Source organism: Pseudomonas thermotolerans DSM 14292, from assembly GCF_000364625.1.
Taxonomy (GTDB): Bacteria; Pseudomonadota; Gammaproteobacteria; order Pseudomonadales; family Pseudomonadaceae; genus Aquipseudomonas; species Aquipseudomonas thermotolerans.
On record NZ_KB822601.1, the window covers coordinates 165329 to 222999 of the forward strand.

Below are 57671 nucleotides of genomic sequence, written 5' to 3' on the forward strand. Positions count from 1 at the left end.
TCACAGCCGACTGCGCGCGGCGCTCCTGGCGAGCCACCGCCGAGAAGGACTGCGCCTCGGCGGCGCTGACGAAGAGGCGCAGCTGTTCCAGGTTCCAGTGCATGGCCAACCTATCTCCAAATCAGATTGGTATCCACTTTATCCCATCGTAGGAATCCCTAGAATCCGCCGCAGTGCAGAGGAGTCCGCAAGATGAATCCCTACGTCTATCTCGCCATCGCCATCGCCGCCGAAGTGATCGCCACCAGCTCGCTGAAGGCAGTCAAGGGGCTATCCACTCCGTTGCCGCTGCTGCTAGTGCTGGTCGGCTATGGGATCTCGTTCTGGATGCTGATCCTGGTCATGCGCAGCCTGCCGGTGGGCATCGTCTACGCCATCTGGTCCGGGCTCGGCATCGTGCTGGTCAGCCTGGTGGCGCTGTTCCTCTACGGCCAACGCCTAGACCTGCCGGCCATGCTGGGCATCGGCCTGATCATCGGCGGGGTGGTGGTGATCAACCTGTTCTCCAGCAGCGCCAGCCACTAGGACGCTGCAGCGGCGCGGGCAGGATATACTTGCCGGCCTGTTCACCTGCCGGACCTAGCCCCATGCCCCAAGCCCTTTCCACTGACGTGCTGATCATCGGCGGCGGCGTCGCCGGCCTCTGGCTGAACGCGCGCCTGCGTCGCCAGGGCTTCGCCACCCTGCTGGTGGAAAACGCCAGCCTCGGTGGCGGGCAGACCCTGAAGTCCCAGGGGATCATCCACGGCGGCACCAAGTACGCCCTGCACGGCGCCCTGAGCGGCTCCGCCGAGGCCATCGCCGACATGCCGCGGCGCTGGCGCGAGGCCCTGGCCGGCAGCGGCGAGCTGGATCTGTCCGGCGTGCGCCTGCTCTCCGACGCCCACTACCTGTGGTCGCCCGGCACCCTGACCGGCAACCTGGCGAGCTTCTTCGCCAGCAAGGCGATGCGCACCCGGGTCGACCAGGTGAAGGACGACCAACTGCCGCCAGCCCTGCAGAGCCCGGCCTTCAAGGGCAAGGTGTACCGTCTCAACGAACTGGTCCTCGACGTGCCCAGCCTGGTGGCGCGCCTCGCCGAACTGGCCGGCGACGGCCTGCTGGCCGGCAGCAGGATCGCGGCGCTGCGCGACGGCGAAGAGCTGGTCGGCCTGCGCGTCGACGACTACGAGATCCGCGCCCAGCGCATCGTGCTCAGCGCCGGCGCCGGCAACGAGGCGCTGCTCGCCGAACTCGGCCTGCGGCAGCCGGCCCAGCAGCGCCGCCCTCTGCACATGGTGCTGGTCAAGGGGCCGAGCCTGAAGCCGCTGTATGCCCACTGCCTGGGCGGCGGGCCCAAGCCGCGGATCACCGTGACCAGCCACCCGGCCGCCGACGGCCAGTGGGTCTGGTACCTGGGCGGCGACATCGCCGAGGCGGACGGCGTGGCCCGCGACCAGACCGCGCAGATCGCCGCGGCGCGCCGCGAGCTGGAGACCCTGCTGCCGTGGATCGACCTCGCCGAGGCGCGCTTCGCCACCCTGCGTGTGGACCGCGCCGAGCCGGCGCAGTCAGGCTTGGTGCGCCCGGACAACGCCTTCCTCGCCGAGCATGGGAGGCTGCTGGTCGGCTGGCCGACCAAGCTGGCCCTCGCCCCGGACTTCGCCGACCGCGTGCTGGCCAGCCTGGAGCGCGCCGACCTGCGCCCCGCGGCACGGCCGCCGCTGCCGGCCCTGCCGCGTCCGCCGCTGGCCCGCCCGGTATGGGAGGAGCTGCTGCCATGAAGACAGACAGCCTGCACGACCTGCACCGCCCGCTGGGCAGCACCGGCCTGCTGGTCTCGCCGCTCGGCCTGGGCACCGTCAAGCTCGGCCGCGATCAGGGAGTAAAGTACCCCAGCGGCTTCGCCATCCCCGACGACCAGGCCGCCCGCGCCCTGCTCGAGCTGGCCCGCGAGCTGGGCATCAACCTGCTCGACACCGCGCCGGCCTACGGGCGCAGCGAGGAACGCCTCGGCCCGCTGCTGCGCGGCCAGCGCCAGGACTGGGTGATCGTCAGCAAGGTCGGCGAGGAGTTCGACAACGGCCAATCGCGCTTCGACTTCTCGGCGCGCCATACCCGCGCATCGGTGGAACGCAGCCTGCGCCGCCTGGAAACCGACTACCTCGACCTGGTGCTGGTGCACTCGGACGGCAATGATCTGGCGATCCTCGACAACGGCGAGGTCTACCCGACCCTGGCGGCGCTCAAGGCGGAGGGCAAGATCCGCGCCTTCGGTCTCTCCGGCAAGACCGTGGAAGGCGGCCTGCGCGCCCTGCGCGACGGCGACTGCGCCATGGTCACCTACAACCTGGCCGAGCAGGGTGAGCGGCCGGTGCTCGACTACGCCGCCACCCATGCCAAGGGCATCCTGATCAAGAAGGCCCTGGCCAGCGGCCACGTCTGCGTTGGCGACCAGGCGCCGCAAGACCCGGTGCAGGCCAGCTTCGAGCTGGTGTTCGGTCACCCCGGGGTGAGTGCCGCGATAGTCGGAACCATCAACCCGCTGCATCTGTCCCATAATGTCGCCACTGCAGCACAGGTGATCCGTTCCCGCATCCACAATAACAGCTAGAGGCCGCCCCGGTGGCCGACGAGGAGCCGAGATGTCGAAAATCCTGGCCCGCAAGGACCCTAGCGCCTTCCACACCCTGCCGCTGTTCGTCGAAGCCGATGCCGAGGAGCTCTGCTACCAGAGCCTCGGCCAGCCGCTGAACTTCACCCAGATGCTGGCTCGCCGCCGCCCCATTGAGGTGGCCGACAGTCAGCGCTTCGCCGCCGAGCTGGCCAACCTCGGCGTCTCGGTGCGCCTGACCCTCGGCTGGCAGGGCCGCGACTACTGGGTGCTGGTCCGCCAGCGCCGCGCGGACCGCGGCGACGTGGTCCTCAAGCTGATCTCCGGTTACGTGCCGGCCCACGAGCTCAACCTGCCGCTGCTCACCGCGATCCACGAAGTGGCCGAGGAATGCCTGCTGGAAACCCCGGAAGGCTGGCTCACCGGGCGCTTCGGCGACACCTGGCTGCCCACCCCCTACCCGGGCGTGCATTACCGCGAGCAGGTGAGCTTCCGCCTCAGCCCACTGTCCGGCTCCGCGCGTCAGGTGCGCTGCGGCAACCTGACCCTGCAGGAACGCCCGCGCGCCTACGTGCACCTGCCCACCGCCTCGCTGCAGCTGGTCTACGACCTGCGCCTGGAACTGCCCAAGGAAGTTCGCCAGTTGACCCTGCTACACGTCGACGAACGCCTCGAGGACGGCCAACTGGTGGCTCGCCTCGACCGCCGCCATCCGGACCTCTATCTGATTCCCCTCGAGCAGGGCCGCCCCACCGCCACCCTGCTGACCCTGCAGAACGGCCTGCTCCGGCCCGTCTCCACCCGCGGCCTGTGGCTGGCCGAAAGCTTCGCGGCGCAGGACGGCTGGCTGGTGCGCGACGAGCGCATCCGCTGGAAGGACTGGGTGGCCCAGCTGAAGCTGCAGCCGGCCAGCCCAAGGGGCCCGGTGCGCCGCCTCGCGGAACGCGCCCGCCGCCTGCTGCGCATGGCCTGATCCCCTCGCCACGCCGGGCCACTCGGCCCGGCTTTTCATGGAAGTCGTACCAAGGACCCGCATGCCCCACCACCTGCCCCAGCTCGCCCCGCGCACCGCCCGCCTGCTGCCCTGGATAGTGGCCATCGCCTTCTTCATGCAGACCCTGGACGGCACCATCCTCAACACCGCCCTGCCGGCCATGGCCCGCGACCTGGCCGAGGATCCGCTGCGCATGCAGTCGGTGGTGATCGCCTACATGCTCACCGTGGCCCTGCTGATCCCCGCCTCGGGATGGATCGCCGACCGCTTCGGCACCCGACGGATCTTCTTCGGCGCCATCCTGCTGTTCAGCCTCGGCTCGCTGTTCTGTGCGCTGTCCACCAGCCTCGCCCAGCTGGTGGCCTCGCGGGTGGTGCAGGGCCTCGGCGGCGCGCTGATGATGCCGGTCGGCCGCCTGGTGGTGCTGCGCGCCTACCCGCGCAGCGAGCTGGTGCGGATCATGGGCTTCGTCACCGTGCCCGGCCTGCTCGGCCCGCTGATCGGTCCGACCCTGGGCGGCTGGCTGGTGGAGTACGCCAGCTGGCACTGGATCTTCCTGATCAACCTGCCGGTCGGCCTACTCGGCTGCCTCGCCGCCCAGACCCTGATGCCCAACCTGCGCGGACCGGAGCGCAAGCCCTTCGACGGCCTCGGCTTCCTGCTGTTCGGCGCTGCCATGGTGCTGATCACCATCGCCCTGGAGGGCCTCGGCGAGCTGCACCTGCCGCACCTGCGGGTGCTGCTCCTGCTGTTCGCCGGACTGGCCTGCCTGGCCGCCTACTGGCTGCGCGCCGGCCAGGTTGAGACGCCGCTGTTCGCCCCCAGCCTGTTCCGCACCCGGACCTTCGCGGTGGGCATCCTCGGCAACCTGTTCGCCCGCCTGGGCAGCGGCGCCCTGCCCTTCCTGGTGCCGCTGCTGCTGCAGGTGGCGCTCGGCTACTCGCCGGCCGAGGCGGGGATGAGCATGATCCCCCTGGCCCTGGCGGCGATGTTCGTCAAGTCCCAGGCCGGCCGGCTGATCGAGCGCCTCGGCTACCGCCGGGTGCTGACCGGCAACACCCTGGCCCTCGGCTTCGGCCTGGCCAGCCTGGCCCTGGCCGGCCCGGATTATCCCTACGGACTGCTGCTCATCCAGCTGGCCCTGCTCGGAGGGGTCAACTCGCTGCAGTTCACCGCGATGAACACCGTTACCCTGATCGATCTGGACGACCGCGCGGCGAGTAGCGGCAACAGCCTGCTCTCGGTGGTCGCCCAGCTGTCCATGAGTCTCGGCGTGGCCTGCGCGGCGGCCCTGCTGGGTGGCTTCAGCGCCTCCATCGCCGCCGGCACCGACAGCGTGCTCGGCGCCTTCCGTGCCACCTTCCTGTGCGTCGGCGGGCTGACCCTGCTGGCCGCGGCCATCTTCCTGCAGCTCGACCGGAGCGCCGGGCGCCAACCGCGCAAGACCGGCGCGCCGCCCGGCGACTGAGCGCTTAGGTCAACCACGCCTGAACGCCGCGGCCATTGCCGCGGCGGCGCCGGCGGCTAGGCTGGAAGGCGGACCGACAAGAAAAGGGGACTAACCGCCATGGCCCTGCCCACCGAGCTGGCCCGCCTGTTCACCGAAGAACGCATTGCCTTCATCAAGCGCATGAACCTCAAGGCCGAGGTGCTCGAGCCCGGCTACGTGCGCCTGCGTGCACCGCTGGCCGGAAACGAGAACCACATCGGCACCATGTACGCCGGCGCCCTGTTCACCCTCGCCGAGGTACCCGGCGGCGCCCTGTTCGTCACCAGCTTCGACCACCAGCGCTTCTACCCCATCGTCAAGGAAGTCAACCTGCGCTTTCGCCGCCCGGCCACCGGCGACATCCACGTCGAGGCGCGGCTCTCCGCCTCTGAGATCGAGCGCATCCAGATCGAGGCGGCAGCCAACGGCAAGGCCGACTACGCCTTGGAGCTGCAGCTCTGCGACGCCGCCGGCGAGGTGGTGGCCGAAAGCCGCGCCCTCTACCAGCTGCGCCGCCAGTGAGCCGGGCCGCCACGGAGTTGATCCAAGACAACGGGGCCGGCCCGTCGCGACCGCAGACTGTCAACCTGCCCCATCCAGCTTTGCCGTCCGCGGGAGGTTCACCATGTTCCGTCACATCCTGATCGCCCATGACCTCAGCCAGGAGGCCGAGGTGGCGCTGCGCCGCGCCGCCCAGTTGGCCCTCCAGCACGGCGCCCGACTGAGCCTGGTGCACGTGCTCGACCACCCGGACCTGCGCGAGCCGACCGCCGCCCACTTGCGCCAGCGCCTGGCCCTGGCCGGTCTGCCTGGCGGGCAGATCCTCCTCGACAGCGGCGAGCCCCACGAATGCATCGCCCGTCGCCTCAAGGAGAGCGGCGCCGACCTGGCGGTGATGGGCGCGCACCACAAGGGCCGTCCCGAGCTGTTCGCCGGCACCACCCTGGAGCGAGTGGCACGCTGTAGCCAGGTGCCGGTGCTGCTCGCGGTCGGCGAACCGCAGCCCTATCGTCAGGCGCTGGCGGCCCTGGACTTCTCCCTGGCCGCCTGCAACGCCCTGCAGACCGCCCGCCGCCTGCTCCCCGCGGAGGCCCGGCTGTTCGCCCTGCACATCCACGAGGTGGCGCCGGCTCAGGCCGCCGCGGCCGCCGAGGACCTGGCCCTGCAGACCAGCCTGTTCGAACGCCTGGTGGAGGACGAGCGCGCCAAGCTGCCGCCCGGCGCCCAGCTCGATCACGGCGTGCGCCAGGGCGAGCGCGGCGCCTGCCTGGCCGCGGCGATCGCCGAGCTGCGCCCGCAGCTGGTCGCACTCGGCCAGCACCGCCGCAGCATCCTCAGCGAGGCGCTGCTCGGCAGCCTGGCCCAGCAGCTGCTGCGCGAGCCGCCCTGCGACGTGCTGATCAGCCGCGCCGGCCCTTGCCGCGTGGATCGTCGAGCAGGCGGTGCAGTGCGACGAACTGCCGGGTCAGCTTGTGGCTGCGGTCCAGGTGGATCAGCGGCGTGCAGGCCTGGTGCGACTCGCGCATCTTCACCGAGCTCATCAGGTACACCGGCAGCACCGGCAGGTCCTCGGCGACCAGCTCGTCGAGGATCTGCTGCGGCAGGCTGGCGCGCGGCTGGAACTGGTTGACCACGATGCCCTCCAGCTCCAGGTCCTCGTTGTGGTCCTCCCTGAGCTCCTCGAGCTCGCGCAACAGGCCGTACAACGCCTGGCGCGAGAAGCTGTCGCAGTCGAAGGGCACCAGGCAGCGCTCGGCGGCGATCAATGCGGAAATCGCGTAGAAGTTCAGCGCCGGCGGAGTGTCCAGGTAGATCCGCTCGTAGTCCTCCTCCAACGCCTCCAGCAGTTTACGCAGCTTGGTGATCTTGTGCTTGGCCTCCAGCTTCGGCTGCAGCTCGGCCAGCTCGGGCGAGGCGGTGATCACGTGCAGGTTGGCGTAGGGCGTCTCGTAGATGTCCACCGCGGCCTTCCTGGCAAAGGGCCCGGAAGCCAGGGTCTGGCGGAAGAAGTCGGCGATACCGTTGGGCAGCTCGTCGCCGCTCAGTCCGGTGAGGTAGTGGGTGGAGTTGGCCTGGGCATCCAGGTCCACCAGCAGGGTGCGGTAGCCCTCTGCCGCACTCACCGCCGCCAGGTTGCAGGCAATGCTCGACTTGCCCACGCCGCCCTTCTGATTGAAGACCACACGCCGCATCGCACACCTCCTGATGAAGTGGTTGGCCCGAGTCCATGCAAGGCCCGTGACAGGCACGCGGCATGCCGCCCACTGCTCGTCGCCTGAGGATAGCCGTCTGCGCCTAGCCGGCGGCGGCGAAGGCCTCACGGGTCAGCAGCTCGACGAAGGCCAGCGCCTGCGGCGAGCACTCGCGGCTGCGGCGCACCAACCAGACCGCACTGGTGGCGCCGGGGTCGAGCAGCTCGAGGAACACCACCCCGTCGATGCGCATGCGACGGAACGAGGCGGGCAGCACCGAGACCCCCAGGCCGGCGGCCACCAGGCCGATGATGGTCATCGCCTCACCGGCCTCCTGGGCGATACGCGGGGTAAAGCCGGCCTGACGGGTCAACTCGAGCAGTTGGTCGTAAAGGCCGGTGCCGAAGCTGACCGGGAAGTACACGAAGGGCTCCTCGGCCAGCTCGGCCAGGCCGATGCCCCCGTCGCGGCCCTGGGCGAGCGGATGGTCGGCACGCAGCACGGCGACCAGTGGCTCGCGGAACAGCTCGGTGCGCTCCATGCCCTCGGGCAGCGCCAGCGGGCGGATCACCCCCACCTGCACGCGGCGCTCCTGCAGCGCGGCGACCACCTGGCGGCTGCTCATCTCCAGCAGCTCGAGGTGTACCGCCGGATAGGCCTGGCGGAAGGCGAAGATGCTGCGCGGGATGGTTGAGGTGAAGGGCGCCGAGGAGGTGAAGCCGATCTTCAGCTCGCCGATTTCCCCGCGCTGGGCGCGCCGCGCCAGCTGTACGGCCTTATCCGACTGGGCCAGCACCTGGCGCGCCTCGGCGAGGAACAGCCGGCCCACCTCGGTGAGCGCCACCCGGCGGTTGGTGCGCTCCAGGAGGCGCGCGCCCAGCTCCTCCTCCAGCGCCTGGATCTGCTGGCTGAGCGGCGGCTGGGAGATGCCTAGGCGCTCGGCGGCACGCCCAAAGTGCAGCTCCTCGGCGACCGCGACGAAGTAACGCAGGTGGCGCAGTTCCATGGCCTTCCCCATTGATTCTCAAAACATATCAAATAGGTCAAACAATATATTGGAAATACCAAATTACGCTCCATATCCTTGTCGCCATAACGCCAACTACAACTTTCCCTGTCATTGCCGGCGTGCACTGCTACCCCCTGGTACGCGGCCCGGCCCCAGTATCCGAGGTGAGTTGTGACCCCTTCCGTCGCGAGCAAGGCATCCTCCTTGCCGAGCCCCGAGCCCGTCGCCCAGACCACGGCTGACGTCCTGCCCAGCCATATCGAAAAAGGCAGCCCGGCCTTCCTGCGCACCTCCCTGGCGCTGTTCGCCGGCGGATTCGCCACCTTCGCCCTGCTCTACTGCGTGCAGCCAATGATGCCGGTGCTGTCCCGCGCCTACGGTCTGACTGCCGCACAGAGCAGCCTGGTGCTGTCGATCTCGACAATCATGCTAGCCATCGGCCTGCTGATCTTCGGGCCCATTTCCGACGCCATCGGCCGCAAGAAGCTGATGGTGGCGTCGCTGGTCTGCGCCTCGGCGTTCACCATCGGCACCGTGCTGATGCCCAGCTGGCACGGCGTGCTGCTGATGCGCGCACTGATCGGCCTGTCGCTGAGCGGCCTGGCCGCGGTGGCCATGACCTACCTGAGCGAGGAGATCCACCCGCTACACCTGGGCCTGGCCATGGGCCTGTACATCAGCGGCAACGCCATCGGCGGGATGAGCGGCCGGCTGATCACCGGGGTGCTGGTGGACTTCGTCTCCTGGCAGCTGGCGGTGGCCATCCTCGGCAGCCTGGCGCTGGCCGCCGCGCTGCTGTTCTGGCGCTTCTTGCCCGAGTCGCGCAACTTCCGCCCCACCCGGCTGCGCCCGCGGGCACTGCTCGCCGGCTTCCGCGCCCACCTGCTGGACGCCGGCCTGCCTTGGCTGTTCCTCGAGGGCTTCCTGCTGATGGGCGCCTTCGTGACCCTGTTCAACTACATCGGCTACCGCCTGCTGGACGCCCCCTACCATCTGAGCCAGGCGCTGGTCGGCCTGCTCTCGGTGGTCTACCTGGCGGGCATCTACAGCTCGGCCTGGGTCGGCTCGCTGGCCGACCGCCTGGGCCGCCGCCGGGTGCTCAAGGCGGTGATCATGGTGATGCTCGGCGGCCTGCTGCTGACCCTGTTCAGCCCCCTGGCCCTGGTGCTGGCCGGCATGCTGGTATTCACCTTCGGCTTCTTCGGCGCCCATTCGGTGGCCAGCAGCTGGATAGGCCGTCGCGCCCTGCGCAACAAGGGCCAGGCCTCGGCGCTCTACCTGTTCAGCTACTACCTGGGCTCCAGCCTGGCCGGCACCCTCGGCGGGCTGTTCTGGCACCACTACGGCTGGCCGGGGGTCGGCCTGTTCATCGCCGGCCTGCTGCTCCTAGCCCTGCTCGCCGCCCTGCACCTGGCGCGGGTGCCGGCGCTGCCCGGGCAGTTCGCGGCCGCCCAGCCGGCGCACTAAGCGGAAGCTGGATACGACAAGGGCGCCGAATGGCGCCCTTGTCGTTTGGCTCAGCGGTGGTAGGCCGCGGAGAGTTCGTGCACCGCCTCGAAGAAGGCCCCGGCATGGACCGGGTCGACTTCCGGGGTGATGCCGTGACCGAGGTTGAACACGTGGCCGGAACCCTCGCCGTAGGCGGCGAGGATCCGTGCCACCTCGGCGCGGATCGCCGCCGGCTTGGCGTAGAGCACACTGGGGTCCATGTTGCCCTGCAGCGCCACCTTGGCACCGACCCGCGCGCGGGCGCTGCCGATGTCGCAGGTCCAGTCCAAGCCCAGCGCCTCGGCGCCGCTCTCGGCCATGGCCTCCAGCCACAGGCCGCCGCCCTTGGTAAAGAGGATCACCGGCACGCGGCGCCCTTCGTGCTCGCGGATCAGGCCGTCGACGATCTGCCGCATGTAGCGCAGGGAGAACTCCTGGAAGGCCGCCGCAGACAGCGCGCCGCCCCAGGAGTCGAAGATCTGAACCGCCTGGGCGCCGGCACGGATCTGCCCGTTGAGGTAGGCGGTCACCGCGCGGGCCAGCTTGTCGAGCAGCGCGTGCATGGCCTGCGGGTTGTCGTAGAGCATCGCCTTGGACTTGCGGAAGTCCCGCGAGGAACCGCCCTCGACCATGTAGGTGGCCAGGGTCCAGGGGCTGCCGGAGAAGCCGATCAGCGGCACCCGGCCGTTCAGCTCGCGGCGGATGGTGCGCACCGCCTCCATCACGTAGCCCAGCTCCTTATCCGCATCCGGCACCGGTAGCGCCTCGATGTCGGCCAGGGTGTTGACCACCTTCCTGAAACGCGGCCCCTCGCCGCTCTCGAAGTACAGGCCCTGACCCATGGCGTCGGGGATGGTAAGGATGTCCGAGAAGAGGATCGCCGCGTCCAGCTGCGGGTAGCGGTCTAGCGGCTGGATGGTCACCTCACAGGCCAGCTCGGGGTTCTTGCACAGGCTCATGAAGTCGCCGGCCTTGGCCCGGGTGGCGCGGTACTCGGGCAGGTAACGACCGGCCTGGCGCATCATCCATACCGGGGTGACATCGACGGGTTGCTTGAGCAGGGCGCGGAGGAAACGGTCGTTCTTCAATTCGGTCATCGCAGGGTCCAGGCTTGAACGGCGCAAAATTGTCGGCGGCATTCTCGCAGAGCCTCGCCGAAAAGGCACGGCACCCCTCGCCAACAGGCAAAATGCCCTGCGCGGAATCAACTTTATATTCCAAAAAGATAATCAAATAAAAAATTGATATAACTCAAGATAATTAAAAAGATTGATCGGCCCCACTTCCGCTCCTTAGAGTCTTCGCCACACCTTCAAGGAGCCCGTCATGAAGTCACTCACCTCTCTCCGTCACCGGCTGCTGGCCATCCTGGCCGGCTTAGGTCTGGCCACCGGCGCGCTGGCCGAGCCGGCGCAGACCCTGCGCATCGGCTACCAGAAGTTCAACAGCGTCAATATCCTCAAAGGCACCGGCGCCCTGGAGAAGGCCCTCGCCGAGCAAGGGGTGAGGGTCAGCTGGCACGAGTTCGCCGCCGGCCCGCAACTGCTCGAGGCCCTGAGCACCGGCGCCATCGACCTGGGGCATGCCGCCGACGCCCCCTCGGTATTCGCCCAGGCCAGTGGCAAACCGGTAGTCTACCTGGCGGCCGAACAGCCCTATCCCAAGGGCATCGGCGTGCTGGTTCGCAAGGACTCCGGAGTCGCCAGCCTGGCCGACCTCAAGGGCAAGCGCGTATCCACCGGCCGCGGCTGGAACGCCCAGTACCTACTGGCCCTGGCGCTGGAGGAAGCCGGCCTGAGCTACAAGGACATCATCCCGGCTTACGTCAGCAGTGCCGCCGACGCCATCTCCGCTCTGCAGTCGGGCAGCGTCGAGGCCACCACCCTGTGGGATCCCTTCCTGGCGGCCGCCGAGCTGCAGCTGCCGGTGCGCAACCTGCGAGACGGTCAGGGCCTGACCAACAACCGCACCTTCTACCTGAGCACCGCCGCCTTCGTCGATGCCAACCCTGAGTTGGTGCGCACCTTCTTCGCCCAGCTGCAGGAAACCAACAGCTGGGCCAACGCCCACCCGGACGAGGTAGCCGCCCTGCTGGCACCGCAGCTGGGCATCGACCCGGCGATCCTCAAGACCGCCACCGAACGCCGCAACTACAGTGCTACGGCGATCAGCGAGGAAATAGTCGCCGAACAGCAGAAGCTCGCCGACACCTTCGTCGCCTTGGGCGTGCTGCCGCGCAGCGTCAGGGTCGCCGAGGCCGTCTACCCACACAACCTGCTGCCCTGAATGCGGCGCCCGGGTCCTTCTATGAGCCGTCCCCCGATTCGCTTCAATGCTTTCAGCATGAACACCCCGGTGCACCAGTCGCCGGGGCTGTGGCGCCATCCGCGCAACCAGTGCCGGCGCTTCAACCAACTGGACTACTGGCTGGAGCTGGCCCAGCTGCTGGAACGAGGGCGGTTCGACGCCCTGTTCCTGGCCGACACCATGGGCTTCTCCGACGTCTACCAGGGGCGTATCGACAGCGCCCTGGCGCACGGCGTGCAGGCGCCGATCCACGATCCGCTGGTGCTGGTCGCGGCCCTGGCCGGGCATACCCGCCACCTGGGCTTCGGCCTGACCTTCTCGCTGAGCTACGAGCACCCCTACCCCTTCGCCCGGCGCATCTCCACCCTGGATCACCTGAGCGGCGGGCGCATCGCCTGGAACATAGTCACCGGCTACCTGAACAGCGCGGCGCAGAACAACGGCCTGACCCGCCAACTGCCCCACGACCAGCGCTACGACCAGGCCGACGAATACCTGGAGGTGCTCTACAAGCTCTGGGAATACAGCTGGGAGGATGATGCGCTGGTCAACGATGCTCAGCGCGGGGTCTTCATCGACCCGGCCAAGGTGCATCCGATCGAGCATGCAGGCCAGTACTACCAGGTGCCCGGGGTGCATATCTGCGAGCCGTCGCCGCAGCGTACCCCGGTGCTCTTCCAGGCCGGTGCCTCGGCCCGCGGTCAGCGCTTCGCCGCCGAGCATGCCGAGTGCCTGTTCATCAGCGCGCCGACCCAGGCGGCACTGGCCGGCTACGTGCGCGCCCTGCGCCAGGCAGCCCGTGAGGCTGGGCGCAGCGGCCAGCTGATCTACGCCCAGGCGCTGGTCATAGTCGACAGCAGCGACGAGGCGGCCCAGGCCCGTTACGCCGATTATCGCCGCTACGTCGACGTTCCCGGCGCCCTGACCCTGCTCTCCGGCTGGACCGGCATCGACTTCTCCGGCTACGCCCCCGATGCGGTGATCCGCTACCTGGAGAACGACGCCGGACGCACGGCGCTGGGCTCCTTCACCCTGGCCGATCCGCAGCGCGAATGGACGGTGGGCGAAGCCGCCGAGTTCATCAGCCTGGGTGGCCGCGGTCCGGTACTGGTGGGGTCCGCCGCAACCGTGGCCGATAGCCTGGAGGAATGGCTGGACAACACCGGCATCGACGGCTTCAACCTGACCTACGCGGTGGCCCATGACGACCTGCGCGCGGTGGTCGAGCACTTGGTGCCCGAGCTGCAGCGCCGTGGCCGCTACCCCTTGGAATACCCCGAAGGCACCCTGCGCCACAAGCTGTTCGGCCGGGGCGACCGGCTGCCCCCCGAGCATCGTGGCCGGCGCCGCTAGCGACCCCGTACATGAAAACGCCCGCGGTAAGCGCGGGCGTTCCATTGTTCGGCAGCCTGAGGTTTACACGCCCAGGTAGTCGAGGATCCCCTCGGCGGCCTGGCGGCCTTCGTAGATGGCGGTCACCACCAGATCGGAGCCGCGCACCATGTCGCCACCGGCGAAGATCTTCGGATTGCTGGTCTGGTGCTTATAGGTGCCGTTGGCCGGGGCGATCACCCGACCCTGGCTGTCCAGCTCGATGCCGAAATCGGCGAACCAGGGCGCCGGGCTCGGGCGAAAACCGAAGGCGATGATCACCGCGTCGGCCGGAAGGATCTCCTCGGAGCCGGGGATCGGCTCGGGGACCCGGCGGCCGCGGGCATCCGGTTCGCCGAGCCGAGTCTCGACCACCTTGACCCCGGCCACCGCGCCGTCGAACTCGACGATGCCGATCGGCTGACGGTTGAACAGGAACTTCACGCCCTCGTCCTTGGCGTTCTTCACCTCGCGGCGCGAACCGGGCATGTTCTCGGCGTCACGGCGGTAGGCACAGGTGACGCTCTTGGCCCCCTGGCGGATCGAGGTGCGGTTGCAGTCCATGGCGGTGTCGCCGCCGCCCAGCACCACCACCTTCTTGCCCTTCATGTCGATGAACTCGTTGGAAAAGCCGAGGTTGCGCTTGACGTTGGCGATCAGGAAGTCCAGGGCATCGTAGACGCCCGGCAGGTGCTCACCGGGGAAACCGCCCTTCATGTAAGTGTAGGTGCCCATGCCCATGAACACCGCATCGAACTCGTCGAGCAGCTGCTGCATGCTGACGTCCTTGCCCACCTCGGTGTTCAGGCGGAACTCGATGCCCATGCCGCTGAACACCTCGCGGCGACGGCTGAGCACGTGCTTCTCGAGCTTGAACTCGGGAATCCCGAAGGTCAGCAGGCCGCCGATCTCCGGGTTCTTGTCGAACACCACCGGGGTCACCCCGTTGCGCACCAACACGTCGGCGCAACCGAGGCCCGCCGGACCGGCGCCGATCACCGCGACCCGCCTGCCGGTCGGCTTGACCTTGGACATGTCCGGCCGCCAGCCCATGGCGAAGGCGGTGTCGGTGATGTACTTCTCCACCGAGCCGATGGTCACCGCGCCGAACCCGTCGTTCAGGGTGCAGGCACCCTCACATAGGCGGTCCTGCGGGCACACCCGGCCGCAGACTTCCGGCAGGGTGTTGGTCTGGTGGGACAGCTCGGCGGCGGCCAGGATGTTGCCTTCCGAGACCAGCTTCAGCCAGTTCGGAATGTAGTTGTGCACCGGGCACTTCCATTCGCAGTAAGGGTTGCCGCAGGCCAGGCAACGGTGGGCCTGCTCGCTGGCCTGCTGCGGCTTGAAGGGCTCGTAGATTTCCACGAACTCCTTCTTGCGCTGGCGCAACAGCTTCTTCTTCGGATCCTTGCGACCGACCTCGATGAACTGGAAGTCGTTGTTCAGACGTTCAGTCATTTCAAAACCTCTTCACGGCAGCGGCGAGCCCCGGGCTCAAGCCGCCAGTCAACCTCGGTGGGCCGGCGGTCCCGGCGGCTGCGCTGACCTGCAGCGCCGGAAGCGCGGCTGCGAACCTTGCGTTATTGGGGGTTGGCGCGAGTACTGGAGAGCAGCGACTTCAGGCTTGCCGCCTTGGGCTTCACCAGCCAGAACTTGCGCAGGTAGTCGTCCAGGTTCTCGGCGAGGGTCCGTCCCCACTCGCTGCCAGTTTCCGCCACGTACTCGTCCAGCACGCCCTGCAGATGGCTGCGGTAGGCTTCCATCGCCTCGTTGCTGATCCGCTGGATTTCCACCAGCTCGTGGTTGACGCGGTCGACGAAGCTGTTGTCCAGGTCGAGCACGTAGGCGAAGCCGCCGGTCATGCCCGAACCAAAGTTGTAGCCGGTCCTGCCCAGCACGCAGACGAAACCGCCGGTCATGTATTCGCAGCAGTGGTCGCCGGTCCCCTCCACCACGGCATGGGCCCCAGAGTTGCGCACCGCGAAGCGCTCGCCGGCGGTCCCCGCGGCGAACAGCTTGCCGCCGGTGGCGCCGTACAGGCAGGTGTTGCCGATGATCGCCGACTCCTGGGTCTTCAGCGCGCTGCCGGCCGGCGGGGTGATGACGATCTTGCCGCCGGTCATGCCCTTGCCGACGTAGTCGTTGGCGTCGCCTTCCAGGTACAGGTGCAGGCCACCGGCGTTCCACACGCCGAAGCTCTGTCCCGCGGTGCCCTTGAAGCGGAAGGTGATGGGCGCGTCGGCCATGCCCTGGTTGCCGTGGTGTCGGGCGATCTCGCCGGAGATGCGCGCGCCGATGGATCGGTCGCAGTTGCAGATATCCAGCTCGAATTCGCCGCCACGCTTGCTGGCGATGGCGTCCCGGGCCAGCTCGAGCATCTTCTCGGCGAGCAGGCCGGGGTCGAACGGCGGGTTGCGCTCGATCTCACAGTACTGCGGCTTGTCGGCCGGGACATGGGCACTGCCGAGCAGCGGGGTCAGGTCCAGGTTGGCCTGCTTGGCGGTCTCGCCGGGCAGCACTTCGAGCAGGTCGGTGCGACCGATCAGCTCGGAGAGGCTGCGCACGCCGAGCTTGGCCAGCCACTCACGAGTCTCGGTGGCGATGAAGGTGAAGAAGTTCACCACCATGTCCACGGTGCCGATGAAGTGGTCCTTGCGCAGCTTCTCGTTCTGGGTGGCCACGCCGGTGGCGCAGTTGTTCAGATGGCAGATGCGCAGGTACTTGCAGCCCAGGGCAACCATGGGCGCGGTGCCGAAACCGAAACTCTCGGCGCCGAGAATCGCTGCCTTGATCACGTCCAAGCCGGTCTTCAGGCCGCCATCGGTCTGCACCCGCACCTTGCCGCGCAGGTCGTTGCCGCGCAGGGTCTGGTGGGTCTCGGCGAGGCCCAGCTCCCACGGAGAGCCGGCGTACTTGATGGAGGTCAGCGGCGAGGCACCGGTACCGCCGTCGTAGCCGGAGATGGTGATCAGATCGGCATAGGCCTTGGCCACGCCGGCGGCGATGGTGCCCACCCCGGCCTCGGCGACCAGCTTGACCGACACCAGGGCCTGCGGATTGACCTGCTTGAGGTCGTAGATCAGCTGGGCCAGGTCCTCGATCGAGTAGATGTCGTGGTGCGGCGGCGGGGAGATCAGGGTCACGCCGGGCACCGCGTAGCGCAGGCGGGCGATCAGGCCGTTGACCTTGCCGCCGGGCAGCTGGCCGCCCTCGCCGGGCTTGGCGCCCTGGGCCACCTTGATCTGCAGCACCTCGGCGTTGACCAGATACTCCGGGGTGACGCCGAAGCGGCCGGTGGCCACCTGCTTGATCTTCGAGCTCTTGATGGTGCCGTAGCGCGCCGGGTCCTCACCGCCCTCACCGGAGTTGGAACGCGCGCCCAGGCGGTTCATGGCCTCGGCCAGAGCCTCGTGGGCCTCCGGCGACAGGGCGCCGAGGGAGATGCCGGCGGCGTCGAAGCGCTTGAAGATGGCTTCCAGCGGCTCCACCTCGTCGAGCGGCAGTGGCTGTTCGGCGACCTTGACCTTGAGCAGGTCGCGGAGCATGGATACCGGGCGGTTGTCCACCAGCGCCGAGTACTCCTTGAACTTCTCGTAGCTGCCCTGCTGCACGGCAGCCTGCAGGGCGTTCACCACGTCCGGGTTGTAGGCGTGGTACTCGCCGCCGTAGACGAACTTCAGCAGGCCGCCTTGCTGGATCGGCTTGCGGTTGTTCCAGGCTTCCGCGGCGAGCAGCTTCTGCTCGTTCTCCAGGTCGACGAAGCGCGCGCCCTGCAGGCGGCTGGCGACCCCCTTGAAGCACAGCTCGGTGACCTCGTCGGCCAGGCCGACCGCCTCGAACAGCTGGGCGCCGCGGTAGGAGGCGATGGTCGAGATGCCCATCTTCGAGAGGATCTTCAGCAGGCCCTTGGAGATGCCCTTGCGGTAGTGCTTGAACACCTCGTAGAGGTCGCCGAGCACTTCGCCGGTGCGGATCAGGTCGCCGAGCACCTCGTAGGCCAGGAACGGATAGACCGCTGAGGCACCGAAGCCGATCAGCACCGCGTAGTGGTGCGGGTCACGGGCAGTGGCGGTTTCCACCAGGATGTTGCAGTCGCAGCGCAGGCCCTTCTCCACCAGGCGGTGGTGCACGGCGCCGGTGACCAGCGCGGCATGCGCCGGCAGCTTGCCGGGGGCGATGTGGCGGTCGGAGAGCACCAGCAGCACCTTGCCGGCGCGCACCGCTTCCTCGGCCTGGTCGGCCATGTTGCGGATCGCCGCCTCCAGGCCCAGCGACTCGTCGTAGTTCATGTCGATGAAGTGACGCTCGAAGCCCGGGCGCTCCAGGCTCATCAGCGCGCGCCACTTGGCCGGGGAGATCACCGGGCTGCTGAGGATCACTCGGCTGGCGTGCTCCGGGGACTCCTGGAAGATGTTGCGCTCGGCGCCCAGGCAGATCTCCAGGGACATCACGATGGACTCACGCAACGGGTCGATCGGCGGGTTGGTGACCTGGGCGAACTGCTGGCGGAAGTAGTCGTAGGGCGAGCGGATGCGCTGGGAGAGCACCGCCATCGGGGTGTCGTCACCCATGGAGCCGACTGCCTCCTGGCCCTGCTCGCCGAGAGGACGCAGCACCTGGTCACGCTCCTCGAAGGTGACCTGGAACATCTTCATGTACTGCTTGAGCTGGTCGCCGTCGTAGAAGGGCGCACCGTGGTCGCGGTCCTCCAGGGTGGCCTGGATGCGCTGGGCATGCTTGCGCAGCCACTGCTTGTAGGGGTGGCGCGATTTCAGGCGGCTGTCGATCGCCTCGGTATCCAGCACCTGGCCGGTCTCGGTGTCCACGGCGAGGATCTGCCCCGGGCCGACGCGGCCCTTGGCCAGCACGTCCTCCGGCTTGTAGTCCCACACGCCGATTTCCGAGGCCAGGGTGATGTAGCCGTTCTTGGTGGTCACCCAGCGCGCCGGGCGCAGGCCGTTGCGGTCCAGCAGGCAGACCGCGTAGCGGCCGTCGGTGAGCACCACCCCGGCAGGGCCGTCCCAGGGCTCCATGTGCATGGAGTTGTACTCATAGAAGGCGCGCAGGTCGGCGTCCATGGTCTCGACGTTCTGCCAGGCCGGCGGAATGATCATGCGCACGGCGCGGAACAGGTCGATGCCGCCGGTGACCATCAGCTCGAGCATGTTGTCCATGCTCGAGGAATCGGAACCCACGCGGTTGACCAGCGGGCCCAGCTCGTCCAGGTCGGGGATCAGGTCGTTGGCGAACTTGCCGCGCCGCGCCATCGCCCAGTTGCGGTTGCCGGTGATGGTGTTGATCTCGCCGTTGTGGGCGAGGAAGCGGAACGGCTGGGCCAGCGGCCACTTCGGCAGGGTGTTGGTGGAAAAGCGCTGGTGGAACACGCAAATGGCGGTCTTCAGGCGCTCGTCACCCAGGTCCGGATAGAAGGCGGCCAGGTCGGCCGGCATCATCAGGCCCTTGTAGATGATGGTCTTGTGGGAGAAGCTGCAGACGTAGTGGTCGGTATCCGCGGCGTTGGCCACCGAGGAGCGACGCCGGGCGCTGAACAGCTTGATGGCGAATTCCTGGTCGGAGAGCCCTTCGCCGCCGACGAACACCTGCTCGATGATCGGCAGGCGCTCCAGGGCCAGCGGACCGAGCACGCTGGTGTCGATCGGCACCTTGCGCCAGCCGATCAGCTGCAGACCGGCGGCGAGGATCTCGCGGTCCATGTTGGCGCGGGCGATCTCGGCCTTGGCCGGATCCTGATTGAAGAACACCATGCCCACGGCGTACTGCTTGGGCAGCTCGACGCCCAGTTCCGCACGGGCGACGGCACGCAGGAATTCATCGGGCTTCTGGATCAGCAGACCGCAGCCGTCGCCTGTCTTGCCGTCCGCGTTGATACCGCCGCGGTGGGTCATACAAGTCAGGGCCTCGATGGCCGTCTGCAACAGGTTATGGCTGGCCTCGCCCTGCATGTGGGCGATCAGACCGAAGCCGCAGTTATCCTTGAACTCCTCAGGATGATACAGACCTGCTCTCATAGGGACTCTCACCAGGATGCCTTTTGGTTAAGGCAATTACTTTTTGATTCAGGTACTTACCAAACGCGCAGGACTTAGCGCCGGCTTTGCGCAGGCAAAAGGGGGGTCATTCTACACAGAGGACAGGGGGGCCACAAACCCCCAAATGACGCACAAGCAACACCTTATGTCGCTAAATTGAAAGGATCAAGCCGGAGGAACATGTTAGCCGACCACCTGCAGTCCTTCGGCAGACACCACCGAGCCTGGTGCCACGGACGAAAAGGCCGGCTTGCCCAGGGGACAAACCGGCCGTCAGCGGAACTTGCAGAAAGGCGACGTCGCGCGCCGCCGTCAGCGCATCTGCGCTTCCTGCTGGATGCTGGCGAAGGTCTTCGGCCAAGGCTTACCCGCCTGGACGTTGGCCGGCAGGGTGCGGATGGCCGCCTGGGCCGCCTCGCGGGAGGCGAAGCTGCCGTAGGTCACCACGTACAGCGGCTGCCCCTGGTGGATCTTCTTGAAGTACCGATAGCCGCTGCCGTGCTGACGGACGAAGGCCTGGGCGCTGCTTTCCGAGCGCGTGCCGAGCACCTGCAGAGCATAGTGGGAACCCACCTGGCTGCGGTACCAGTCGCTGCCCGCCACCGGCGCCCCGGCGACCGGCCTGGCTGCCGGTTGGGGCTGGGCCGGCTTGGACTGCACCACCGGCTTGGCCGCTGGCGCCGGCGCGGCCGGCTTGGCGACCGGCTGGGGCGCCGGTTGCGCCACGCTGCGCGGCCGGCTGGGCGCCGGGGGAGTGCTCGGCGCCGCGGCAGCAGGTACCGGGGCAGGTACCGGGGCGGGCGCCGGCGGCACAGCCACGGTCACCGGCGGCGGCACCGGCACGCTTGCCGGCAGCGGCGCCGAGGTCACCGGCTCGCTGGACGGGGCTTCCTCATCCTCCTGACCGCCAGCCTGAGCCAGCGGCTGGCGAATCACCGGCTGCGCCTCGCCTACCAGCGGCAGCGGCAGCGGCTGGCTGGAGCCGGCGAACTCGATGGCCGGCGCGTCACCGGCCGCTTGCTGCGCACCGTCCGCGGGGGCCACCTGGGCCACCGCCGGGGCCTGGACTTCGGGCGTCGAGCCGCTCTTCATCAGGAAGGCCGCGACCACCGCGATCACCACGATGCCGATGGCCAGCAGATGTTTCTGCGGCAGCCTGAAAGCGACCCCGCCGGAGCGTTCCGCGCTGCGTTCGGCGAGCATCGCCTCGACGAGCATCTCCCGCGCCACCTGGTTGATAAGCCCCGGCCAGCCCCTGGACTGCTCGTGGATCTCCGCGATCTGCTCATCGCTGAACACCGCCAGCCCCTGCCCGGCACCCTCCAGACGCTGCGCCAGATACTCCGCGGTCTCCTCCTCGGTATAGGGCTGCAGCTCGATGGCATGGAAGCTTTCGCCGCCGTCGGCCAGCTGCTCCAGACGCGGCAGCAGCGACGGGTGGCCGAACAGGAAGACGTGCGGGCGCCCTTCGGCACGCCCGGCGGCCAGGCCCAGTAGGGCCTCCAAGGCGGAATCGTCCAGTTCCTCGGCGTCATCGACCAGCAGGTACACCTCCTGGTCGGTCAGCGCCAGCTGGGCCACCTGGGCCTGGATGCTGCGCAGCTCCGCCTGCGGCGAGTTCAGCCCCTGGGCCACCTGGCGCAGCAGGCCGCCGGCGTCCATCCCGCCGCGTGCCGAGACCACCACGCTGTGCACCGTCTGCTTGTTGGTGCTGGCCACCAGGGCCTGACGCAACAGCGTCTTGCCACTGCCCTTGGGGCCGGTGACCACCAGCAGCAGCTGGCTGTAGCGCGCCAGATGGTGCAACTGGCCGAGCACCGGCTTGCGCTGGGCGGGGAAGAACTTGAATCCCGGCACCCGAGGCGCGAAGGGGTCGTGACTGAACTGGTAGTGACTGAGGAACGCCTCGTCGGCATGCAAACTGGTCATGGTGCTCTCGATAGGTCTCAAAGCTGCTCCACCAGCGCCCGGTAGTCGGTCGCCAGCGTTGCCTCCAGAATCTCGCGCGGGAAATCGGCGGTCACCACGGCATCGCCCATCTTCCGCAGCAGGACCAGGCGCAGGCGCCCGGCCTGGACTTTCTTGTCGACCGCCATGTGCTGGAGGAAGTCCTCAGGCGTCATGTCCTGCGGCGGCGCCACCGGCAGGCCGGCACGCTGCAGCAGACGGATCCCGCGATCGCGCTCCTGCGCAGTGATCCAGCCCAGACGTCTGGACATCTCCATCGCCATCACGGTTCCCGCGGCCACCGCCTCCCCGTGCAGCCAGGCGCCATAGCCCTGGTGCGCCTCAATGGCATGACCGAAGGTATGCCCGAGGTTGAGGATGGCACGCAGTCCGGACTCACGCTCATCGGCGCCGACCACCCGGGCCTTGGCCGCACAGGAGCGCTCGATGACCTCGCTCAGAGCCTGCTGGTCGAGTCCGCGCAGCGCCTCCAGATGTTCCTCCAGCCAGCCGAGGAAGGGCTCGTCGCAGATCAGCCCGTACTTGATGACCTCCGCCAGGCCGGCGGACAGCTCGCGGGGCGGCAGGGTCGCCAGGGTGGCGGTATCGATCACCACCGCCTTGGGCTGGTAGAAGGCCCCCACCATGTTCTTGCCCAGCGGGTGGTTGATGCCGGTCTTGCCGCCCACCGAGGAGTCCACCTGGGACAGCAGGGTAGTCGGCACCTGGACGAAGGCCACGCCGCGCTGGTAGCAGGCCGCGGCGAAGCCGGCCATGTCACCCACCACACCGCCGCCGAGAGCGACGACGGTGGTACCCCGGTCGTGGCGAGCCTCGAGCAACCCGTCGAAGATCTTCTGGAGGGTTTCCCAGTTCTTGAACGCCTCGCCATCGGGCAGCACCACGCAGGCCACCTCAAAGCGCTGCAGGGCGGCCTTTAGCTTGTCCAGATACAGGGGGGCAATGGTTTCGTTGGTGACGATGGCGACCTGCCGGCCGCCGATGTGCTGCGCGAACAGCTCCGGCTGTTCGAGCAGGCCGGCGCCGATATAGATGGGATAACTGCGATCGCCCAGGTTTACATGGAGAGTGTGCATACGGCCCCCACTGTGAAAAGGGCTCTAGGATAGCGCAAATCCCCGGGTCTCAACGCGGCGGCAGCGAATGCACACGCTCGAGGATTTCCTGCACGACCATGCGCGGCGGACGAGTGTCGGTCTCGATGACCAGATCGGCGATTTCCCGGTAGAGGGGGTCGCGCACCGCCATCAGGTCGCGCAGCACCTTGCCCGGATCGGCGGTGCGCAGCAACGGCCGGTTGCGGTCACGGGCGGTGCGTTCGATCTGCTGTTCCACCGAGGTATGCAGATAGATCACCCGCCCGCCGGCCCGCAGTGCGCGGCGATTGTCCTCACGGAGCACCGCGCCGCCGCCGGTGGCCAGCACCAGACCGTCGGCGCCGCAGAGCTCGGCGATCACCGCATGCTCGCGCTCCCGGAAGCCCTGCTCACCCTCCACGTCGAAGATCCAGGGGATGTCCGCCCCGGTCCGCTGCTCGATTTCCTTGTCGGAATCCTTGAACGGCAGTTTCAGTTCTTTTGCCAACAAACGCCCGATGGTGCTCTTTCCAGCTCCCATCGGGCCGACCAGAATCAAATTTCTCACGAAGATCAATGGTTCACTGCAATCGCCTGACTGTTCATGATACGCGGAGTCAGGAAGATCAGCAGCTCAGACTTCTTGTCCGTAACGGTATCCCGACGGAACAGGCGACCGAGGAACGGCAGGTCTCCGAGGAACGGCACCTTGTCGACGGCCTTCGTCTGGGTGTTGGAGAACACCCCACCGATCACGATGGTCTCGCCATCGGACACCAGCACCTTGGCATTCACCTCGTTCTTCTTGATCGGCGGCACGTTGTTCAGCGCGTTGGCGAAGTCCGGCTCGTCCTTGGTGACCTTGACGTCCATCATCACCCGGTTGTCCGGGGTGATCTGCGGGGTCACCTCCAGCGACAATGAGGCTTCCTTGAAGGAGGTACTGGTGGCACCGCTGGAGCTCGCCTCCTGGTAGGGCACTTCCGAGCCTTTCAGGATCTTCGCGGTTTCCTTGTCGGAGGTCACCACCTTCGGCTGCGACACCACCTCGCCGTTGCCGGTCTTCTCCATGGCGGAGAGCTGCAGGTCGAGGATCAGGTGATCGGAAATGAAGCCGATGCCGATGCCGGAGGTGCTGTCTTTCGCGCCCATGTCGACGAAGGGCACCGGCGCCACGCCATCCTGGGCCGTCCAGTTGCCGATGGTGTCGCTACCCGGCAGGAAGCGCTGGCCATCCTCGAAGGTCTGGGCGCCGTCCTTACCGTAGACACTCCACTTGTTGTTGGTCCAGGCACCGCCCCAGCGCACGCCCAGGGACTTGTCGTAATCGACGTTGGCCTCGACGATGCGCGCCTCGATCATCACCTGGCGCACCGGGATGTCCAGCTGCGAGACGATGCGCCGCAGCTCGTCGAGCTTGTCCTGAGTCTGGTAGGCGATGATGCTGTTGGTGCGGTCGTCCACGGTGATGGAGCCGCGCTCATCCTGGGTGCTGCTGCCGTCGCCGCTGGTCACCGACTGGAACAGCTTGGCGATGTCGGCCGCCTTGGCATAGTTCACCTGGATCAGCTCGCGGCGCAGCGGCGCCAGTTCGGCGATCTGCTTCTGCGACTCCAGCTCCTGACGCTCGCGCTCGGCGATCTCGGCGGCCGGGGCCACCAGCAGCACGTTGCCGACCTTGCGCTTGTCCAGGCCCTTGGTCTTCAGAACCAGGTCCAGAGCCTGATCCCAGGGCACGTTCTGCAGGCGCAGGGTGATGTTGCCCTGCACGGTATCACTGGCAACCAGGTTCAGATCGGTGAAGTCGGCGATCAGCTGCAGCACCGAACGCACGTCGATGTCCTGGAAGTTCAGGGACAGCTTCTCGCCGGTGTAGGCGAAGCTCTCGGCACGGCGGCGCTCGGCGTCCTGCTGGGTGAGCGGCTTGACGCTGATGGTCAGCTTGTTGTCGGTCTGGAAGGCCAGGTAGTCATAAAGGCCGGTCGGTTCGATGACGATGCTGGCGCTGTCGACACCGCCACTGGCGCTGACGAACTGCACCGGGGTGGCGAAGTCCTTGACGTCCAAGCGCACCCGCAGGTTCTCCGGCAGCTGGGTCTTGGCGAAGTCCAGACGAATCTTGCCGCCCTGCTCCTTGATGTCCGGGCTCACCGAAGGATCGGAAAGCACGATGACCACGTTGCCCTCGCCCTTCTCGCCACGCTGGAAGTCGATGTTGCCAATGGCACGACGTGCGGCATAGACCGGTTTGGCGGCGACCGGCGCCGGGGACACGACCGCGCCGGAAGCCGGAAGTGCAGCGGTCTGGGTCGAACCTGCCGAATCCCCCACGACCACGAACAGGTTGTTGCCCTCGCTGCGGGTGCTGTAGGGCACCAGGGTGGTCAGGTTGATGATCAGCCGGGTACGGTCCTTGGCCTCGACCACGGTGACGCTACGGGCATTGCCCACGCCCAAGTCGCGATTCTTGGCACCCAGCTTGTTCTTGACCCCGGGCAGGTCGAGCGCGATGCGTGCCGGCTGGTCGATGGTGTAGCCGCGCGGCGAGGCCACCGGCTCGTCGAAGGCCAGCTTCAGCTCCACCTTCCCCCCCGGAAGAGCCGCTACATCCAGCGCCTGCAGGTCGGCGGCCAGCAGGGCCGGCGACAGGAAGGCCGCGATCAGGGACGCGCAAAGGCGCGAAAGAGTGTTGTTCATCCTCGAATTCCGTTGTGCAGACCGGTCGTTGTTTTTCATTTCCCCACCCTAAATGCTTCAGGAGCGCTCTTTCAGAGCGAGGCTTCTGGGCCGCTCCAGCCAGCCGCCTTCGCCATCGGGAACGATCTCGATGACTTCCACCTTGGCTTCGTCGATCGACACAATGCGGCCGTGGTTACGCCCCAGGTAATCCCCCACCTTGACCCGGTGCACTCCCCCGGCACCGCTGACCAGGGCATATTTGCCATCCTTGTTGGAAAGGGTTCCCACCATCTCGAAGGTCTCGATGTTGAAACCTTCCAGGAACTGTTTGACGCGCGTTTCGTCCGGCTTGACCTCCTTGGAGCCCTTCGGCCGGCTGGTCAGATCGATCTTGACAGGCGGCTGGAAAGGGCTGCGCAGGGTCGAGGCGTTGTAGGTGAAGGCCTCGTACGGCTGGAACTTGGGCAGCGGCTCGATGGAACCCTTCGGCCGTGCCCGCACCTCGTCCATATAGGCCTGCAGGTCCGCGAAATCGCCGCCCCCGCAGCCAGCCAATCCCAGGACAATCACGCCATAAAGAGCAACATGGGAGCTTTTCACTTCTGCAGCCCCTTTTCGTTGTAGCGGTAGGTTTTCGCCAGGATGCTCATACGCAGCTTGGTACTGCTGTCTTCCGACACCGGCTTGATCTCGAAATCGTGCAGCGTGACGATGCGCGGCAGGCTGGAGACGCCGCTTACGAAGGTGGCCAGGTCATGGTAGGCACCTACCACCGAGATCTGGATCGGCAGCTCGACGTAGAACTGCTGGGTGACCTCCGGCAGCAGCTTGATTTCCTCGAACTCCAGACCACTGCCCAGGCCGGTACGGGTGATGTCCTCCAGCAGTCCTGGCACCTCGGTATCGCTCGGCAGCTGTCGCAGCAGCGCGCCGAACGACACTTCCATCTCCTTCATCTGCGCCTTGTAGGCCTCCAGGTTGGCCGCCTGGAAGGCCTTGGTGGAGAACTGCTCCTTGAGCGTCGCCTCCTCGGCGCGTTTCTGGTCGAGCTGCGCTTCCAGATCGCGCAGGTGGAAGTTGTACCCCAGCACCAGGACCAGAATGAGCAGCAGGGCGCAGACGATGACCTTGACCGGGGTGGGCCAGGACCCCAGGTTGTTGAGGTCGAGATCGTTGATGTCGATCTTGCGGAGGCTTTCCAGCGAGTCGGCAAAGCTCATTTCTTGACTCCTTCCTCTTCAACCGAAGGCTGGGTCTGCTGGACGGTCAACTGGAACACGTTGGCCTGGTCCAGGGTGCCAGCGGTCACCGCCTTGACGGCGGTGAGGTTCGGCTGAGTCAGCCAGTCCGAGGCATCCAGGTTACGCATCAGGCTGGAGACGCGGTTGTTGGATTCCGCCGCCCCCTGGATGGAAATGGTCTTGTCTTTCATGCCGAGCGAGGTGTAGTACACCCCGTCCGGGAGGGTACGCACCAACTGGTCGAACAGACGGACGATGATCGGCCGGTTGCCCTGCAGGTCCTGGATGATCTTCATCCTTTCCAGCAGTTGCTGCCGACGGGTCTTCAGTTCGCTGATTTCCTTGATGCGCGCATCCAGAACCGCAATTTCCTTGCGGATGAACTCGTTGCGCGCGTTCTGCTGCTCGATGGCCCCGTTCAGGTACTGGTCACCCAGGAACACCAGACCGGCAGCCACCACCAGCACGCCGACCAGAGTCGCCAGGAAGCGCTGCTTGCGTTCCTCGCGGAGCTGTTCACGCCAGGGCAGAAGGTTTATGCGCGCCATCAGTCGAAACTCCTCATCGCCAGACCACACGCAATCATCAGCGCCGGCGCATCGCTCGCCAGAGCGCCGGCGTTGACCTTGCTACTCAACGCCATGTCGGCGAACGGGTTCGCCACCAGGGTCGGAGTTCCGATCTTCTGCTGGATCAACCGATCCAAATCGGGAATGGAGGCAGTGCCTCCGGCCAGGAGGATGTAGTCGACGTCATTGTACTGGCCGGCGGCGAAGAAGAACTGCAGGGAACGGGATACCTGCTGCACCACCGCCTCCTTGAACGGCTGCAGGACCTCGCTCTCGTAGTCGTCCGGCAGTCCGCCCTGCTTCTTGGCCAGGCCGGCTTCCTCCACCGACAGGCCATAGCGGCGCTGGATCTCGTCGGTCAGCTGCTTGCCGCCGAACAGCTGCTCGCGGGTGTAGATGGTGCGGCCGTTGTGCAGGACGCTGAGGGTGGTCATGGTCGCGCCGATGTCGACCACCGCCACGGTCAGATCGCCGCTGCCGTTGTCGAGCTGTGCCGCCAGGAGGCCGTAGGCACGCTCCAGAGCGTAGGCCTCGACGTCCACCACCTTGGCGGTGATCCCTGCCAGGGCCAGGGCAGCCTCGCGCACCTCGACGTTTTCCTTGCGGCAGGCGGCGAGCAGCACCTCGACCCGCTCCGGATTGCGCGGCGAGGGGCCTTGGACCTCGAAGTCGATGGCCACCTCTTCCAGCGGGTAAGGAATGTACTGATCCGCCTCGATCTTCAGCTGGGTCTCCAGATCGTCGTCGGAGAGACCCGCCTCCATCTCGATGGTCTTGGTGATCACCGCCGAGCCGGCGACCGCGACGGCGGCCGTGCGCACGCCAGTCTTGGCCTTGGCGAGCACCCGTGACAGTGCCTGCCCGACCCCCTCCATGTCGGCGATGTTCTTCTCGACCACGGCATTCGGCGGAAGCGGTTCGACCGCGTATGCCTCTACCTTGTAGCGACTACCCGAACGACTCAGTTCCAGAAGCTTGACCGAGGTCGAACTGATATCTATCCCCAGAAGCGAATTCGCTTTCTTATTGAAGAGCCCTAGCACGACCGTTTTCCTATTGACATCCGCGAGTTACGGACGATTTATGTTTTTCCACATTAAATAACAGTCTTGACACCAGCGCCAATAGCCCTTTAGGGACGAAAAGCGCTTATAATGTGAACGGCTTTCCTGTTTCGGCCTTATTTTTTGTTATAACCCGCTCTTTTATCTGGAATTTTCCGCGAGTCCTGATGCGCCTGCTGAAGCTTGTCTGGTGGTTCTGCGTCGCCGTTTTTTGTGGACTGTTACTCAGTTTCAGCGGTGCCTACCTCTACCTCGGACCCAATCTCCCCTCCGTCGATGCGCTCCGACGCATCCAGCTGCAGATCCCCCTCCGGGTCTACAGCAACGATGGCAAGCTGATCGCCGAGTTCGGCGAGATGCGCCGTTCCCCCATCCGCTTTGCGGATATTCCCCCAGATTTCATCAACGCGCTACTGTCCGCGGAAGATGACAATTTCGCGCACCATTATGGCGTCGATCTTAGCAGCCTAATGCGCGCCGCCACTCAATTATTGAAAAGCGGCCAGATCCAGACCGGCGGCAGCACCATCACCATGCAGGTGGCGAAGAACTACTTTCTCACCAGCGAGCGCAGCTTCTCGCGCAAGATCAACGAGATCCTCCTCGCCCTGCAGATCGAGCGCGAGCTGACCAAGGACGAGATCCTCGAGCTCTACGTCAACAAGATCTACCTGGGCAACCGCGCCTACGGCATCGAGGCCGCCGCGCAGGTCTACTACGGCAAGTCCATCCGCGACCTGACCCTGGGACAGATGGCGATGATCGCCGGCCTGCCTAAGGCGCCCTCGCGCTTCAACCCGCTGGTCAACCCGGAGCGCAGCAAGGAGCGCCGCGACTGGATCCTCGGCCGCATGTACCGTCTCGGCAAGATCGACGAGGCACGCTACCGCGCCGCGCTGAACGAGCCGATAGACGCCAGTTACCACGTGCCGAGCCCGGAGATCAGCGCCCCCTACGTCGCCGAGATGGCCCGCGCCGAGATGGTCGGCCGCTACGGCAGCGACGCCTATACCGAGGGTTTCCACGTCACCACCACGGTACCCAGCCAGATGCAGGAGGCCGCCAACCGCGCCGTCCAGCAGGGGCTGATCACCTACGACCAGCGCCACGGCTACCGCGGTCCGGAAACCCGCCTTCCGGGCATGACCATGGAAACCTGGCGCCAGGAGCTGGCGAAGCAGAAGAACATCGGGGGTCTGGAGCCGGCCATCGTCACCCAGGTGACCAAGAGCGGCATCATGGTGCTGACCCGCAGCGGCCAGGAAGAGGCCGTGGCCTGGGACAGCATGAAGTGGGCGCGGCCCTTCCTCAACACCAACAGCCTGGGGCCGCGGCCGCAGCAGCCAGCCGACGTGGTGCAGATCGGCGACCTGATCCGCGTGCAGCGCCTGGAGGACGGCAGCCTGGCCTTCCGCCAGGTACCGGCTGCGCAGAGCGCCCTGGTGTCGCTGAACCCCTATAACGGCGCGATCCTCGCCTTGGTCGGCGGCTTCTCTTTCGAGCAGAGCAACTACAACCGCGCCACCCAGGCCAAGCGCCAGCCCGGCTCCAGTTTCAAGCCCTTCATCTATGCGGCGGCGCTGGACCGCGGCTATACCGCCGCCACCCTGGTCAACGATGCACCCATCGTATTCTACGAAGCAGGCATGGAATCCGCCTGGCGGCCGAAGAACGACAACAACACATTCCTCGGCCCGATCCGCCTGCGCGAGGCGCTGTACAAGTCGCGCAACCTGGTGTCGATCCGCCTGCTGCAGTCCATCGGCATCGACTACACCCTCGACTACATCAGCAAGTTCGGCCTCAACCGCCAGGACCTGCCGCGCAACCTGTCGCTGGCCCTGGGCACCGCCAACCTGACGCCGCTGGAGATCGCCGGCGGCTGGACCGCCTTCGCCAACGGTGGCTACCGGATCCAGCCGTACCTGATCGAGCGCATCGACAGCCGCTTCGGCGAGCCGCTGTTCATCGCCAATCCGCCCACCGTGCCCGGCACCGACAGGACTCCCGCCGTGGAGGAAGAACAGGATCCGGCGGAGAGCGGCCTGATGTCCGCCAGCACCTCAAGCCTGACGCCGGTCCCGCCGCAGCCGGTGGAGGCCGAGCGGATCATCGACGCACGCACCGCCTACATCATGACCAGCATGCTGCAGGACGTGATCAAGAAGGGCACCGGTCGCCGCGCCCTGGCCATGGGTCGCGACGACATCGCCGGCAAGACCGGCACCACCAACGAATCCAAGGACAGCTGGTTCACCGGCTACAACGCCGACTACCTGACCACCGTGTGGGTCGGCTTCGACCAGCCGGAAAGCCTGGGTCGCCACGAGTTCGGCGGCACCGTGGCCCTGCCGATTTGGATGGACTACATGGGCGCCGTGCTCAAGGACAAGCCGTCGCATCTGCCGCCCGAGCCGGAAGGTCTGCTCACCCTGCGCATCGATCCGCTGAGCGGCCGCACCGCCCCGCCGGGGACTCCGGGCGCCTACTTCGAGCTGTTCAAGAACGAGGATTCGCCGCCGCCGATGAGCGAGCTTGACCAGAACGGCTACGTGCCTGGAAGCCCGCTGCCGGCCGACGACGCAGCCCCCATCGACCTGTTCTAGGGGCCAGGAAAAGCGCGGGCCGGCAAATTGCCGGCCCCGCTCGCATTCCGAGCCAGCGCCCCAGGAACAGGGCCGCCGCCGCAGGGATGGCCGCCCTCGTCCCGAAGCCCCGGGCCATTCCCCTCGATGAAAGGAGGCGCACGCCTCGCGGCCCACCGCGGCAGCCTGCTGAAGGCTCGCCTCCTTCCGCGGACGCCTGCCTATTCGATCGCCACGTCCCGGGCGCGGCGCGGTGATTCAGCGCGCTTGGGCAGGGTCAGGTTGAGCACGCCATCGCGATACTCGGCCTTGATGTGCTCCTCGTCGGCGTCATCCGGCAGGCTGAAGGCCCGCGAGAAGCTGCCGTAGAAGCGTTCCACGCGATGCTGCTTGTGATCCTTGTCCTCCTTCTCGTAGCGTCGCTCGCCCCGCAGGATGAGCTGGCCAGCCTCGACCTTGACCTGGATGTCCTCGCGCTTGACCCCGGCAAGCTCGGCCTTGATCAGGTAGGCTTCCGGTGTCTCGCTGATGTCCACCGCCGGTACCCAGTCCGTGGCGGTCATCAGCTCCTGGCCGGAGCCGCTACCAGCCTTGCCCAGCAGGCGCGGATACTGATTGAAGAATTCCTCGAACTCCCGGAACGGATTCCAACGCGAAAGCGACATGGTGGTTTCCTCCTTGGTGCGCGGTCACGACGGCCGCAGCAACCAACTTATGCCCGGCAGCGGCAGCCACCTTGACCTGGATCAAGCCACCGAACGCATTGTCGGACAAAGACCATGGAGCATCTCGACACCCTGATCATCGGCGCCGGCGCCCTCGGCCTGGCCTGCGCCGCCCGCCTGGCAGGCCACGGCCGCAGCCTGCTGATCGCCGAGGCGGAAAAGCGAATCGGCAGCCATACCTCCAGCCGCAACTCGGAGGTCATCCATGCCGGCCTCTACTACCCGCCCGGCTCCCTCAAGGCCGAACTCTGCCTGGAAGGCCGCGAACGCCTGTATGCCTGGTGCGCGCGCCATGGCGTCGGCCATCGGCGGATCGGCAAGCTGCTGGTGGCGGTCCACGAAGACGAATGCGCCAGGCTGGAAGGCCTGCAAGCCAATGCCGCGGCCTGCGGGCTGCACGAACTGCAGCCGCTGGACCGCGACCAGCTGCGTCGCCTGGAGCCTGAGGTCAAGGCCGTCGCCGGGCTGCTCTCTCCGCACACCGGAATCCTCGACAGCCACGCCTACCTGCAGTCGCTGCTCGCCGCCACCGAGCGCCAGGGTGGCCAGTTGGCCCTGGCGACCCGTATCGAGCGCCTGGAGCCACACCCCGACGGCTGGCTGGTCAGCGGCACCAGCGCCAGCGAGCCCTTCCAGATCCTCGCCGACGAGGTGATCAACGCCGCCGGGCTCGACGCCCAGGCACTGGCCGCGCGCATTCCCGGCCTGCCGGCGGCGGCCGTACCGCGCCTGCACCTCTGCCAGGGACGCTACTTCAGCTACAGCGGCCGCTCGCCGTTCCAGCACCTGATCTATCCGATGCCGGAGGCCAACACCGCCGGCCTGGGCATCCATGCCACCCTGGACCTCGGCGGCCAGCTGCGCTTCGGCCCGGACGTGCACTACCTGGAGCGGCTCGACTACAGCGTCGACGAGGCCCTGCGCGCCCCCTTCGCCGCGGCGATCCGCCGCTACTGGCCGGGGCTGGACGCCGACCGCCTGGTCCCCGCCTACAGCGGCGTGCGCCCCAAGCTGTCCGGTCCGGGTGAACCGCCGGCGGATTTCGTCATCCAAGCCCCTGCACAACACGGGCTGGTCGGTCTCATCAACCTGTTCGGCATCGAGTCGCCGGGGCTGACCGCCAGCCTGGCCATCGCCGAGCGCGTCGCCGCGGCACTCCGGCAATAGAAGCCCGCCCCGGCCGCGGCGCTATACTCGCCCCTTCGGCAAGCGATCATCACAAAGGAATAGTCGTCCATGAAATCCATCGGCAGAATCCTGGGTCTGCTCTTCCTCGGGCTATTGCTGATTCTGGTGGCCCTGGGCTTCGCCCTCACCCACCTCTTCGACCCCAATGACTACAAGGACGAGATCCGTCAGATCGCCCGCGACAAAGCCAATCTCGAACTGACCCTGAACGGCGACATCGGCTGGAGCCTGTTCCCCTGGCTCGGCCTCGAGCTGCACCAGGCCAGCGTGGCCAGCGTGATCACACCGGACAAGCCGTTCGCCGAACTGGACATGCTCGGCCTCTCGGTGCGGGTGCTGCCGCTGCTGCACCGTGAAGTGCAGATGAGCGACATCCGCGTCGAAGGCCTCAAGCTCAGCCTCAATCGCGACAAGCAAGGGCGCGGCAACTGGGAAGACATCGGCCGCCCGGCCAAGCCGGCCGAGGGCAGCGCCCAGGCACCGGCGGAAGCGCCCAAAGGCGAGGCACCGGACGTCGACGGCCAGGCCAAGCCGACCGGTCAGCCCCTCAAGCTGGACATCGACAGCCTGATCGTCAACAACGCGCGAATCGACTACAGCGACGAGCGCAGCGGTCAGCAACTCAGCGCCGAGAGCATCCAGATCACCACCGGCGCCATCCGCGAAGGCATCAACATCCCGCTGAAGATGACCGCTTTCCTCGGCACCAACCAGCCGCTGATGCGCGCCAAGACCGAGCTGACCGGCGAACTGCGCTTCGACCGCAGCCTCGGCCGCTACCAGCTCGAGAACCTGCGCCTGAGCGGCGAGGCCTCCGGTCAGCCGCTGGAAGGCAAGACCGTCACCTTCGTCGCCCAGGGCCAGCTGCTGCTCGACCAGGCCGCGCAGATCGCCGAATGGAACGGCCTCAAGCTATCGGTCAACCAACTGCGCGCCCTCGGCGAGCTCAACGTCCGCGGTCTGGACAAGGCGCCCAAGCTCAGCGGCGCACTGTCCATCGCCGAATTCAACCTGCGTCAGTTCCTCGAAGGGCTCGGCCAGCAGCTGCCGGCCATGGCCGACGCCAAGACCCTCAGCAAGGTCGAGCTGGTCAGCCGCCTGGACGGCAGCGCCAACAGCCTGGCCCTCGAGGAGCTCAAGCTGAAACTCGACGACAGCAGCTTCAGCGGCCGCCTGGCGCTCGCCGACCTGGCCAAGCGCGCCCTGCGAGTGCAGCTCAAGGGCGACCGCCTGGATCTCGACCGCTACCTGCCGGCCAAGGCCGCCAGGGAGGCCGACGCGGCCAGCACCAGCCGCAAGGCCGAGGTGAAAAGCACGGTCACCGCCGCCACCACCAGCGGCACCAGCCCGCTGCCGGTCTCGCCCACGCAGCAGGCCTGGAGCGACGCGCCCATGCTGCCGGTCGACCAGTTGCGCGACCTCGACCTGCAGCTGGAACTCAGCCTCGGCCAACTGCTGTTCGACAAATTGCCGATCGACAACGCCGCACTCAAGATCCAGGGCCAGGGTGGCCTGTTAAGCCTCCAGGATCTGCGCGGCGAGCTGTTCAACGGCCGCTTCGAATCCAAAGGCACGCTCGACGTCCGCCAGGCGGTGCCGCAGCTCAGCCTGCAAAACCGCATCAGCCAAGTGCCGTTGGAGAAGCTGATCGAAAGCCAGGGCGAGAAGTCGCCGCTCAGCGGCCGCCTCGACCTGAGCAGCGACCTGAAGACCAGCGGCAACAGCCAGAAGGACTGGATCGACACCCTCAACGGCACCGCCAGCTTCACCCTGCACAACGGCGTGCTGCTCGACGCCAACCTCGAGCAGCAGCTCTGCCAGGGCATCGCCCTGCTCAACCGCAAGAGCCTGGGCATCACCCCGCGCGGCAAGGACACCCCCTTCGAGGAACTGCGCGGCAGCCTGACCTTCACCAACGGCGTGGCCAGCAACCCGGACCTGCGCGCACGCATCCCCGGCCTCAGCGTCAAGGGCAACGGCGACCTCGACCTGCGCGTGCTGGGCATGGACTACCGCCTCGGCGTGGTCATCGAAGGCGACAAGAGCGAGATGCCCGACCCGGCCTGCCAGGTCAACCCTCGCTACGTCGGCCTGGAGTGGCCGGTCCTGTGCCGTGGCCCGCTGGAACTGGGCGCCCGTGCCTGCCGCCTGGACCGCGACGGCCTCGGCAAGATCGCCGCCAAGCTGGCCGGCGAGAAGCTCACCGAGAAACTCGAGGAGAAGATCGGCGACAAGGTCAGCCCCGAGCTGAAGGACGCCCTCAAGGGCCTGTTCAAGCGATGAGTCCGGAGCAGTTCGCCGCGGCCGTGCTCGCCTGGTACGACGTCCACGGCCGCAAGGACCTGCCCTGGCAGCAGGGCATCACCCCCTACCGGGTGTGGGTCTCGGAAATCATGCTGCAGCAGACCCAGGTGAGCACCGTGCTCGGCTACTTCGACCGTTTCATGGCCGCCCTGCCGAGCGTGCACGAGCTGGCCGCGGCGCCCGAGGACGAGGTGCTGCACCTGTGGACCGGGCTGGGCTACTACACCCGCGCCCGCAACCTGCAGAAGGCCGCGCGGATCATCGTCGAGGAGTACGGCGGCGAGTTCCCCCGCTCGGTGGAACGGCTCGCCGAACTGCCCGGCATCGGCCGCTCCACCGCCGGCGCCATCGCCAGCCTGAGCATGGGCCTGCGCGCGCCCATCCTCGACGGCAACGTCAAGCGCGTGCTGGCTCGCTACGCCGCCCAGTCCGGCTATCCCGGAGAGCCCAAGGTAGCGGCGAAGCTCTGGGAGCTGGCCGAGCGCCTGACTCCGTACCAGCGGGTCAACCACTACACCCAGGCGATGATGGATCTGGGCGCTACCCTCTGCACCCGCAGCAGGCCCAGCTGCCTGCTCTGCCCGGTGCGTAGCGGCTGTCGCGCCCATCTGCTCGGCCGCGAGACCGCCTACCCGGAACCCAAGCCGCGCAAGGCACTGCCGCAGAAGCGCACCCTGATGCCCATCCTGGCCAGCCGCGAGGGCGCCATCCTGCTCTACCGGCGGCCTTCCAGCGGGCTCTGGGGCGGGCTCTGGAGCCTCCCCGAGCTGGACGACCTGAGCGCCCTGGCGCCGCTCGCCGCCAAGCACCGGCTACACCTCGGCGAGCGCCGCGAGCTACCGGGCCTGACCCACACCTTCAGCCATTTCCAGCTGGTCATCGAGCCCTGGCTGGTCCGCGTGGAGTCGGCCGCCCCCGGCGTGGCCGAAGGCGACTGGCTCTGGTATAACCTCGCCACCCCGCCGCGCCTGGGGCTCGCCGCCCCGGTGAAGAAACTGCTCAAGCGCGCGGCTGCCGAGTTGAATGCAGGAGAGTCGCCATGACCCGCACCGTGATGTGCCGCAAGTACAAAGAGGAATTGCCCGGTCTCGACCGGCCGCCCTATCCGGGGGCCAAGGGTGAGGACATCTACAACAACGTCTCGAAGAAGGCCTGGGACGAGTGGCAGGCGCACCAGACCCGGTTGATCAACGAACGCCGCCTGAACATGATGAACGCCGAGGACCGCAAGTTCCTCCAGGAGGAGATGGACAAGTTCCTCTCCGGCGAGGACTACGCCCAGGCGGAAGGCTACGTGCCACCCAGCCACTGAGGCGGGTCGGACGTAACCGCCCGTCATTGTTGGAAAATTTTTTGCGCCGTTGCTTGACAGCGAAGTCTTAAATCCGTTTAATGGCGCCCCGTTGCCCAGGTAGCTCAGTTGGTAGAGCAGGGGATTGAAAATCCCCGTGTCGGCGGTTCGATTCCGTCCTTGGGCACCATCTTCGAAGCCCCTGGTTCTTCCTGAGACCCAGGGGCTTTTTCGTTTCCGCCTTCCGGCTGCCGCCCGCCTCGGGTGGAATCCCCATTTTCATGAAGCATTTCAATAAGGACCATGGATTTTCTGCGTTTGCCCGGATAATCCTGCCTCGCCGATCCTGTGCGCACTTCGAACGACATGCGAATCACGGGAGGCTCCCATGAAAACCGTCGCACAGCTCCTCGCGACCAAGCAAAACCAGCAGGTCCACACCATTGCCCCGCAAAGCACCGTGCTGGATGCCCTGCGGCTGATGGCCGAGAAGAACGTCGGCGCTCTGCCGGTGGTCGAGGACGGGCAGTTGGTTGGCGTGATCAGTGAACGCGACTACGCCCGCAAAGTGGTCCTGCAAGGCCGCTCCTCGGTGGGCACGCCGGTCAGTGCGGTGATGAGCGCACCGGTGGTCACCGTGGCGCCGAAGCAGGACCTGCGCACCTGCATGGAGCTGATGACCGCCCGCAAACTGCGCCATCTGCCGGTGGTGGACGACACCCGACTGATCGGCCTGCTGTCGATCGGCGACCTGGTCAAGGAAGTGATCGCCGAGAAGGACGGCCTGATCGACCAGTTGGAGAAATACATCCGCGGCGAATGAGACCCCACCGCCATCCGCCTGCCGCTGGCGCTCCACCGGGAACGCCAGCACAGCCACCAATTCGGCGAGAAACCCGGCGTCGGCCCTGTTAAGATGTCGCGCCGATACTCCGGCACCGCACCTATTCGGCACCGTCACCGCTCCCGCCTGGCCGCCTCTCCGCCGCCACCGGCTGGCATCGACACAGGCTTCCGACCAATCTTGTGTCCTGGCGACAACTGTCGTCAGCGATGCGACAAGCTGCCGCACGTGCCCGCTTCGCCCCGGTTCGCGAGCTTGGCTGGCCTTCCGACGCTATGCTAGCTTGGCGCCTCGCAAGGATGGCCAGCAGTGCCGGAGTGCATCCGCAGAGAAAACAAGAGGACCCCCTATGGCCGAGGCGAAACCCGCGTTGGAAATCCGCAATTTGCACAAGCGCTACGGCGACCTCGAGGTGCTCAAGGGGATCTCCCTGACCGCTCGCGACGGCGACGTGATTTCCATCCTCGGCTCCTCGGGCTCCGGCAAGTCCACCTTCCTGCGCTGCATCAACCTGCTGGAAAACCCGCACCAGGGGCAGATCTTCGTCGCCGGCGAGGAGCTCAAGCTCAAGCCCGGCCGGCACGGCGAACTGGTCGCCGCGGACGGCAAGCAGATCAACCGCCTGCGCAGCGAGATCGGCTTCGTCTTCCAGAACTTCAACCTGTGGCCGCACATGACGGTGCTCGACAACATCATCGAGGCGCCGCGCCGTGTGTTGAAGCAGAGCAAGGCCGAGGCCATCGAGGTGGCCGAGGCGCTGCTCGCCAAGGTCGGCATCGCCGACAAGCGCCACGCCTACCCCAACCAGCTCTCCGGCGGCCAGCAGCAGCGTGCCGCCATCGCTCGCACCCTCGCCATGCAGCCGAAGGTGATCCTCTTCGACGAGCCCACCTCGGCCCTCGACCCGGAGATGGTACAGGAAGTGCTTAACGTCATCCGTGCGCTCGCCGAAGAGGGGCGTACCATGCTGCTGGTCACCCACGAAATGAGCTTCGCCCGCCAGGTCTCCACCGAGGTGGTCTTCCTGCACCAAGGCCTGGTGGAAGAACAAGGGCCGCCGGAACAGGTGTTCGACCACCCGACCTCGGCGCGCTGCAAGCAGTTCATGTCCAGCAATCACTAAAACATACGGAGCGACATCGAAATGATGAACTACAAGAAGATTCTGCTGGCGGCAGCCGCTACCCTGGCATTCGGCTCCGGCGCCTTTGCCGCGGAGAAGCTGAAACTCGGTACCGAGGGCGCCTACCCGCCCTTCAACATGATCGACGCCAGCGGTCAGGTCACTGGCTTCGACGTGGAGATCGGCCTGGCGCTGTGCGCCAAGATGAAGGTCGAGTGCGAGATCGTCACTTCCGACTGGGACGGCATCATCCCGGCTCTGAACGCCAAGAAGTTCGACTTCCTGATCGCCTCCATGTCGATCACCCCCGAGCGCCAGCAGGCCGTTGACTTCACCGACCCCTACTACACCAACAAGCTGCAGTTCATCGCCGCCAAGGACGCCGACTTCAAGACCGACAAGGACAGCCTGAAGGGCAAGGTGATCGGCGCCCAGCGCGCGACCATCGCCGGCACCTGGCTGGAGGACAACCTGCGTGACGTGGTGGACATCAAGCTCTACGACACCCAGGAAAACGCCTACCTCGACCTGGCCTCCGGGCGCCTCGACGGCGTGCTGGCGGACACCTTCGTGAACTGGGAATGGCTGAAGAGCGACGCCGGCAAGGACTTCGAGTTCAAGGGCAACCCGGTGTTCGACAATGACAAGATCGGCATCGCCGTGCGCAAGGGCGACCCGCTGCGCGAGCGCCTGAACGCCGCGCTGAAGGAAATCGTCGCCGACGGCACCTACCAGAAGATCAACGACAAGTACTTCCCGTTCAGCATCTACTGATCTGCGCCGGGGGCGCCGCGGCGGCGGCGTTCCCCGCCAGTCCTGATCGCCCATGACCCTCGATCTCTACGGATTCGGCCCGGCCCTGGCCGCCGGCACCCTCATGACCATCAAGCTGGCGCTCTCCGCGCTGAGCCTGGGTCTGGTGCTCGGCCTGCTCGGCGCCCTGGCCAAGACCTCGCCCTTGCGGCCCCTGCAGTGGCTGGGCGATGCCTACTCGACCATCGTCCGCGGCGTCCCCGAACTGCTCTGGGTGCTGCTGATCTACTTCGGCACGGTCAACGGCATGCACGCTCTTGGTGCCCTGTTCGGCCGGCCTGACCTGGAACTGAGCCCGTTCGCCGCCGGTACCATCGCCCTCGGCCTGTGCTTCGGCTCCTACGCCACCGAGGTGTTCCGCGGCGCCATCCTGGCCATCCCCAAGGGCCACCGGGAGGCAGGCCTGGCCCTCGGCCTGAGCAAGACGCGCATCCTCTGGCGCCTGGTGCTGCCGCAGATGTGGCGCATCGCCCTGCCCGGCCTGGGCAACCTGTTCATGATCCTGATGAAGGACACCGCCCTAGTTTCCGTTGTCGGCCTCGGCGAGATCATGCGCAGCGCGCAGATCGCCGTGTCGGTCACCAAGCAGCCGTTCACCTTCTTCATGGTGGCCGCGCTGATCTACCTGAGCCTGACGATCATCGCCATGATCGGCCTGCACTTCCTTGAAAAACGCGCCAGCCGCGGATTCGTGAGGGGTTCGCGATGAACTGGGAAGTCATCATCAAGTGGCTGCCGCGCCTCGCCGAAGGCGCCACCCTGACCATCGAGCTGGTCGCCATCGCCGTGCTGGCCGGGCTGATCCTCGCCCTGCCGCTGGGCATCGCCCGCGCCTCGCAGCACTGGTACGTGCGCGCCCTGCCCTACGCCTACATCTTCTTCTTCCGCGGCACCCCGCTGCTCGTGCAACTGTTCCTCGTCTACTACGGCATGGCGCAGTTCGAGGTGATCCGCAAGGGCCCGCTGTGGCCCTACCTGCGCGATCCCTACTGGTGCGCGATCATCACCATGACCCTGCACACCGCCGCCTACATCGCCGAGATCATCCGCGGCGCCATCCAGGCGGTACCGCCGGGCGAGGTGGAGGCCGCGCGGGCGCTGGGCATGTCCAAGTGGCAGGCGCTGTTCCACATCATCCTGCCGCGCGCCGCGCGCATCGGCCTGCCGGCCTACAGCAACGAGGTGATCCTGATGCTCAAGGCCAGCGCCCTGGCCAGCACCATCACCCTGCTGGAACTCACCGGCATGGCGCGGACCATCATCGCCCGCACCTACCTGCCGGTGGAGATCTTCTTCGCCGCCGGGCTGTTCTATCTGCTGATCGCCTTCGTGCTGGTCCGCGCCTTCCGCCTGCTGGAACGCTGGCTGCGCGTCGATGCCATGCATCAGGGGCGCTGAGCCTGCCTTGGGGCGGTGGCGGCCAAGCCGGGCTAAGATAGGCGCCCAGCCACTCGCCGCCCCCCCATGATGCTGTCCGGTCCCGCCCTGCACGAGCGCTTCCAGGCCCTCGACGACTTTCTCCTCGCCCACCAGGCACTCTGGCGGCCACGGCCGTTCCGGCACCGCCGCCTACCCTGGGAGGAACGCCATCCCGAACTGGCCGCCTGGCTACGTCGCCGCACCCTGGCCGAGGCCGAAACCGCCCACGGCCAACCGGAACAGCTTGACGCCCCGGAGCCCTTCCCTCAGCTGGCGGCCCGCGCCCATGAGCTCGCCAGCCTCGGCGAACTGCCAAGCCGGGACATACTCCTACCGGAAGCGCGCTTCGCCAGCGACGTGCCCGGACGCAAGTGGCAGCAGATCCAAGCCTTCTCCCGGCACCTGCGCTTCGCCACGGAACCTCGCCACTGGCTGGACTGGTGCTCCGGCAAGGGGCACCTCGGTCACCTGCTGGCCTGGCAGACAGGCGAAACCACCTGCCTGGAACACGACCCCGCTCTAGTAGAAGCCGGCCGGCAGCTGGCCCAACGCCGCAAAGTGGCCGCACGGCATCTGCAGCAGGACGTGCTCGCCGCGGACGCCATCCTGCAGGTGCGCGCCGAACACACCCCGGTGGCCCTGCACGCATGCGGCGACCTGCACGTACGTCTGCTGCAGCTGGCCAGCCGCGCCGGCTGCCGGCAACTGGCGGTCGCCCCCTGCTGCTACAACCGCACCAGCACGCCCCGCTACCAACCCCTCTCGATCGCCGCCCGAGCCTCGCAACTAACACTCGACCGCGATGACCTCAGCCTGCCGCTCAGCGAGACCGTCACCGCCGGCACCCGCGTCCGCCAGCAACGCGACACCTCCATGGCCCGCCGCCTGGCCTTCGACCTGCTGCAACGGGAACTACGCAGCGAGGATGCCTACCTGCCTATCCCCTCGCTGCCCAGCACCTGGCTGCACAAGGACTTCCACACCTACTGCCGCGACCTGGCCGCCCTCAAGGATCTGCCCACGCCACCCGAGCGCGACTGGCCCGCCCTGGAGGCCCAGGGGTGGCAGCGCCTGGCCGAAGTTCGCAACCTCGAACTGCTCCGCGCCCTGTTCCGCCGCCCTCTGGAACTCTGGCTGCTGCTCGACCGTGCCCTGTACCTGGAGGAGCGCGGCTACCAGGTGCGCCTCGGCCGCTTCTGCGCCCACCAGCTCAGCCCGCGCAACCTTCTGCTACTTGCCGAGCGGCCCTGAGTTACCCCCACAAACTGTGGATAACTCTGTGGAGCCTTTTGGGGCAAAACGCTGCGAGGTACGGCAGACGGGGGCGGGAAGAAACTGGCGAAAAATCACCCACACACACAGAAAAGCCAATGAAAACAGCAGCTTGTGAAAAATAGTCATATCCGCGGGAGAGAATACGGCACCTCCGTGCTAACCAAATGCCGCATGTGCATAAGCGCCGCGTCTCCCCAGCCCCTGCCACCCTCAGCTTTACTCCCCCCCGCCAACCGCTATAATGGCCGCCCGCCAAGGCCGGTATAGCTCAGCAGGTAGAGCAACTGACTTGTAATCAGTAGGTCCCGGGTTCGATTCCTGGTGCCGGCACCATACAAATCAAAGGCTTACGTGAAAACGTAGGCCTTTTTTGTGGATAAAATCCGGGCCGGGGTAGGATTGGGGTAGGGATTTGCCACAAGTCCTTATTTTTCTTAGAAAAAATCCACCCTCCTGCCTTGTTCCCAGGCACTAGATCTTCCCTCTCCTCAACACAGCTCCATCTCCTTCACACCCACCGCCCGCGTCACACTGCCGCGATCCAGCATGGGGCAGCCTTCATGATGCACGTGTTTCTCATGCCCGGCGCCTCTTACCCAGCCTTGTAAAAACCACCAAGGACTGCATTCATGGATGGACACTCGCCGACCCCGAAGCTGCCTATGCACCAGAACACCAGCGACCACATCCCGTGCTCCCTGACACAGGATCTGGATCAAGCGCTGAGCGTCAGAGGCGACGCCGCACCGGATCAACTCCATGACGCCGCCCAGCTACGCCAGCAGCTTTGACCGGGGTGCGGCATGCACTGACCTGCTCGCAGGAACTGAACAACCTGGAGAACGCCTTGCTCAGCAATTGCCTGCTTGCGCTGCGGATCCTCAGCACCGACGCAGCCACTCTGTATGCAGCCGCATATGCGAAACAACAGGCGCCCACCTACCCCCCTGGACGCAAGGGGCGTGACGGTTTCGAGTTTCTGTTGGACGCTGGGCTCGACGTTGTTTCAATCCACAGCGTGACCCGACTCCAATCTGGGTGGTTTTGGCCGCATCGACCAGTTTCAATCCACACGCCCGCGAGGGGCGTGACGAGGCGCGGGAGAAAGAGCTGCTTGCCGAGCTGGTGTTTCAATCCACACGCCCGCGAGGGGCGTGACTCTGCTTCAGCGATTCGAGGCAATCCCCCAGGTGTTTCAATCCACACGCCCGCGAGGGGCGTGACCTGGCTGTCGGCGATCAGGTCGGCACAGGCCGCCAGCGGGGACAGCAAGCCGAAGGACAGCAGACATGCCCCGCTCAACCGACCGGGCAGCAAGGTGTTGGCAAGGGGTATGGCAGTAGGTGCCATGGTGTTCTCCGCAAGGGCTTGTTGTTGTTTTCCCGAGGGAGTATTCGCAAGATGCCGGGCAAGCCGTTATCGGCTCAGCGCAGCCACTTGCGTGAGCGCGCAATTATTCGCGGCAGGCCCTGTTACGGGGCTGCGGCGCTGGGCAGCATAGGGGCTGCGATACCTTATTTCCGGATCCGGCCACCACATGCTGATCACGTTGAGCCTTCTCTGGGCGCTACGCTCGTCGCGTCCCCTGCTGCGCTGGCTTCTGGCCGCCGCGCTGCTCGCTGGGCTGGTCGGCGGCTGGCCGGACAGCAACGAGGCCAGGGCCGCACAGCCGGAATTCGTCGGCAGCCAGGCCTGTGCCAGCTGTCATCTGCGCGAACACCAGGCCTGGCAGTCCTCCCAGCACGCCCAGGCCATGCAGCACGCCAGCGCCGCCACCGTGCTGGGCAACTTCGACGATGCCCGCTTCACCTACGCAGGCGTGGAAACCCGTTTCTACCAGCGCGACGGCCGCTACTTCGTCTACACCGACGGTCCCGACGGGCAACTCGCCGAATTCGAGATCCGCTATACCTTCGGCGTCGAACCGCTGCAGCAGTACCTGGTGGAGTTTCCCGACGGACGCCTGCAGGCACTGTCCATCGCCTGGGACAGCCGTCCGGCCAGCGCTGGCGGGCAACGCTGGTTCCACCTCTACCCGGACGCCGAGGTGGACCACCGCGACCCACTCCATTGGACCCGCCCGGCACAGAACTGGAACCACATGTGCGCCGACTGTCATTCCACGAACCTGCGCAAGGGCTACGACAGCAGCCGGGATCGCTTCGCCACCCGCTGGGCGGAGATCAGCGTCGGCTGCGAGGCCTGCCATGGACCAGGTTCCGCCCATCTACAGTGGGCCCGCCAGGGCGCCGGCGGAGAGGCCCACAAGGGACTGACCCTGCTGCTCGACGAGCGCAAGGGCATAAGCTGGCGGCGTAGCCTGGAGCAGCTCACCGCCCACCGCGAGTCGCCGCTGGAGAGCCGCAAGGAACAGCAGGTCTGTGCCCAGTGCCATTCGCGGCGCCTGCAGGTCGCCGAGGGCTATCACGCCGGCAAGCCACTGGCCGACCACTACCTTCCGGCACTGCTCGAACCCGGGCTGTACTACCCGGACGGCCAGCAGCGCGAGGAGGTATTCGTCTCCGCCTCCTTCGAGCAAAGCCGCATGCATGCCGCCGGGGTAACCTGCAGTGACTGCCACGAGCCGCACAGCCAGCAACTACGCGTCCAGGGCAATGCACTGTGCACCCAGTGCCATGCCCAGAGCCATTACGACAGCCCGCGCCATCACTTCCATGACGAAGCCTCCCCCGGCTCCCAGTGCGTGTCCTGCCACATGCCGGAAACCACTTACATGGTGATAGACCCGCGCCGCGATCACAGCCTCAGGATTCCCCGCCCGGACCTCAGCGCCAGCCTGGATGCGCCCAATGCCTGCAACCAGTGCCATGCCGATCGCTCGACCGCCTGGGCGACGGAGGCCATCCGCAGGCATCACCCCGAGCCACGTCAGGGCTACCAGCAGTTCGCCGCCAGTTGGTCGGCGGCCGAACGGGGCCTGCCTGGAGCGACGGCGGCGCTCGCCCGTCTGCTCAGCGATCCCCGCCAGCCGGCGCTGATCCGCGCCAGCTCGGCCAGGCGCCTCGGCCAGCCGGACAGTCCCCTGGCCCTGGATGCCCTGCGCCAGGGCCTGGCCGACCCCGACGCCCAGGTACGGCGCGCCAGCCTGGGCGCCCTGGAGAGCCTCCCGGCAGCCCGCCGCGTGCAGTGGATTGCCCCGCTGCTGAGCGACCCGGTCCGCAGCGTCCGGGCCGAAGCGGCGCGTCTGCTGGCAGACGCCCCCGTGACTGAAGAGCTGCAGGCCTCCTTCGCCAGCGCCCTGGAGGAATACGAAGCCCAACTGCGGTTCAATGCCGACCGGGCCGACGCCCGCACCGAGCTGGCCAGCCTTCGTCGCCGCCAGGGCCTGCAGCTGGCAGCCATGGAGCAGTTGAACGCGGCCCTGCGCCTGGATCCCCTGTACGAGCCGGCCTACGTGGAACTGGCCGACCTGCAGCGCCAGGCCGGCGACGAAGCCCGAGCCACGGCACTCCTGGAAGAAGGCCTGCGCCAGCGTCCGCAATCAGCCCTGCTGCACTATGCCCTGGGCCTCGGCCTGGTCCGCCAACAGCGCCAGGCGGAGGCCCTGCCCCACCTGCAAAAATCCCACGAGCTGGCGCCCACGGATGCACGCTACGGCCTGACCCTGGCCCTGGCCTTGCACCCCGGCCAGCCACGCCAGGCCCTGCAGGTCCTGGAGCGGGTCCTGAAAAGCCGTCCGCACGACACCAATCTGCTCTGGCTGGCCGCCGTGTACAGCCTGGAACAGGGCCAGGCGCCCCGTGCAGCCGGCTACGCCGAGCGTCTGCTACGCCTCAACCCGACATCGACCAAGGCTGTGACGCTGTTGAACCTGGCACGCCGGCAGGCTGACGGCCAGCCCCGATAAGTCCGCTCCTGCAGCGGGCGATCACTAGCGAACCTTGGGGATCCCCCCTTGTCCATGTCTGCCCAACCTCTTGGCGGCATAATCTCCTCTCGCACCCCCATCGCGTAGCCAAACCATGACCACCGCCCCGCCCCGTCGTCCCCGCTGGCGCAGCCTGATCCTGCTGGCCCTGCTGCTCGCGCCGCTGCTCTGGCCGCTACAGCAGCTCGCCGAGCGCTACTACAGCACCCAGCTGGCCGAGCAGAACCGCCAGACCCTCGATCTCTACGTCGCCAACCTGCTGGGCACGCTGCGGCGCTTCGAAGTGCTGCCGGCGATCCTCGGCGGCCTGCCGGCGCTGCGCGACCTGCTCTCCGAGCCCGCTGACCCGGCGCGGGTCGACGCCGCCAACCGACTGCTCACCGAGGTGCGCGGCGCCACCGGCGCCGACGTGATGTACCTGCTCGCCCCCAGCGGGCTGACCCTGGCCAGCTCGAACTGGGACCAGCCGGACAGCTTCGTCGGCCTCAACTTCTCCTTCCGGCCCTATTTCCAGGAGGCGCTGTCCGGCCGGCTGACCGGCTTCTTCGGCCTCGGCACCACTTCGGGACGGCGCGGCTATTACTATGCGGCGCCCATCGGCGAGCCCGGGCATGTGCTCGGCATCCTGGTGGTCAAGGTCAACCTGGACGACGCCGAGAAGCTGTGGGGCAACACCCCGGAACAGGTGCTGGTCACCGACGGTCACGGCGTGGTGATCCTCACCTCGCGCGCCGACTGGCGGTTCCGGGCCAGCCGCCCGCTGAGCGCCGAGGAACACCGGCGGATCGCCGCCGAGCAGCCCTACCCGACCCTCGATCCCCTGCCCCTGGCGCTCGACGCCAACGCCTGGCTGATCCAGAGCCGCGAGCTTGCCGAAACCGGCTGGACGGTGAGCATCCTCGCCCCGCATCGCCTGGTCGACCGTCCGGTGCGCACCGCGGTGGCGATCGGCGGCGCGGCGCTGCTGGTGCTGCTCCTGCTCCTCGGCCTGCTTCTGCAGCGCCGCCGCCACTACCTGGAGCGCATCGCCCTGGACGCCCAGGCGCGCCGCGAGCTGGAGCTGCGCGTGCTGGAGCGCACCCGCGACCTGGAGACCCTGAACAGCCGCCTCAAGGAGGAGGTGCTGGAGCGCGAGCAGGCCCAGCAAGAGCTGATCCGCGCCCAGGACGAGCTGGTCCAGGCTGGCAAGCTGTCGGCCCTCGGCACCATGAGCGCGAGCATCAGCCACGAGCTCAACCAGCCGCTGGCAGCGATCCGCAGCTACGCGCAGAACGGCGAGGTGCTGCTCGACCACGGGCGCGTCGAGGAGGCGCGCGGCAACCTGCGTTCGATAGGCGAGCTGACCGGGCGCATGGCGTCGATCATCGCCCACCTGCGCGCCTTCGCCCGCCGCGACCACCACGCCCCGGAGCGGGTCGCCCTGCAGCCGGCCATCGACGACGCCCTGGCGCTGCTCGCCAAGCGCCGCCGGGCGCTGGACGTGGAACTGATCCGCGACCTGCCGGAAGCCACCTTCTGGGTGCAGGCCGGCGAGACCCGCCTGCGCCAAGTGCTCGGCAACCTGCTGGCCAACGCCCTCGACGCGCTGAGCGAGAAGGCCCCTCCGCGGCGCATCTGGATCAGCGCCAGCCAGGACGAGGAGGGCGTGCGCCTGACTCTGCGCGACAACGGCCCGGGGTTCAGCGCCGAGGCCCTGGTCCACGCCCGTGAGCCCTTCTTCACCACCAAGACCAGCACCCAGGGGCTGGGCCTCGGCCTGGCCATCTGCGATACCCTGATGCGCGCACTCGGCGGCGAACTGCTGCTGGACAATCACCCCGAAGGCGGCGCTCTGCTGACCCTGCGCCTGCGCAATGCCGAGCCCGGCGCCGCCCTGCCGTCTCCCGAGGACACCTTTGCATGACTGCCATCCCCGACGCCCAGGTTCTGCTGATCGACGACGACCCCCACCTGCGCCAGGCGCTGGCCCAGACCCTGGACCTCGCCGGCCTGCGGGTCGCCGCCCTGGAGGACGCCCGCGGCGTCGCCGAGCGACTCGACCGCGACTGGCCGGGGGTGGTGGTCAGCGACATCCGCATGCCCGGGGTGGACGGCCTGCAGCTGCTCGAACAGCTGCACGCCCGCGACCCGGAGCTGCCGGTGCTGCTGATCACCGGCCACGGCGACGTGCCCCTGGCGGTGCAGGCGATGCGCGCCGGGGCCTACGACTTCCTGGAGAAGCCGTTCGCCAACGAGGCGCTGCTCGACGGCGTGCGCCGCGCCCTGGAGCTGCGCCGTCTGGTCCTCGACAACCGCAGCCTGCGCCTGGCCCTGGCCGACCGCCGCCAGCTGGAGGCGCGGCTGCTCGGCCAGTCACCGGGCGTGCAACGCCTGCGCGAACAGATCGGCGCCCTGGCAGCGATCAACACCGACGTGCTGATCCTCGGCGAGACCGGCTCCGGCAAGGAGGTGGTGGCACGCGCTCTGCACGACCTGTCGGCGCGCCGCGCCGGCCCCTTCGTGGCGATCAACGCCGGCGCCCTGGCCGAGTCGGTGGTGGAGAGCGAGCTGTTCGGCCATGAGCCGGGGGCCTTCACCGGCGCGCAGAAGCGCCGCATCGGCAAGTTCGAATTCGCCAACGGCGGCACCCTGTTCCTCGACGAGATCGAAAGCATGAGCCTGGACGTGCAGGTCAAGCTCCTGCGCCTGCTCCAAGAGCGGGTGGTCGAGCGCCTCGGCGGCAACCAGTCGATCCCCCTGGACATCCGGGTGATCGCCGCCACCAAGGAGGACCTGCGCCAGGCCGCCGAGCAGGGCCGCTTCCGCGCCGACCTCTACTACCGGCTTAACGTCGCGCCACTGCGCATCCCGCCGCTGCGCGAGCGCGGCGACGACATCCTCCTGCTGTTCCAGCACTTCGCCGCCAAGGCCGGCGAGCGCCACGGCCTGCCGCCGCGCAGCCTGCTGCCGGCACAGCGCGCCGAGCTGCTTCGCCACGCCTGGCCGGGCAACGTGCGCGAGCTGCAGAACTGCGCGGAACGCTTCGCCATCGGCCTGGACCTCGAGCTGCCGCTGGACGGCCCCGCGCCCACCGAACCGGCGCCGGCCGCCCAGGGCCTCAGCGCCCAGGTGGAGGCCTACGAGCGCAGCCTGATCCTTGCCGAGCTGGCCAACCCGCACCCCTCGCTGCGCAGCCTCGCCGAGGCCCTCGGCATCCCGCGCAAGACCCTCCACGACAAGCTGCGCAAGCACGGCCTGAGCTTTTCCGGACCGAGCGGCGACTGAGCGCTCCCCCACCCTGCGCCTGCCCCCGCGCCACAGGGGCAGGCGGCGCTCGCCCCCGCTCGCCGGCCGGACCAGCCCTGGCAGACACCGCCCCTGTGCCGCTCGACCGCCCTGGCGCCGGCCAGCGAAGCACAGCGCACGGCGGCGGGTCGAATCCCTACCGTTCCTCTCCCGCCCCCGAAATAGTCGCCTGCCGTTGATCCACGTCATGTCCCGCCATCGCAGTCGGTCTTAACTGGAGACGACGGCTTCGTCACACCAGGAGGTTTGCAATGTCAGGCTCCACTCAGAAGTTACGTCTCCCCGCACTGGTGGCCCTGGTGGTGGGCTCCATGGTGGGCGGCGGGATATTCTCCCTTCCCCAGAACATGGCCGCCAGCGCCGATGTCGGTGCCATCCTGATCGGCTGGGCGATCACCGCGGTGGGCATGCTGGCCCTGGCCTTCGTGTTCCAGACCCTGGCCAACCGCAAGCCCGACCTGGACGCCGGCGTCTACGCCTACGCCAAGGCCGGCTTCGGCGACTACATGGGCTTTTCCTCGGCCTGGGGCTACTGGATCAGCGCGTGGATCGGCAACGTCGGCTACTTCGTGCTGCTGTTCAGCACCCTGGGCTACTTCTTCCCGGTGTTCGGCGAGGGCAATACTCCGGCGGCGATCATCGCCGCCTCGGCCCTGCTCTGGGCGGTGCACTTCCTGGTCCTGCGCGGCATCCGCGAGGCGGCCTTCGTCAACACCATCACCACCATCGCCAAGCTGGTGCCGCTGCTGCTGTTCATCCTGATCTGCTTCTTCGCCTTCCGCCTGGAGATCTTCACCCGCGACATCTGGGGCAGCTCGAACCCCGAACTGGGCAGCGTGCTGAACCAGGTGCGCAACATGATGCTGGTCACCGTCTGGGTGTTCATCGGCATCGAGGGGGCGAGCATCTTCTCGGCGCGCGCCGAGAAGCGCAGCGACGTCGGCAAGGCCACGGTGATCGGCTTCGTCACCGTGCTCCTGCTGCTGGTGCTGGTCAACGTGCTGTCCCTCGGCATCCTCACCCAGCCGGAGCTGGCCAGACTGCAGAACCCGTCGATGGCCGGGGTGCTGGAACAGGTGGTCGGCCACTGGGGGGCGGTGCTGATCAGCATCGGTCTGGTGATCTCCCTGGTCGGCGCCCTGCTCTCCTGGGTGCTGCTCAGCGCCGAAATCCTCTTCGCCTCGGCCCGCGACCACACCATGCCGGCCTTCCTGCGCCGCGAGAACGCCCGACACGTACCGGCCAACGCCCTGTGGCTGAGCAACGCGCTGGTCCAGCTGTTCCTGGTCGTCACCCTGTTCAGCGCCAGCACCTACCTGAACCTGATCTACCTGGCCACGTCGATGATCCTGGTGCCCTATTTCTGGTCGGCGGCCTACGCGGTGCTGCTGCCGCTGCGCGGCGAGACCTACGAGAACGACGCCCGCGAGCGCAACAAGGACCTGGCGATCGCCCTCGTCGCCCTGCTCTACGCGGCCTGGCTGCTGTACGCCGGCGGCATCAAGTACCTGCTGCTCTCCGCACTGCTCTACGCGCCGGGGGCGCTGCTGTTCGCCAAGGCCAAGCACGAGCTCGGCCAGCCGGTGTTCACCCCCCTCGAGAAGTTAATCTTCGCCGCCGTGGTGGTCGGCGCCATCGTCGCCGCCTACGGACTCTATGACGGCTTCCTCACCCTCTAGATTCGCAAGGAGATCGCGACCATGAACCAGGAGAAGATACCCCTTGGCGTGCATTCCGAGGTCGGCAAGCTGCGCAAGGTGATGGTTTGCTCGCCGGGGCTGGCGCACCTGCGCCTGACCCCCAACAACTGCGACGAGCTGCTGTTCGACGACGTGATCTGGGTGTCCCAGGCCAAGCGCGACCACTTCGACTTCATGACCAAGATGCGCGAGCGCGGCGTCGAGGTGGTGGAGATGCACAACCTGCTCGAGGAGACGGTGCAGAACCCGGCGGCGCTGGCCTGGATCCTCGACCGCAAGATCACCGCTCACCAGGTCGGCCTCGGCCTGGTGAGCGAGGTGCGCGACTTCATCGCGCAGCTGCCGCCGCGCCGGATCGCCGAGTTCCTGATCGGCGGGGTGTCCGGCGCCGACCTGGCGCGCTGGCGCAACAGCGAGACGGTGAAGATGTTCAACGCCTACCTGGGCGAGGCCAGCTTCATCCTCCCGCCCCTACCCAACACCCAGTTCACCCGCGACACCACCTGCTGGATCTACGGCGGCGTCACCCTCAACCCCATGTACTGGCCGGCGCGCCGCCAGGAGACCCTGCTCGCCGCGGCCATCTACAGGTTCCACCCGGACTTCGCCGGCGAGGACTTCCCGATCTGGTTCGGCGACCCCGACCAGGACCACGGCGCTGCCACCCTGGAGGGCGGCGACGTGATGCCGATCGGCAACGGCACGGTGCTGATCGGCATGGGTGAGCGCACCTCGCACCAGGCCGTCGGCCTGCTCGCCAAGCGCCTGTTCGAGGCCGGCGCGGTGGACAAGGTGGTGGTCGCCGGGCTGGGTCGCTCACGGGCCACGATGCATCTGGACACGGTGTTCAGCTTCTGCGACCGCGACCTGGTGACCATCTTCCCGGAAGTCGCCCACCGCATCGTGCCCTTCGTGCTGCGCCCGGACGAGAGCAAGCCCGGCGGCATCGACGTGCGCCGCGAGGACAAGCCCTTCCTCCAGGTGGTCGCCGACTGCCTGGGCCTGAAGAAGCTGCGCGTGGTGGAAACCGGCGGCGACGCCTACGAGGCCGAGCGCGAGCAGTGGGACGACGGCAACAACGTGGTGGCCCTGGAGCCCGGGGTGGTGATCGGCTACGACCGCAACACCTACACCAACACCCTGCTGCGCAAGGCCGGCGTCGAGGTGATCACCATCAGCGCCAGCGAGCTGGGCCGCGGTCGCGGCGGCGGACACTGCATGACCTGCCCGATCATCCGCGACCCGGTCGACTACTGACCGTCCCAAGCCGTCCGGCACGGCCCGCCCGCCGGCGCCGTGCCGCCCGCTGCCGTAGCGGCGGAGCCAAGACTTCAGCCTTCGAGGAGGAGCCCATGGCCTTCAACCTGCACAACCGCAGCCTGCTCAGCCTGCTGCACCACAGCCCGCGCGAGCTGCGCTACCTGCTCGACCTGTCCCGCGACCTCAAACGCGCCAAGTACACCGGCACCGAGCAGCAGCACCTGAAAGGCAAGAACATCGCACTGATCTTCGAGAAGACCTCCACCCGCACCCGCTGCGCCTTCGAGGTGGCCGCCTACGACCAGGGCGCCCATGTCACCTACATCGACCCCAACTCCTCGCAGATCGGCCACAAGGAGAGCATGAAGGACACCGCCCGGGTGCTCGGCCGCCTGTACGACGCCATCGAGTATCGCGGTTTCAGCCAGGAGACCGTCGAAGAGCTGGCCAGCTACGCCGGGGTGCCGGTGTTCAACGGCCTGACCGACGAATACCACCCGACCCAGATGCTCGCCGACGTGCTGACCATGCGCGAGCACAGCGACAAGCCACTGCACGACATCCGCTACGCCTACCTGGGCGATGCGCGCAACAACATGGGCAACTCGCTGCTGCTGATCGGCGCCAAGCTCGGCATGGACGTGCGCATCGCCGCGCCCAAGGAGCTCTGGCCCAGCGACGAGCACGTCGCCACCTGCATGAAGTTCGCCGAGGAGAACGGCGGCCTGATCACCCTCACCGAGGATCCCAGGGAAGCGGTACGCGGCGTGGACTTCGTGCACACCGACGTCTGGGTGTCCATGGGCGAGCCGATGGAGGCCTGGGGCGAGCGCATCCGGTTGCTGCTGCCCTACCAGGTCAACCGCGAGATCATGCGCGCCACCGGCAACCCGCGGGTCAGGTTCATGCACTGCCTACCGGCCTTCCACAACAGCGAGACCAGGGTCGGCAGGCAGATCGCCGAACGGTATCCGCAGCTGGCCAACGGCATCGAGGTCACCGAGGAGGTCTTCGAATCGCCCTGGAACATCGCCTTCGAACAGGCGGAGAACCGCATGCACACCATCAAGGCGATCCTGGTGGCGACCCTGGCGGATATCTGACCACCGCTCCCCTCGCCAGCCCGCCGGAGAGGGGAGTCGCGCCCCAAGCCACTACCGACCCGTTCCCCGACAAAGGAGCCCCACCCCATGCGCATCGTCATCGCTCTGGGCGGCAACGCCCTGCTGCGTCGCGGCGAACCCCTGACCGCGGAGAACCAACGCGAGAACGTGCGGATCGCCTGCCAGCAGATCGCCAGGGTGCATCCCGGCAACCAGCTGGTGATCGCCCACGGCAACGGTCCGCAGGTCGGCCTCCTGGCCCTGCAGGGCGCCGCCTACGACGCCAGCCATCCCTACCCGCTGGACGTGCTGGGCGCGCAGACCGAAGGCATGATCGGCTACATGATCGAGCAGGAGCTGGGCAACCTGCTGCCCGCCGAAGTGCCCCTAGCCACCCTGCTCACCCAGGTGGAGGTGGACGCCAAGGACCCGGCCTTCCAGCACCCGAGCAAGCCCATCGGCCCGGTCTACGCGAAAGAGGAAGCCGAGCGTCTGGCCGCTGAGAAGGGCTGGCGCATCGCCCCCGACGGCGACAAGTACCGCCGCGTGGTGGCCAGTCCGCGGCCGCGGCGCATCTTCGAGATCCGCCCGGTCAAGTGGCTGCTGGAGAAGGACACCGTGGTGATCTGCGCCGGCGGCGGCGGCATCCCCACCCTGTACGACGCCAGCGGCAGGCGCCTGTCCGGCGTCGAGGCAGTGATCGACAAGGACCTCTGCGCCTCGCTGCTGGCCCGCGAGCTGGACGCCGACCTGCTGGTGATCGCCACTGACGTGGACGCCGCCTACCTGGACTGGGGCCGGCCGAACCAACGGGCCATCGCCGCGGCCCATCCGGAGGAGCTGGAAGGGCTCGGCTTCGCCGCCGGTTCCATGGGCCCCAAGGTGCAGGCCGCCTGCGAATTCGCGCGGGCCACCGGGCGACCGGCGGTGATCGGCTCGCTGGCGGACATCGAGGCCATAGTCGCCGGTCAGGCCGGTACCCGGGTATCCACCGCCCATGCCGGGCTGTACTGCCGCTGAGGCGCGCGGCGACGGCCCTGCCGCCATCCGCCCGGCGGTCGCGTGACCAGGCGCACCCATCGTGACTCGGAGGTCACCAATCACGTCATCATAAGCATTCCAATCTTGGCCGTTGCGCCGCCGGCAGGTACCTCCACCCACCGGCACCGCCGAGCTGACGCCGTTTCCCGGGACGCCGCCGCTCTCGGCCCCCCATGCGCAGCGGTCTAATCAAAGGAGTCGCTTGTGATGTCTCGTTTGCCGGTCATTGTTGGCTTCGGTGGCTACAACGCCGCCGGCCGAAGCTCCTTCCACCACGGCTTCCGCCGCACCGTGATCGAATCCCTGGACGCGACCGCCCGTCAGGAGACCCTCGCCGGCCTGGCGGTGATGACCAAGCTGGTCAAGGTGGTCGACGGCCAGTTCCGCTCCAGCGAAGGGGAAGCCCTCAGTCCGGCCGACATCGAACGCCGCTATGCCCGGCAGATCCTCGACTCCACCCTGGTGCGGCGCATCGAGAAGAGCTATCTGGACGTGGACGCCGCCCACTGGCAGAAGAACCTCAGCCTCGCCGGCCCGGACGGCGCGCCGCTGACCTTCGTCACCCAGCGCAAGCAGCTGCCCGAGCCGCTGCCGGCCAGCTGGACGGTAGAGGAGCTGGACGGCAACGCAGTGCGCGTCACCCTGCATGGCAGCTGCGACGTCAAGGTGGACAGCTTCCGCGAGCTGCCGGTGAAGTCCGCCGGTCAGCTGCCCAGCGGCTTCGAGCCCGGCGAGCTGTACAACTCGCGCTTCCACCCGCGCGGCCTGCAACTGGCGGTGGTCGGCGCCACCGACGCGCTGCGCTCGGTGGGCATCGACTGGTCTACCATCCTTGAGCAGGTGGCCCCCGACGAGGTGGCGGTGTTTTCCGGCAGCATCATGAGCCAGCTCGACGAACACGGCTTCGGCGGCATGCTGCAGTCACGCCTGAAGGGCGGCCGGGTCAGCTCCAAGCAGTGCCCGCTGGGTCTCAACACCATGCCGGCGGACTTCATCAACGCCTACGTGCTGGGCAGCGTCGGGACCACCGGCAGCGTCACCGGCGCCTGTGCCACCTTCCTCTACAACCTGCAGAAGGGCATCGACCTGATCACCAGCGGCCGCGCCCGAGTGGTGCTGGTCGGCAACAGCGAGGCACCGATCACCCAGGAGTGCATCGACGGCTATGGCGCCATGAGCGCCCTGGCCACCGAGGACGGCCTACGCAGCGTGCAGGGCGGCGGCGAGGAAGTGGACTTCCGTCGCGCCAGCCGGCCGTTCGGCGAGAACTGCGGCTTCACCCTGGCCGAGTCCAGCCAGTACCTGGTGCTGATGGACGACGCCTTGGTCATGGAGCTGGGCGCCGACATCCACGGCGCGGCCACCGACGTGTTCATCAACGCCGACGGCTTCAAGAAGTCCATCTCCGCCCCCGGCCCGGGCAACTACCTGACCCTCGCCAAGGCGGTGGCCAGCGCCATCCAGCTGGTCGGCTTGGAAGGCGTGCGCCGGCACAGCTTCGTGCATGCCCACGGCTCCAGCACCCCGGCCAACCGGGTCACCGAATCGGAGCTGCTGGACCGCGTCGCCGCGGCCTTTGGCATCGAGGACTGGCCGCTGGTGGCGGTCAAGGCCTTCGTCGGCCACTCCCTGGCCGCGGCCAGTGCCGACCAGGCGGTGTCCGCCCTGGGCACCTTCCACTACGGCATCCTGCCGGGGATCAAGACCATCGACCGGGTGGCCGACGACGTGCATCGCGAACACCTGAGCATCGCCACCCAGGACCGCCAGTTGGACCGCCCGATGGACGTCTGCTTCGTCAACTCCAAGGGATTCGGCGGCAACAACGCCACCGGCGTGCTGCTCTCTCCGCGCAAGGTCGAGCGGATGCTGCGCAAGCGCTACGGCGAGGCCGCCTTCGCCGCCTACCAGGCCAAGCGCGAGGCGACCCGCGCCGCCGCCCGGCGCTACGACGAACAGGCGATCCGCGGCCAGTTCGACATCATCTACAACTTCGGCCACGACATGATCGACGAGCAGGCCATCGAGCTGGGCGCAGACGGCATCCGGGTGCCGGGCTTCCCGCAGCCGCTGCGCTACCGCAAGGACGAGCGCTTCAGCGATATGCTCGACTGAGCCTGGAGAACCGGAGCCGACCGCTTGCCGGGCAGCCCCGCAGAGGCCCTCAGGCCAGCTCGCGGGCCAGACGCAGCAGGTCGTCGCGCCACACCGCCTCGGCCGGCAGGGCGAGGAACCAGGGGTTCAGGTAGTCCTCCCGCGCCGCGTAGTCCAGCGGCGCGCCGTCGAGGCCCAGCACCAGGCCGCCGGCGCCTTCCAGCACGCCCTGGGCCGCCGCGGTGTCCCACTGCGAGGTGGGCGCCAGGCGCGGGTAGCAGTCGGCCTGGCCCTCGGCGAGCAGGCAGAACTTCAGCGAACTGCCGATGCCGGCCAGCTCCAGGTCGCCGAGCCGGCGGCTCAGGCCGGCCAGCAGGCTTTCCTGGGCCGGGCTGCTGTGCCGGCGGCTGGCCACCACCACCAACGGCCCATCATGCGCCTCGCGCACGCCGATCGCCTCGGCCTGCCCCGGCGCCTCGCTGCGCCAGGCCCCCAGCCCGGCACCGCCGTAGAAGCAGCGCCCGCTGCTCGGCTGGCCGACCACCCCGAAGCGCACCCGACCGAACTCGATCAGCGCCACGTTGACGGTGAACTCTTCGCTGCCGGCGATGAATTCCTTGGTACCGTCCAGCGGATCCACCAGCCACCAGCGCTGCCAGCGCTGGCGTTCGCTCAGGGGAATCTCGCTGGCCTCCTCGGAAAGCACCGGAATCTGCCCATCCAGCGCCGCCAGACCCGCAGCCAGCAGGCGGTGGGCGGCCATGTCGGCGGCGGTCACCGGCGAGGCGTCGGCCTTCTCGCGGACCTGTAGCTCGCCGCGCCAGTAGGGCAGGATGGCCGCGCCGGCGGCGCGCACCAGGTCGATCACCGCGGGCAGCAGGGGATGGCTCACAGGACGAACTCCCCACGCTGGGTCAGCACGTCGCGGGCCAGGTACAGGGCGGCCAGGGCGCGGCCTTCGCTGAACTGCGGGTGCTGGGCCAGGCTGGACAGCTCGCGCAGGTTGACCCGGTCGACCCGCATCGGCTCCGGCTCGTCGCCGGGCAGGTGCTCCTCGTAGAGGTCGCGGGCCAGCACCACCTGGATGCGCTGGCTCATGTAGCCGGGGGACAGGCTCAGTTCGGTGAGGAACTCCAGCTGCCGGGCGCCAAAACCGGCCTCCTCCTTGAGCTCGCGGTTGGCCGCGGCCAGCACGTCCTCTCCGGGCTCGATCAGCCCCTTGGGCAGAGACAGCTGGTAGTCGTCGGTGCCCGCGCAGTACTCCTCCACCAGGAGCGCGTGCTCGGCATCGGCCAGGGCCACCACCATCACCGCGCCGTAGCCGTTGCCCCGGTTGGCCAGCCGTTCATAGGTCCGCTCCACTCCATTGGCGAAACGCAGCTGCAGTTCTTCGACGGTGAACAGGCGGCTCTTCGCCACGACTTCGCGACCGAGCACTGTGGGTTTCTCACGCATGGGACGACTCCGGGGCTTGAGCTGGCGGGTTATCATACCCCGACTTTACCGCGGGACGGCCTGCGCTGCCGACCGCCACGTCCCGCCTTCACCAGCTTCAGGATACCCACAGTGCCGACGCTCCCCTGGTCCGCCATCGACACCGTACTGCTCGACATGGACGGCACCCTGCTCGACCTGCACTTCG

Annotated in this window: 46 protein-coding genes, 2 tRNA genes and 1 pseudogene (2 of these 49 running past the window's edge); 32 read left to right on the forward strand and 17 right to left on the reverse strand. The window is 67.5% G+C overall.

The features are described 5' to 3' along the window. Window positions 1-103, reverse strand: the 5' portion of a protein-coding gene (locus tag H165_RS0103700; protein WP_017937563.1) for a LysR family transcriptional regulator. It extends 797 nt beyond the left edge of the window; 103 of the gene's 900 nt are visible here — the first part of the coding sequence; its start codon is at window positions 101-103; the stop codon falls past the left edge of the window. 89 nt (window positions 104-192) lie between these two features. On the opposite strand from H165_RS0103700, the gene H165_RS0103705 reads away from it, so the two are divergent. From H165_RS0103705 to H165_RS19065, 7 genes and pseudogenes are all read left to right on the forward strand, one after another. Continuing rightward, complete coding sequence (locus tag H165_RS0103705; RefSeq protein WP_017937564.1) at window positions 193-525, forward strand: SMR family transporter; 333 nt, start codon at window positions 193-195, stop codon at window positions 523-525. A gap of 62 nt (window positions 526-587) precedes the next feature. Then, window positions 588-1763, forward strand: coding sequence for an NAD(P)/FAD-dependent oxidoreductase (locus H165_RS0103710; protein ID WP_017937565.1), 1176 nt, complete (start codon window positions 588-590; stop codon window positions 1761-1763). Continuing rightward, a complete protein-coding gene (locus H165_RS0103715) occupies window positions 1760-2593 on the forward strand; it encodes an aldo/keto reductase (RefSeq protein WP_017937566.1) in 834 nt (277 codons plus the stop codon). Before H165_RS0103710 ends, H165_RS0103715 begins: the two co-directional genes overlap by 4 nt. A 31-nt stretch (window positions 2594-2624) precedes the next feature. After that, window positions 2625-3566: a hypothetical protein gene (locus H165_RS0103720; protein ID WP_017937567.1), complete on the forward strand. Its 942-nt coding sequence runs from the start codon at window positions 2625-2627 to the stop codon at window positions 3564-3566. 61 nt (window positions 3567-3627) lie between these two features. Continuing rightward, window positions 3628-5055: a multidrug transporter subunit MdtD gene (gene mdtD, locus H165_RS0103725; protein ID WP_017937568.1), complete on the forward strand. Its 1428-nt coding sequence runs from the start codon at window positions 3628-3630 to the stop codon at window positions 5053-5055. A 99-nt stretch (window positions 5056-5154) separates the two neighbouring features. After that, window positions 5155-5598 (forward strand): YiiD C-terminal domain-containing protein, encoded by a 444-nt coding sequence (locus H165_RS0103730; protein ID WP_017937569.1) that lies wholly within the window; start codon window positions 5155-5157, stop codon window positions 5596-5598. Between the two features lie 103 nt (window positions 5599-5701). Beyond that, window positions 5702-6424, forward strand: a pseudogene (locus H165_RS19065) (universal stress protein); the annotation flags it as partial. A 52-nt stretch (window positions 6425-6476) separates the two neighbouring features. Here H165_RS19065 and H165_RS0103740 read toward each other — a convergent pair. Both H165_RS0103740 and H165_RS0103745 read right to left on the reverse strand, forming a co-directional pair. Continuing rightward, the gene (locus H165_RS0103740) at window positions 6477-7268 is read right to left on the reverse strand and encodes a ParA family protein (RefSeq protein WP_017937570.1); all 792 of its coding nucleotides are present in this window, start codon (window positions 7266-7268) and stop codon (window positions 6477-6479) included. A gap of 103 nt (window positions 7269-7371) precedes the next feature. Then, on the reverse strand, window positions 7372-8274 hold the full coding sequence (locus H165_RS0103745) for a LysR family transcriptional regulator (protein ID WP_026146336.1): 903 nt from the start codon (window positions 8272-8274) through the stop codon (window positions 7372-7374). Window positions 8275-8481: 207 nt separating this feature from the next. Here H165_RS0103745 and H165_RS0103750 point away from each other — a divergent pair, with 207 nt between their 5' ends. Then, complete coding sequence (locus H165_RS0103750) at window positions 8482-9744, forward strand: MFS transporter (protein ID WP_017937572.1); 1263 nt, start codon at window positions 8482-8484, stop codon at window positions 9742-9744. 50 nt (window positions 9745-9794) lie between these two features. Here H165_RS0103750 and hemE read toward each other — a convergent pair whose 3' ends face one another. Further along, window positions 9795-10862: a uroporphyrinogen decarboxylase gene (gene hemE, locus H165_RS0103755; RefSeq protein ID WP_017937573.1), complete on the reverse strand. Its 1068-nt coding sequence runs from the start codon at window positions 10860-10862 to the stop codon at window positions 9795-9797. Window positions 10863-11091: 229 nt separating this feature from the next. Here hemE and H165_RS0103760 point away from each other — a divergent pair, with 229 nt between their 5' ends. Then, the gene (locus tag H165_RS0103760; protein ID WP_017937574.1) at window positions 11092-12051 is read left to right on the forward strand and encodes an aliphatic sulfonate ABC transporter substrate-binding protein; all 960 of its coding nucleotides are present in this window, start codon (window positions 11092-11094) and stop codon (window positions 12049-12051) included. 21 nt (window positions 12052-12072) lie between these two features. Beyond that, window positions 12073-13425 carry an LLM class flavin-dependent oxidoreductase gene (locus H165_RS0103765; protein WP_017937575.1) on the forward strand — a complete coding sequence of 451 codons (1353 nt, stop codon included), beginning with the start codon at window positions 12073-12075 and terminating at the stop codon, window positions 13423-13425. A gap of 63 nt (window positions 13426-13488) precedes the next feature. Here the strand turns inward: H165_RS0103765 and H165_RS0103770 are convergent, their stop codons facing one another. The 10 genes from H165_RS0103770 to H165_RS0103815 all read right to left on the reverse strand — a co-directional run bounded on the left by H165_RS0103770 (window position 13489) and on the right by H165_RS0103815 (window position 28069). Further along, entirely contained in the window at window positions 13489-14901 is a 1413-nt protein-coding gene (locus H165_RS0103770) for an FAD-dependent oxidoreductase (protein WP_017937576.1), read from the reverse strand. A 122-nt stretch (window positions 14902-15023) separates the two neighbouring features. Next, window positions 15024-19472 (reverse strand): glutamate synthase large subunit, encoded by a 4449-nt coding sequence (gene gltB, locus H165_RS0103775; RefSeq protein ID WP_017937577.1) that lies wholly within the window; start codon window positions 19470-19472, stop codon window positions 15024-15026. A gap of 333 nt (window positions 19473-19805) precedes the next feature. Continuing rightward, the gene (locus H165_RS0103780; protein ID WP_017937578.1) at window positions 19806-21422 is read right to left on the reverse strand and encodes an AAA family ATPase; all 1617 of its coding nucleotides are present in this window, start codon (window positions 21420-21422) and stop codon (window positions 19806-19808) included. Between the two features lie 17 nt (window positions 21423-21439). Next, window positions 21440-22537 (reverse strand): 3-dehydroquinate synthase, encoded by a 1098-nt coding sequence (gene aroB, locus H165_RS0103785; RefSeq protein ID WP_017937579.1) that lies wholly within the window; start codon window positions 22535-22537, stop codon window positions 21440-21442. Window positions 22538-22586: 49 nt separating this feature from the next. Then, a complete protein-coding gene (gene aroK / locus H165_RS0103790) occupies window positions 22587-23105 on the reverse strand; it encodes a shikimate kinase AroK (protein ID WP_081609325.1) in 519 nt (172 codons plus the stop codon). 5 nt (window positions 23106-23110) lie between these two features. Then, window positions 23111-25234 carry a type IV pilus secretin PilQ gene (locus H165_RS0103795; RefSeq protein WP_017937581.1) on the reverse strand — a complete coding sequence of 708 codons (2124 nt, stop codon included), beginning with the start codon at window positions 25232-25234 and terminating at the stop codon, window positions 23111-23113. Between the two features lie 57 nt (window positions 25235-25291). Continuing rightward, on the reverse strand, window positions 25292-25786 hold the full coding sequence (gene pilP / locus H165_RS0103800; protein ID WP_408002812.1) for a type 4a pilus biogenesis lipoprotein PilP: 495 nt from the start codon (window positions 25784-25786) through the stop codon (window positions 25292-25294). A gap of 26 nt (window positions 25787-25812) precedes the next feature. Continuing rightward, window positions 25813-26436 (reverse strand): type 4a pilus biogenesis protein PilO, encoded by a 624-nt coding sequence (pilO, locus tag H165_RS0103805; RefSeq protein ID WP_017937583.1) that lies wholly within the window; start codon window positions 26434-26436, stop codon window positions 25813-25815. Next, complete coding sequence (locus tag H165_RS0103810; RefSeq protein WP_017937584.1) at window positions 26433-27005, reverse strand: PilN domain-containing protein; 573 nt, start codon at window positions 27003-27005, stop codon at window positions 26433-26435. The genes pilO and H165_RS0103810 overlap by 4 nt, the downstream gene beginning before the upstream one ends. Continuing rightward, on the reverse strand, window positions 27005-28069 hold the full coding sequence (locus H165_RS0103815) for a pilus assembly protein PilM (RefSeq protein ID WP_026146339.1): 1065 nt from the start codon (window positions 28067-28069) through the stop codon (window positions 27005-27007). The genes H165_RS0103810 and H165_RS0103815 overlap by 1 nt, the downstream gene beginning before the upstream one ends. Window positions 28070-28254: 185 nt before the next feature. Between H165_RS0103815 and H165_RS0103820 the strand changes: the two genes are divergently transcribed. Next, entirely contained in the window at window positions 28255-30696 is a 2442-nt protein-coding gene (locus tag H165_RS0103820; protein WP_026146340.1) for a penicillin-binding protein 1A, read from the forward strand. Window positions 30697-30896: 200 nt separating this feature from the next. Here the strand turns inward: H165_RS0103820 and H165_RS0103825 are convergent, their stop codons facing one another. Further along, complete coding sequence (locus H165_RS0103825) at window positions 30897-31340, reverse strand: Hsp20/alpha crystallin family protein (RefSeq protein WP_017937587.1); 444 nt, start codon at window positions 31338-31340, stop codon at window positions 30897-30899. Window positions 31341-31454: 114 nt separating this feature from the next. On the opposite strand from H165_RS0103825, the gene H165_RS0103830 reads away from it, so the two are divergent. The 20 genes from H165_RS0103830 (at window position 31455) to H165_RS0103930 (ending at window position 56050) form a co-directional block, all read left to right on the forward strand. Beyond that, a complete protein-coding gene (locus tag H165_RS0103830; protein ID WP_017937588.1) occupies window positions 31455-32567 on the forward strand; it encodes an NAD(P)/FAD-dependent oxidoreductase in 1113 nt (370 codons plus the stop codon). Between the two features lie 69 nt (window positions 32568-32636). Further along, on the forward strand, window positions 32637-34871 hold the full coding sequence (locus H165_RS0103835; protein WP_017937589.1) for an AsmA family protein: 2235 nt from the start codon (window positions 32637-32639) through the stop codon (window positions 34869-34871). Continuing rightward, complete coding sequence (mutY, locus tag H165_RS0103840; protein WP_017937590.1) at window positions 34868-35935, forward strand: A/G-specific adenine glycosylase; 1068 nt, start codon at window positions 34868-34870, stop codon at window positions 35933-35935. Before H165_RS0103835 ends, mutY begins: the two co-directional genes overlap by 4 nt. Then, the gene (locus H165_RS0103845; RefSeq protein WP_017937591.1) at window positions 35932-36204 is read left to right on the forward strand and encodes an oxidative damage protection protein; all 273 of its coding nucleotides are present in this window, start codon (window positions 35932-35934) and stop codon (window positions 36202-36204) included. Before mutY ends, H165_RS0103845 begins: the two co-directional genes overlap by 4 nt. 93 nt (window positions 36205-36297) lie before the next feature. Further along, a tRNA-Phe gene (locus H165_RS0103850) sits at window positions 36298-36373 on the forward strand. 198 nt (window positions 36374-36571) lie between these two features. Then, on the forward strand, window positions 36572-37006 hold the full coding sequence (locus tag H165_RS0103855; RefSeq protein ID WP_017937592.1) for a CBS domain-containing protein: 435 nt from the start codon (window positions 36572-36574) through the stop codon (window positions 37004-37006). Window positions 37007-37376: 370 nt separating this feature from the next. Continuing rightward, window positions 37377-38150, forward strand: coding sequence for an ABC transporter ATP-binding protein (locus H165_RS0103860; protein ID WP_017937593.1), 774 nt, complete (start codon window positions 37377-37379; stop codon window positions 38148-38150). Between the two features lie 21 nt (window positions 38151-38171). Next, on the forward strand, window positions 38172-38924 hold the full coding sequence (locus H165_RS0103865; RefSeq protein WP_017937594.1) for an ABC transporter substrate-binding protein: 753 nt from the start codon (window positions 38172-38174) through the stop codon (window positions 38922-38924). Between the two features lie 52 nt (window positions 38925-38976). After that, a complete protein-coding gene (locus H165_RS0103870; protein ID WP_017937595.1) occupies window positions 38977-39672 on the forward strand; it encodes an ABC transporter permease in 696 nt (231 codons plus the stop codon). Further along, complete coding sequence (locus H165_RS0103875; protein ID WP_017937596.1) at window positions 39669-40361, forward strand: ABC transporter permease; 693 nt, start codon at window positions 39669-39671, stop codon at window positions 40359-40361. The genes H165_RS0103870 and H165_RS0103875 overlap by 4 nt, the downstream gene beginning before the upstream one ends. Before the next feature lie 66 nt (window positions 40362-40427). After that, on the forward strand, window positions 40428-41633 hold the full coding sequence (locus H165_RS0103880) for a methyltransferase (RefSeq protein ID WP_017937597.1): 1206 nt from the start codon (window positions 40428-40430) through the stop codon (window positions 41631-41633). Between the two features lie 281 nt (window positions 41634-41914). Beyond that, window positions 41915-41990 (forward strand) — tRNA-Thr (locus tag H165_RS0103885). A 1204-nt stretch (window positions 41991-43194) separates the two neighbouring features. After that, entirely contained in the window at window positions 43195-45525 is a 2331-nt protein-coding gene (locus H165_RS0103895) for a HEAT repeat domain-containing protein (RefSeq protein WP_017937599.1), read from the forward strand. A gap of 115 nt (window positions 45526-45640) precedes the next feature. Beyond that, on the forward strand, window positions 45641-47449 hold the full coding sequence (locus H165_RS0103900) for a sensor histidine kinase (RefSeq protein WP_017937600.1): 1809 nt from the start codon (window positions 45641-45643) through the stop codon (window positions 47447-47449). Next, a complete protein-coding gene (locus H165_RS0103905; protein ID WP_017937601.1) occupies window positions 47446-48810 on the forward strand; it encodes a sigma-54-dependent transcriptional regulator in 1365 nt (454 codons plus the stop codon). The genes H165_RS0103900 and H165_RS0103905 overlap by 4 nt, the downstream gene beginning before the upstream one ends. A gap of 272 nt (window positions 48811-49082) precedes the next feature. Next, window positions 49083-50510: an arginine-ornithine antiporter gene (gene arcD / locus H165_RS0103910; RefSeq protein ID WP_017937602.1), complete on the forward strand. Its 1428-nt coding sequence runs from the start codon at window positions 49083-49085 to the stop codon at window positions 50508-50510. A 21-nt stretch (window positions 50511-50531) separates the two neighbouring features. Continuing rightward, entirely contained in the window at window positions 50532-51788 is a 1257-nt protein-coding gene (gene arcA / locus H165_RS0103915; protein WP_017937603.1) for an arginine deiminase, read from the forward strand. A 95-nt stretch (window positions 51789-51883) separates the two neighbouring features. Next, entirely contained in the window at window positions 51884-52894 is a 1011-nt protein-coding gene (locus tag H165_RS0103920) for an ornithine carbamoyltransferase (RefSeq protein WP_017937604.1), read from the forward strand. An 87-nt stretch (window positions 52895-52981) separates the two neighbouring features. Then, entirely contained in the window at window positions 52982-53914 is a 933-nt protein-coding gene (gene arcC / locus H165_RS0103925; protein WP_017937605.1) for a carbamate kinase, read from the forward strand. A 228-nt stretch (window positions 53915-54142) separates the two neighbouring features. Next, window positions 54143-56050 (forward strand): beta-ketoacyl synthase, encoded by a 1908-nt coding sequence (locus tag H165_RS0103930; protein ID WP_017937606.1) that lies wholly within the window; start codon window positions 54143-54145, stop codon window positions 56048-56050. 49 nt (window positions 56051-56099) lie between these two features. On the opposite strand, the gene cysQ is transcribed toward H165_RS0103930, so the two are convergent. Together cysQ and nudE are read right to left on the reverse strand one after the other, a co-directional pair. Beyond that, a complete protein-coding gene (cysQ, locus tag H165_RS0103935) occupies window positions 56100-56921 on the reverse strand; it encodes a 3'(2'),5'-bisphosphate nucleotidase CysQ (protein WP_017937607.1) in 822 nt (273 codons plus the stop codon). Beyond that, window positions 56918-57484 (reverse strand): ADP compounds hydrolase NudE, encoded by a 567-nt coding sequence (gene nudE / locus H165_RS0103940; RefSeq protein WP_017937608.1) that lies wholly within the window; start codon window positions 57482-57484, stop codon window positions 56918-56920. The genes cysQ and nudE overlap by 4 nt, the downstream gene beginning before the upstream one ends. Before the next feature lie 111 nt (window positions 57485-57595). Between nudE and yrfG the strand changes: the two genes are divergently transcribed. After that, a protein-coding gene (yrfG, locus tag H165_RS0103945) for a GMP/IMP nucleotidase (RefSeq protein ID WP_017937609.1) crosses the window boundary here: on the forward strand, window positions 57596-57671 show its start. Its footprint extends 587 nt past the window's final position; the window shows 76 of its 663 coding nt (coding positions 1-76); its start codon is at window positions 57596-57598; its stop codon lies off the right edge, out of view.

What these genes read in the sequence shown, in the direction of transcription:
- H165_RS0103705 (WP_017937564.1), top strand. Translation starts at nt 193, where the DNA reads ATGAATCCCTACGTCTATCTCGCCATCGCCATCGCCGCCGAAGTGATC.
- H165_RS0103710 (WP_017937565.1), top strand. Translation starts at nt 588, where the DNA reads ATGCCCCAAGCCCTTTCCACTGACGTGCTGATCATCGGCGGCGGCGTC.
- H165_RS0103715 (WP_017937566.1), top strand. Translation starts at nt 1,760, where the DNA reads ATGAAGACAGACAGCCTGCACGACCTGCACCGCCCGCTGGGCAGCACC.
- H165_RS0103720 (WP_017937567.1), top strand. Translation starts at nt 2,625, where the DNA reads ATGTCGAAAATCCTGGCCCGCAAGGACCCTAGCGCCTTCCACACCCTG.
- mdtD (WP_017937568.1), top strand. Translation starts at nt 3,628, where the DNA reads ATGCCCCACCACCTGCCCCAGCTCGCCCCGCGCACCGCCCGCCTGCTG.
- H165_RS0103730 (WP_017937569.1), top strand. Translation starts at nt 5,155, where the DNA reads ATGGCCCTGCCCACCGAGCTGGCCCGCCTGTTCACCGAAGAACGCATT.
- H165_RS0103740 (WP_017937570.1), bottom strand. Translation starts at nt 7,268, where the DNA reads ATGCGGCGTGTGGTCTTCAATCAGAAGGGCGGCGTGGGCAAGTCGAGC.
- H165_RS0103745 (WP_026146336.1), bottom strand. Translation starts at nt 8,274, where the DNA reads ATGGAACTGCGCCACCTGCGTTACTTCGTCGCGGTCGCCGAGGAGCTG.
- hemE (WP_017937573.1), bottom strand. Translation starts at nt 10,862, where the DNA reads ATGACCGAATTGAAGAACGACCGTTTCCTCCGCGCCCTGCTCAAGCAA.
- H165_RS0103760 (WP_017937574.1), top strand. Translation starts at nt 11,092, where the DNA reads ATGAAGTCACTCACCTCTCTCCGTCACCGGCTGCTGGCCATCCTGGCC.
- H165_RS0103765 (WP_017937575.1), top strand. Translation starts at nt 12,073, where the DNA reads ATGAGCCGTCCCCCGATTCGCTTCAATGCTTTCAGCATGAACACCCCG.
- H165_RS0103770 (WP_017937576.1), bottom strand. Translation starts at nt 14,901, where the DNA reads ATGACTGAACGTCTGAACAACGACTTCCAGTTCATCGAGGTCGGTCGC.
- gltB (WP_017937577.1), bottom strand. Translation starts at nt 19,472, where the DNA reads ATGAGAGCAGGTCTGTATCATCCTGAGGAGTTCAAGGATAACTGCGGC.
- H165_RS0103780 (WP_017937578.1), bottom strand. Translation starts at nt 21,422, where the DNA reads ATGACCAGTTTGCATGCCGACGAGGCGTTCCTCAGTCACTACCAGTTC.
- aroB (WP_017937579.1), bottom strand. Translation starts at nt 22,537, where the DNA reads ATGCACACTCTCCATGTAAACCTGGGCGATCGCAGTTATCCCATCTAT.
- H165_RS0103795 (WP_017937581.1), bottom strand. Translation starts at nt 25,234, where the DNA reads ATGAACAACACTCTTTCGCGCCTTTGCGCGTCCCTGATCGCGGCCTTC.
- pilO (WP_017937583.1), bottom strand. Translation starts at nt 26,436, where the DNA reads ATGAGCTTTGCCGACTCGCTGGAAAGCCTCCGCAAGATCGACATCAAC.
- H165_RS0103810 (WP_017937584.1), bottom strand. Translation starts at nt 27,005, where the DNA reads ATGGCGCGCATAAACCTTCTGCCCTGGCGTGAACAGCTCCGCGAGGAA.
- H165_RS0103825 (WP_017937587.1), bottom strand. Translation starts at nt 31,340, where the DNA reads ATGTCGCTTTCGCGTTGGAATCCGTTCCGGGAGTTCGAGGAATTCTTC.
- H165_RS0103830 (WP_017937588.1), top strand. Translation starts at nt 31,455, where the DNA reads ATGGAGCATCTCGACACCCTGATCATCGGCGCCGGCGCCCTCGGCCTG.
- H165_RS0103835 (WP_017937589.1), top strand. Translation starts at nt 32,637, where the DNA reads ATGAAATCCATCGGCAGAATCCTGGGTCTGCTCTTCCTCGGGCTATTG.
- mutY (WP_017937590.1), top strand. Translation starts at nt 34,868, where the DNA reads ATGAGTCCGGAGCAGTTCGCCGCGGCCGTGCTCGCCTGGTACGACGTC.
- H165_RS0103845 (WP_017937591.1), top strand. Translation starts at nt 35,932, where the DNA reads ATGACCCGCACCGTGATGTGCCGCAAGTACAAAGAGGAATTGCCCGGT.
- H165_RS0103855 (WP_017937592.1), top strand. Translation starts at nt 36,572, where the DNA reads ATGAAAACCGTCGCACAGCTCCTCGCGACCAAGCAAAACCAGCAGGTC.
- H165_RS0103860 (WP_017937593.1), top strand. Translation starts at nt 37,377, where the DNA reads ATGGCCGAGGCGAAACCCGCGTTGGAAATCCGCAATTTGCACAAGCGC.
- H165_RS0103865 (WP_017937594.1), top strand. Translation starts at nt 38,172, where the DNA reads ATGATGAACTACAAGAAGATTCTGCTGGCGGCAGCCGCTACCCTGGCA.
- H165_RS0103870 (WP_017937595.1), top strand. Translation starts at nt 38,977, where the DNA reads ATGACCCTCGATCTCTACGGATTCGGCCCGGCCCTGGCCGCCGGCACC.
- H165_RS0103875 (WP_017937596.1), top strand. Translation starts at nt 39,669, where the DNA reads ATGAACTGGGAAGTCATCATCAAGTGGCTGCCGCGCCTCGCCGAAGGC.
- H165_RS0103880 (WP_017937597.1), top strand. Translation starts at nt 40,428, where the DNA reads ATGATGCTGTCCGGTCCCGCCCTGCACGAGCGCTTCCAGGCCCTCGAC.
- H165_RS0103895 (WP_017937599.1), top strand. Translation starts at nt 43,195, where the DNA reads ATGCTGATCACGTTGAGCCTTCTCTGGGCGCTACGCTCGTCGCGTCCC.
- H165_RS0103900 (WP_017937600.1), top strand. Translation starts at nt 45,641, where the DNA reads ATGACCACCGCCCCGCCCCGTCGTCCCCGCTGGCGCAGCCTGATCCTG.
- H165_RS0103905 (WP_017937601.1), top strand. Translation starts at nt 47,446, where the DNA reads ATGACTGCCATCCCCGACGCCCAGGTTCTGCTGATCGACGACGACCCC.
- arcD (WP_017937602.1), top strand. Translation starts at nt 49,083, where the DNA reads ATGTCAGGCTCCACTCAGAAGTTACGTCTCCCCGCACTGGTGGCCCTG.
- arcA (WP_017937603.1), top strand. Translation starts at nt 50,532, where the DNA reads ATGAACCAGGAGAAGATACCCCTTGGCGTGCATTCCGAGGTCGGCAAG.
- H165_RS0103920 (WP_017937604.1), top strand. Translation starts at nt 51,884, where the DNA reads ATGGCCTTCAACCTGCACAACCGCAGCCTGCTCAGCCTGCTGCACCAC.
- arcC (WP_017937605.1), top strand. Translation starts at nt 52,982, where the DNA reads ATGCGCATCGTCATCGCTCTGGGCGGCAACGCCCTGCTGCGTCGCGGC.
- H165_RS0103930 (WP_017937606.1), top strand. Translation starts at nt 54,143, where the DNA reads ATGTCTCGTTTGCCGGTCATTGTTGGCTTCGGTGGCTACAACGCCGCC.
- nudE (WP_017937608.1), bottom strand. Translation starts at nt 57,484, where the DNA reads ATGCGTGAGAAACCCACAGTGCTCGGTCGCGAAGTCGTGGCGAAGAGC.